At 55.6% G+C, this 57671-nt stretch carries 47 protein-coding genes, 1 tRNA gene and 1 pseudogene; 35 read left to right on the top strand and 14 right to left on the bottom strand.

Annotation, left to right across the window (positions count from 1 at the left end; translation table 11 throughout):
• Positions 1–99: 99 nt before the first annotated feature.
• The 3 genes from ACTNC3_RS03875 to ACTNC3_RS03865 all read right to left on the bottom strand — a co-directional run bounded on the left by ACTNC3_RS03875 (position 100) and on the right by ACTNC3_RS03865 (position 4260).
• Complete coding sequence (locus tag ACTNC3_RS03875) at positions 100–1440, bottom strand: DHHW family protein (RefSeq protein ID WP_441226522.1); 1341 nt, start codon at positions 1438–1440, stop codon at positions 100–102.
• Positions 1441–1548: 108 nt separating this feature from the next.
• Complete coding sequence (locus tag ACTNC3_RS03870) at positions 1549–3222, bottom strand: MBOAT family O-acyltransferase (RefSeq protein WP_441226521.1); 1674 nt, start codon at positions 3220–3222, stop codon at positions 1549–1551.
• Positions 3223–3510: 288 nt separating this feature from the next.
• Positions 3511–4260 (bottom strand): DUF4358 domain-containing protein, encoded by a 750-nt coding sequence (locus ACTNC3_RS03865; RefSeq protein ID WP_441226520.1) that lies wholly within the window; start codon positions 4258–4260, stop codon positions 3511–3513.
• A gap of 275 nt (positions 4261–4535) precedes the next feature.
• Between ACTNC3_RS03865 and ACTNC3_RS03860 the strand changes: the two genes are divergently transcribed.
• The 3 genes from ACTNC3_RS03860 (at position 4536) to ACTNC3_RS03850 (ending at position 8325) form a co-directional block, all read left to right on the top strand.
• Positions 4536–5336: a flavin reductase gene (locus tag ACTNC3_RS03860; protein ID WP_441226519.1), complete on the top strand. Its 801-nt coding sequence runs from the start codon at positions 4536–4538 to the stop codon at positions 5334–5336.
• 317 nt (positions 5337–5653) lie between these two features.
• Positions 5654–6691 carry an ATP-binding protein gene (locus tag ACTNC3_RS03855; protein ID WP_441226518.1) on the top strand — a complete coding sequence of 346 codons (1038 nt, stop codon included), beginning with the start codon at positions 5654–5656 and terminating at the stop codon, positions 6689–6691.
• A gap of 425 nt (positions 6692–7116) precedes the next feature.
• On the top strand, positions 7117–8325 hold the full coding sequence (locus ACTNC3_RS03850) for a polysaccharide deacetylase family protein (protein ID WP_441226517.1): 1209 nt from the start codon (positions 7117–7119) through the stop codon (positions 8323–8325).
• Between the two features lie 179 nt (positions 8326–8504).
• Here the strand turns inward: ACTNC3_RS03850 and ACTNC3_RS03845 are convergent.
• Positions 8505–8575, bottom strand: a tRNA-Gly gene (locus ACTNC3_RS03845).
• Positions 8576–8753: 178 nt separating this feature from the next.
• Between ACTNC3_RS03845 and ACTNC3_RS03840 the strand changes: the two genes are divergently transcribed.
• From ACTNC3_RS03840 to ACTNC3_RS03760, 17 genes and pseudogenes are all read left to right on the top strand, one after another.
• Positions 8754–9608 (top strand): DUF3990 domain-containing protein, encoded by an 855-nt coding sequence (locus ACTNC3_RS03840; RefSeq protein WP_441226516.1) that lies wholly within the window; start codon positions 8754–8756, stop codon positions 9606–9608.
• A gap of 67 nt (positions 9609–9675) precedes the next feature.
• Complete coding sequence (locus ACTNC3_RS03835; RefSeq protein ID WP_441226515.1) at positions 9676–10164, top strand: antitoxin; 489 nt, start codon at positions 9676–9678, stop codon at positions 10162–10164.
• 156 nt (positions 10165–10320) lie between these two features.
• Positions 10321–10401, top strand: a pseudogene (locus ACTNC3_RS03830) (S4 domain-containing protein); the annotation flags it as partial.
• A gap of 39 nt (positions 10402–10440) precedes the next feature.
• The gene (locus ACTNC3_RS03825; RefSeq protein WP_441226576.1) at positions 10441–11286 is read left to right on the top strand and encodes a pseudouridine synthase; all 846 of its coding nucleotides are present in this window, start codon (positions 10441–10443) and stop codon (positions 11284–11286) included.
• A gap of 190 nt (positions 11287–11476) precedes the next feature.
• On the top strand, positions 11477–12646 hold the full coding sequence (locus ACTNC3_RS03820; protein WP_441226514.1) for a DUF4317 domain-containing protein: 1170 nt from the start codon (positions 11477–11479) through the stop codon (positions 12644–12646).
• A gap of 127 nt (positions 12647–12773) precedes the next feature.
• Positions 12774–13967: an Mbeg1-like protein gene (locus ACTNC3_RS03815; protein ID WP_441226513.1), complete on the top strand. Its 1194-nt coding sequence runs from the start codon at positions 12774–12776 to the stop codon at positions 13965–13967.
• Positions 13968–13971: 4 nt separating this feature from the next.
• Positions 13972–15087: a tRNA 2-thiouridine(34) synthase MnmA gene (mnmA, locus tag ACTNC3_RS03810; RefSeq protein ID WP_441226512.1), complete on the top strand. Its 1116-nt coding sequence runs from the start codon at positions 13972–13974 to the stop codon at positions 15085–15087.
• A gap of 190 nt (positions 15088–15277) precedes the next feature.
• On the top strand, positions 15278–16186 hold the full coding sequence (gene rfbA, locus ACTNC3_RS03805) for a glucose-1-phosphate thymidylyltransferase RfbA (protein ID WP_441226511.1): 909 nt from the start codon (positions 15278–15280) through the stop codon (positions 16184–16186).
• A 97-nt stretch (positions 16187–16283) separates the two neighbouring features.
• Positions 16284–17315 carry a dTDP-glucose 4,6-dehydratase gene (gene rfbB / locus ACTNC3_RS03800; protein WP_410042863.1) on the top strand — a complete coding sequence of 344 codons (1032 nt, stop codon included), beginning with the start codon at positions 16284–16286 and terminating at the stop codon, positions 17313–17315.
• A gap of 153 nt (positions 17316–17468) precedes the next feature.
• The gene (rfbD, locus tag ACTNC3_RS03795) at positions 17469–18392 is read left to right on the top strand and encodes a dTDP-4-dehydrorhamnose reductase (protein ID WP_441226510.1); all 924 of its coding nucleotides are present in this window, start codon (positions 17469–17471) and stop codon (positions 18390–18392) included.
• Between the two features lie 11 nt (positions 18393–18403).
• The gene (gene glmM / locus ACTNC3_RS03790) at positions 18404–19768 is read left to right on the top strand and encodes a phosphoglucosamine mutase (protein WP_441226509.1); all 1365 of its coding nucleotides are present in this window, start codon (positions 18404–18406) and stop codon (positions 19766–19768) included.
• Between the two features lie 105 nt (positions 19769–19873).
• Positions 19874–21625 (top strand): 2-isopropylmalate synthase, encoded by a 1752-nt coding sequence (gene leuA / locus ACTNC3_RS03785; protein ID WP_441226508.1) that lies wholly within the window; start codon positions 19874–19876, stop codon positions 21623–21625.
• Between the two features lie 118 nt (positions 21626–21743).
• A complete protein-coding gene (locus ACTNC3_RS03780) occupies positions 21744–22718 on the top strand; it encodes a glycosyltransferase family 8 protein (protein ID WP_410042867.1) in 975 nt (324 codons plus the stop codon).
• A complete protein-coding gene (locus tag ACTNC3_RS03775) occupies positions 22699–23682 on the top strand; it encodes a hypothetical protein (RefSeq protein ID WP_441226507.1) in 984 nt (327 codons plus the stop codon). The genes ACTNC3_RS03780 and ACTNC3_RS03775 overlap by 20 nt, the downstream gene beginning before the upstream one ends.
• A gap of 116 nt (positions 23683–23798) precedes the next feature.
• Positions 23799–24890: a glycosyltransferase family 2 protein gene (locus ACTNC3_RS03770; RefSeq protein WP_441226506.1), complete on the top strand. Its 1092-nt coding sequence runs from the start codon at positions 23799–23801 to the stop codon at positions 24888–24890.
• Positions 24872–25885 (top strand): glycosyltransferase, encoded by a 1014-nt coding sequence (locus tag ACTNC3_RS03765; RefSeq protein ID WP_410042870.1) that lies wholly within the window; start codon positions 24872–24874, stop codon positions 25883–25885. The genes ACTNC3_RS03770 and ACTNC3_RS03765 overlap by 19 nt, the downstream gene beginning before the upstream one ends.
• A gap of 61 nt (positions 25886–25946) precedes the next feature.
• Positions 25947–27401 (top strand): lipopolysaccharide biosynthesis protein, encoded by a 1455-nt coding sequence (locus ACTNC3_RS03760; protein ID WP_441226505.1) that lies wholly within the window; start codon positions 25947–25949, stop codon positions 27399–27401.
• On the opposite strand, the gene ACTNC3_RS03755 is transcribed toward ACTNC3_RS03760, so the two are convergent.
• The 8 genes from ACTNC3_RS03755 to ACTNC3_RS03720 form a co-directional block, all read right to left on the bottom strand.
• Entirely contained in the window at positions 27334–28383 is a 1050-nt protein-coding gene (locus ACTNC3_RS03755; protein WP_441226504.1) for a glycosyltransferase family 2 protein, read from the bottom strand. The two genes, ACTNC3_RS03760 and ACTNC3_RS03755, sit on opposite strands and share 68 nt — an antisense overlap.
• A gap of 919 nt (positions 28384–29302) precedes the next feature.
• Entirely contained in the window at positions 29303–30367 is a 1065-nt protein-coding gene (locus tag ACTNC3_RS03750) for an acyltransferase family protein (RefSeq protein ID WP_441226503.1), read from the bottom strand.
• Positions 30364–30819 carry a DUF2304 domain-containing protein gene (locus tag ACTNC3_RS03745; RefSeq protein ID WP_441226502.1) on the bottom strand — a complete coding sequence of 152 codons (456 nt, stop codon included), beginning with the start codon at positions 30817–30819 and terminating at the stop codon, positions 30364–30366. Before ACTNC3_RS03745 ends, ACTNC3_RS03750 begins: the two co-directional genes overlap by 4 nt.
• A gap of 68 nt (positions 30820–30887) precedes the next feature.
• Positions 30888–31976, bottom strand: coding sequence for a glycosyltransferase family 2 protein (locus tag ACTNC3_RS03740; RefSeq protein ID WP_441226501.1), 1089 nt, complete (start codon positions 31974–31976; stop codon positions 30888–30890).
• Between the two features lie 17 nt (positions 31977–31993).
• Entirely contained in the window at positions 31994–33268 is a 1275-nt protein-coding gene (locus tag ACTNC3_RS03735; protein ID WP_441226500.1) for a lipopolysaccharide biosynthesis protein, read from the bottom strand.
• Positions 33261–33962: a glycosyltransferase family 2 protein gene (locus ACTNC3_RS03730; RefSeq protein ID WP_410042877.1), complete on the bottom strand. Its 702-nt coding sequence runs from the start codon at positions 33960–33962 to the stop codon at positions 33261–33263. The genes ACTNC3_RS03735 and ACTNC3_RS03730 overlap by 8 nt, the downstream gene beginning before the upstream one ends.
• Positions 33963–34019: 57 nt before the next feature.
• The gene (locus ACTNC3_RS03725; RefSeq protein ID WP_410042878.1) at positions 34020–35042 is read right to left on the bottom strand and encodes an ATP-grasp domain-containing protein; all 1023 of its coding nucleotides are present in this window, start codon (positions 35040–35042) and stop codon (positions 34020–34022) included.
• 132 nt (positions 35043–35174) lie between these two features.
• Entirely contained in the window at positions 35175–36281 is a 1107-nt protein-coding gene (locus tag ACTNC3_RS03720; protein ID WP_441226499.1) for a DegT/DnrJ/EryC1/StrS family aminotransferase, read from the bottom strand.
• A gap of 199 nt (positions 36282–36480) precedes the next feature.
• Here ACTNC3_RS03720 and ACTNC3_RS03715 point away from each other — a divergent pair, with 199 nt between their 5' ends.
• Positions 36481–38121, top strand: a complete 1641-nt coding sequence (locus ACTNC3_RS03715) for a L,D-transpeptidase (protein WP_410042880.1) — start codon at positions 36481–36483, stop codon at positions 38119–38121.
• Between the two features lie 80 nt (positions 38122–38201).
• Here ACTNC3_RS03715 and ACTNC3_RS03710 read toward each other — a convergent pair whose 3' ends face one another.
• Together ACTNC3_RS03710 and ACTNC3_RS03705 are read right to left on the bottom strand one after the other, a co-directional pair.
• On the bottom strand, positions 38202–39134 hold the full coding sequence (locus ACTNC3_RS03710; RefSeq protein ID WP_441226498.1) for an AEC family transporter: 933 nt from the start codon (positions 39132–39134) through the stop codon (positions 38202–38204).
• Positions 39135–39263: 129 nt separating this feature from the next.
• The gene (locus tag ACTNC3_RS03705) at positions 39264–40430 is read right to left on the bottom strand and encodes an acyltransferase family protein (protein WP_441226497.1); all 1167 of its coding nucleotides are present in this window, start codon (positions 40428–40430) and stop codon (positions 39264–39266) included.
• Positions 40431–40805: 375 nt separating this feature from the next.
• Here ACTNC3_RS03705 and ACTNC3_RS03700 point away from each other — a divergent pair, with 375 nt between their 5' ends.
• The 14 genes from ACTNC3_RS03700 (at position 40806) to ACTNC3_RS03635 (ending at position 57577) form a co-directional block, all read left to right on the top strand.
• Positions 40806–42374 carry a DUF2142 domain-containing protein gene (locus tag ACTNC3_RS03700; RefSeq protein WP_441226496.1) on the top strand — a complete coding sequence of 523 codons (1569 nt, stop codon included), beginning with the start codon at positions 40806–40808 and terminating at the stop codon, positions 42372–42374.
• 58 nt (positions 42375–42432) lie between these two features.
• On the top strand, positions 42433–43248 hold the full coding sequence (locus ACTNC3_RS03695) for an ABC transporter permease (protein WP_441226495.1): 816 nt from the start codon (positions 42433–42435) through the stop codon (positions 43246–43248).
• A 134-nt stretch (positions 43249–43382) separates the two neighbouring features.
• Complete coding sequence (locus ACTNC3_RS03690; RefSeq protein ID WP_410042885.1) at positions 43383–44135, top strand: lysophospholipid acyltransferase family protein; 753 nt, start codon at positions 43383–43385, stop codon at positions 44133–44135.
• Positions 44136–44146: 11 nt separating this feature from the next.
• Positions 44147–45298: a prephenate dehydratase gene (gene pheA, locus ACTNC3_RS03685; RefSeq protein ID WP_441226494.1), complete on the top strand. Its 1152-nt coding sequence runs from the start codon at positions 44147–44149 to the stop codon at positions 45296–45298.
• A gap of 2 nt (positions 45299–45300) precedes the next feature.
• Positions 45301–46002: a response regulator transcription factor gene (locus tag ACTNC3_RS03680; RefSeq protein ID WP_410042887.1), complete on the top strand. Its 702-nt coding sequence runs from the start codon at positions 45301–45303 to the stop codon at positions 46000–46002.
• Positions 46003–46064: 62 nt separating this feature from the next.
• Positions 46065–47165, top strand: a complete 1101-nt coding sequence (locus ACTNC3_RS03675; protein ID WP_441226575.1) for a sensor histidine kinase — start codon at positions 46065–46067, stop codon at positions 47163–47165.
• A gap of 26 nt (positions 47166–47191) precedes the next feature.
• On the top strand, positions 47192–49705 hold the full coding sequence (locus tag ACTNC3_RS03670; RefSeq protein WP_441226493.1) for a hypothetical protein: 2514 nt from the start codon (positions 47192–47194) through the stop codon (positions 49703–49705).
• Between the two features lie 55 nt (positions 49706–49760).
• On the top strand, positions 49761–50732 hold the full coding sequence (locus ACTNC3_RS03665; protein WP_441226492.1) for an ABC transporter ATP-binding protein: 972 nt from the start codon (positions 49761–49763) through the stop codon (positions 50730–50732).
• Positions 50701–51417 (top strand): ABC transporter permease, encoded by a 717-nt coding sequence (locus ACTNC3_RS03660; protein WP_441226491.1) that lies wholly within the window; start codon positions 50701–50703, stop codon positions 51415–51417. Before ACTNC3_RS03665 ends, ACTNC3_RS03660 begins: the two co-directional genes overlap by 32 nt.
• Positions 51418–51522: 105 nt before the next feature.
• Positions 51523–52068 carry a VanZ family protein gene (locus ACTNC3_RS03655; RefSeq protein WP_410042892.1) on the top strand — a complete coding sequence of 182 codons (546 nt, stop codon included), beginning with the start codon at positions 51523–51525 and terminating at the stop codon, positions 52066–52068.
• A 36-nt stretch (positions 52069–52104) separates the two neighbouring features.
• Entirely contained in the window at positions 52105–52734 is a 630-nt protein-coding gene (gene udk, locus ACTNC3_RS03650; protein ID WP_410042893.1) for a uridine kinase, read from the top strand.
• 85 nt (positions 52735–52819) lie between these two features.
• On the top strand, positions 52820–54301 hold the full coding sequence (gene thrC, locus ACTNC3_RS03645; protein ID WP_441226490.1) for a threonine synthase: 1482 nt from the start codon (positions 52820–52822) through the stop codon (positions 54299–54301).
• Between the two features lie 179 nt (positions 54302–54480).
• The gene (gene fba, locus ACTNC3_RS03640; protein ID WP_410042895.1) at positions 54481–55344 is read left to right on the top strand and encodes a class II fructose-1,6-bisphosphate aldolase; all 864 of its coding nucleotides are present in this window, start codon (positions 54481–54483) and stop codon (positions 55342–55344) included.
• Between the two features lie 97 nt (positions 55345–55441).
• Positions 55442–57577: a glutamine synthetase III family protein gene (locus ACTNC3_RS03635; protein ID WP_441226489.1), complete on the top strand. Its 2136-nt coding sequence runs from the start codon at positions 55442–55444 to the stop codon at positions 57575–57577.
• Positions 57578–57671 lie beyond the last annotated feature (94 nt).

The following is a 57671-nucleotide window of genomic DNA, read 5'->3' as shown; positions in this document are numbered from 1 at the left end:
ATTTTGTGTAAAAAATATCTGTGCTTCCATCCCCCGCATATGCAGCGGGATGCAGCACAGATACACTATATGCTGAAATGAAGCTGAAAGCAAGCGCCCTTAGAAGATTCCTCCGACGCCGAGATCCGTGTCGATGGTGTTCATGTTGTAGAGCAGCAGCACGTCCGTCACCTCCGGGTGCTCGTTGATGAACGAAGACGGTCCGAAGCGGTAGTAGCGTGTATCGAAGACATAGATCTTTTGATAGTGATGCACGAGGAACGGTACCATGGAGTTCGCGTAGCTGTCCTTGATGAGGACGAGCTGGCGGTCCGAATCCGCGCTCGCGTTCGTGATCTCGACGAGTGGATGCAGATTACTAAGGAACATCGAGTACTTGTCCTTCTGCGCGAGATAGTCGCGGTTGTACAGCGTGTCCGTCACCTCGCCGGTATCCGGATAGCTTACCGTCAGCTGGTTTGCCGGATTTTCGTACAGCGTGATCGCGTCGCCCGGCACCGTGCTGTCATGGAGCTTCGAGAAGATCGTGCCATGGAAGTCTGTCGTTACGCAGGTCTTCTGAAAGTCTGCTTCCGGGATCGGGGAGAGCCCGGCGGCGCTGCAGTAGGCCTGATAGCCGACGTAGGCTCCGTGGGTCGTCCAGTGGTGGTCCGTATGGTAGTAGAGGCCGTCCATAGCGGAAGTATCGCAGCCGGTATCCTCCGCCTCGGCCACCGGCTGCGCGCCGTCTGCATCACCCGAGGCCTGTGTGCGGTCGGTATCCCCCGCGTCGGTCACCGGCTGTGCGCCGTCTGCATCACCCGAGGCGAGGGTACGGGCGGTCTCTTCCTGCGCCGCCGCGGCCTGCAGTGCACTCCAGGCGTCGACCTTCTGCATGTTCGGCAGCGCTGCGTAGATCTCGTTCATGGTGTCGACCTGCCGAAGCACGCCCCGGTCCGGTGCGCAGTTCGGGAGCTTCGCGTTGTAGGTGCTGATGGCGGTCGGGACGAGCATAACACGGACGTTTTCTTTCGCGCCGGTCGTGATGGCATCCTGCAGCTTCTGGAACTGCGTGATGATCTTTTTCTGCTGCTTCGGCGTCTTGTAGGCTTCGATGTAGTAGCCATCCTTCGCGAGGTAGATGTCGTTGATCTCCTCCCGGCCGGTCAGCATCTCATACTTCGTCTTCAGGGTCATGAAGGGATCCCGGAGCGGGAAGTGGTCGGAGAGATAGGTCTGAATGCCGCTCATGTAGGAGCCGTCCTTCAGGGTGTCAAAGCTGTAGACCGGCCAGCTCGCAAGGGCGCGGTTCTCGTTCTCTGAAAAGGTCTGCTTCGGTGCCACGAGACACCATACGCTGAAGCAGAGGATGAAGGCGGTGATGATACCTACGGTGAGGACCTCGGCCCGGCGCCGCAGACGCCTGATCGGAAAAGTGGCAAGCGATGCGCTGTGATCCATGATTTCCTCCTTTTAATCGATGATAAATGCTCGTCTGTTTTCCAGTCGACAGGACGGCTGGAAAATCGGATCGATGTTTGATGACACAGCAGCGGTGGGTCCGCTCTCTTAGAAACGGAAATACAGGAACGGGTTGTAGCTGTCGTTCACGAGGTACGCGGTCGTGAGCAGGAAAAGTACGAGGTAGCCGAGCGCGGTCAGCACGGTGCTGAGGGTTACGATACGATGTGCCGCTACGATGCTTCCACCTGTGTTTGTATGGTCAATGCATTTGGCGCTACTCGTATGGCTCTTTGCAGTGACATCTCCGTTTGCATTTCCATGGACAATGCTTCCGGCGTCACTTGGATGGTTCTCCGCAAACGCTGTCTCTTCAGCGTGGCACGTAGCGCCGGCGCAGAGGTCGATGCGCTTCTGCAGCTTCGCGCGGAGCCACGGGTAGACCGGGAAGGCGAGGATGCAGCCGACGATGAGGGTCGCGAAATTGTTCCGGAGATACCAGAGAAGTGTGCTGTTCACGAGCGGTACACCGGCCATGCCGAACATGATCCGGATGTACTGTCCGAGCTGCGTCATATCATCGAACACGAAGATGATGAAGCCGAAGATGACGATCAGGATCGCGTAGAGGTGCTTGAGAATGCGTGGAAGCTTCCGAAGGGCGCTTCCCCAGACATCCTTTTCGAACGCGAGGAGGACACCGTAGTAGAGGCCCCAGAGCACGAAGTTCCAGGCGGCACCATGCCAGAGTCCGGTCAGGAACCAGACGACGAACATGTTCCGAAGCTGCTTCCACTTTCCGTGGCGATTGCCGCCGAGCGGGATGTAGACATAATCACGGAACCAGGTGCTGAGTGAGATATGCCAGCGACGCCAGAAATCGGTGACGGAGACAGAGGAGAGCGGATAGTTGAAGTTCTCGAGGTAGTGGAAGCCGAGCATGCGGCCCATACCGATCGCCATGTCACTGTAGGCGCTGAAGTCGAAGTAGAGCTGGAGCGTGAAGCAGAGGCCGCCGAGCCAGGCACCGAGCACCGAGATCGTCGCCCCCGGACCGAGCACGGTCTGCAGAGAGGTGACGATGCCCTGGACCGAAGCATCGGCCGACGCAGCTGCCGGGCCCATCGTGAAGGCACTCGACTTGATGAGCTCCCAGACGGCACCGATGGTGTTCGCGAGGAGGACCTTCTTGAAGAGGCCCTGCAGGAAGCGGAGACCGCCGTCGACGAAGCCGTCGAAGGTGATGGCGCGCGCGTGCAGCTCCTCGTTGACGGTGGAGAAGCGGACGATCGGGCCGGCGATGAGCTGCGGGAACATCGACACGTAGGTGAGGTAGTAGAAGTAATTTTTCTCGACCGCCACCTCACGCTTATAGAGGTCGATGGTGTAGCTCATGGTCTGGAAGGTGAAGAAGCTGATGCCGATCGGGAGACCGAGGTGGAGCGGCGTGATGGTAGTACCGGCGAGGGCATTGACCGTCTCCACCAGGAAATCGGCGTACTTGAAGAAACCGAGACAGCCGAGGTCGATGAGCACCGACAGCAGAAGACAGAGCCGGCGGATGGCCGGACGCTGATCCGCGCGGTCCATTACACGGCCGAGCGTGTAGTCGGACAGGGTCTCGAAAATCATGAGCAGGATATAGACCGGCTCGCCCCAGGCGTAGAAGAGCAGGGAAAATGCGAGCAGGACATAGTTCTTCCAGCGGAACGGTACCAGATAGTAGAGGATCAGGCAGAGCGGCAGGAAGTAAAAAAGAAACGGGATACTGCTGAAAACCATAAAATGTCTCCTGAAAAAAGTGACCGTGCAGGGAGGGGAGCCGGCCTGAATTTCGTCGGCTTTGGAGCACTGCGCGTCCATAGCCGGCATCCGGGGTCACTGAACTGGGTGGTAACTGAAAAAGGCTGCCACAGGGACGCGGCAGCGACATCGGATGGGTCCGATACCGGCGGCCTGCGCTTCTGTGACAGCCCTGTGTGTTATGGGTTCGGCTTCTTCGTGAAGCTTCGGGCAGTGTGGCCCGAGGGTTTATTCGTTTTCGTGTGCTGTCAGGCGAAAAGCTGTGGATCAGCCTACGTTTGCGGAGATCACCTGATCGATCTGGGATGCGTTTCCGGACATGATGAGATAAACGTAGTTGCCGGAGGTCTTTACGAAGCCGGCAGCAGCCACCTGGTAAGCGGTCGGGTTGTAGTCCTGAAGCTCCGCCTCCTTCTGCTGCTTTACGGTCGCGAGCTGGCTCGACAGCGTGCTGACACTGGATGCATCCTTCGCCTTTAAGATCACGACGGTATCGGCCTGGGTGACATCCTCGGCGGCAGCGAAGACATAGCCGTCGAGCTGAGAGGCGTCGATGCCGTAGTAGTTTGAGATATAGCTGTCATCGAAGCTGACCATGCTCGGCAGGTAGCTGGTGAGCTTACTGTAGATATCCGCTGGTGCGGCACCGGTGGAAGCCGCCTTCGTCTCAGCAGCGGTGGTTTCCTCCGCCTTCGCGTCCTGTGCAGCGGCTTCGTTCTTCTCGTCTGCCTTTGTCTCATCCTTTACGGCCTTCTCATCCTTCGACTCCGCCTCGGCGCTTTCCTTCTCGTCCTTTGACTCCTCCGCTGCAGCAGTGGTTTCTTCCACAGCGGTCGTTGTTTCCTCCGCTACCGCGGTTTCTGCTGCTGTGGTGGTTTCCTCGGTCGCTGTAGTGGTTTCCGCTGCTGCACTGGTGACTGCCGCCGTTGTCACGGCTTCCGCATTGCCTGAGCCACAGGCGTTCAGCACCAGCATGGAAGCAGCCAGCATAGCCACGGTCATAAATCTCTTTTTCATAATCAATATCCCTTATTACTATACTATAGTGAATGGAACCGCCGCTGATCCGGCAGCTCTCCATGGTCTTCCTACAACGCGCTATTATAACTTTTTAAATACGTTTCGACAATGCTTCCCACGGTTTTTGTGTGGCGTTACCCGGATAAACAGTTTACTACAGTGCGTCGCGATATTTAAGATGAAAAGTCACCTTTCGAATAGTATACTGAAAATCAGATGAATCAGCGCAAGTGCGCTGAAAAAGAACATAACAGATGAACAGCAGGAGTTTTATGAGTAAAATCACATTTCAGAAACCAGGTAATTTCATATATCCGGTGCCGGCGGTGATGGTGAGCCTCCGGGATGCGTCCGGGAAGTCGAACATCATCACGATTGCGTGGACCGGCCCGATCTGTTCCGACCCGCCGATGGCCTATATCTCCGTGCGAAAAAGCCGGGCGAGCTATCCGATGCTGGTAGAGAGCGGCGAGTTCGTCATCAACCTTCCGAGTGAGGAGCTCGTGCGTGCACTCGGTTACTGTGGCGTCCGAAGCCTCGATCAGGTCGATAAGTGGAAAGAAATGAATCTGCATGAAGGTCAGGCGAGTGTCGTCGCTGCGCCGACCATCGAGGAGGCACCGGTCTCCATCGAGTGTAAGGTGACGCAGGTGCTCCCGCTCGGCACACATGACATGTTCCTCGCAGAGGTCGTTGCGGTCGATGTCGATGACCGCTACATCGATGAAAAGGGTGCCTTTCATATGGATCAGGTAGGGCTCGTCGCCTACAGTCACGGAGACTACATGTCCCTCGGCGAGAAGCTCGGCAGCTTCGGCTACTCCGTTCGGAAGAAACCGGCAAAACCAGTGAAATCTACGAAAACGGTGAAGTCTTCAAAAATCGAGAAAACGGTATCCGCACAATCTTCGAAGTCGAGAAAAGTCACGAAATCTGCAAATCCAGAGAAGAATAAAAAAGCAGCACCCGCGCAATCTGAAAGCTCGAAGTCAGTCGTGAAAGCTACGAACGCACGGAAGTTTACGAAGGACAGAAAAACTTCGCCATCAAAGAACAGAAACGGAAAAATCTGAGCCAAAATAAACCCGACGCAGTGGATGCAGAATGAAGCATCGACGGTGTCGGGTTCTCTTCATCAAGGAAACGGTTGGATTCTTTATAATATGAGAACTGGATTCTGTATAATATGGATACTGTCGGAGCCTTTATAATATGAAAACTTGTAAAATGATGTAAAAGGATGTAAAATGAATCCAGAGATGTAAAAGGATGTAAAAACTTATAAAACAAAGCGAAAGATGTAAAAGTTTGTAAAAAGATGTAAAACGGTTTTGGAAATACAGAAATGAAATCAGAATGTCCGCTGTGAAGAAACGAAAGGAGCATGAGGATGAGTCGCGCTAAGAATCCATTCAGTTTATCGTTTGGGCGTATCCCACCGGAATATATCGTGCGAAGCAGTGTCATCGATCAGGTAGTTGAAACCTTTACCTGTGAGCCGGTAACGATTCAGAACTATATGATCACGGGTGTGCGTGGAAGTGGTAAAACGGTAACCATGACGGCGATTTGTGAGCGCATCAAAGAACTGGATCACTGGATGGTGATCAAGATCAGTCCGCTGGATGATATCCTGGATACGCTTCTGAAAACCTTGAAAACTGCCGGTGGGAAGGCGAAAGAATCCACCATCACATTTGGGACCTCCCATCTCAATATCAGTATGAAGAGTACGGAGCAGAGTGTAAATGCCGAAATTGATGGACTGCTCGAGCTGTTCGAAAAGAAAAAGATGAGTATTCTGGTGGCCATCGATGAGATCACGGATACACCTCAGATGCGGAAGTTTTCCAGTGCGCTTCAGATGTTTATCACGAATAACCGACCAATTTATTTTATCGGCACTGGTTTATTTGAAGAAATCGAGAAGCTGAAAAATGTTCCGAATTTAACGTTTCTGTATCGAACACCGAAGATTACGATGGAGCCGCTGAATATCGTAGCGATGGCGCAGACATATCAGAGAATATTTGATATTTCGGATAAGCAGGCGGGCGCTATGGCCTCGATGACGAAGGGATATTCGTATGCCTTTCAGGTGTTGGGCTACCTCTACTGGAATGAACCGGGGGATTTTCCGACGCGAAGTCTGCTGAACAAGTTCGATGCGCAGCTGGCGGATGCGTCCTATCACCGGCTCTGGATGGATCTGTCCGATATGGATCGAAAGGTGGTCATGAGCATCGCGGGGAATGAAGGTGGAAAAACGAAAGACATTGCCATGCAGGCAGAGATGGATGGCAATAAATTCAACCAGTACCGCAGACGCTTAAAGGATCACGGCATCATCGATGTCAGTCAGTATGGAAAGATTTCCTTTGCCCTGCCGAGATTTAAGGAATTTGTCGAGGCATACGGGGCATTTTGATCCATAGAAGAAACAGGTAGCAGCGAGATTTCATGACATAGAAAATGAAGTTATATTATTCGGGCACTTCCGTTCCAAAAGGTTAAGACGAATTAATAATTATACGGGACATTCTGTGGTAAAATGAATGCATCAGGTGACGATTTTCGTGCAGGGAGCAGGTGTACTGTCGCATGGCGAGGGGAATGACTCAAAATCTGAATAGAAATCAGACGGGTCGCAGTTCGAATGGACGGCGACCTGTTTCTGCTGCCTATGATGCTGGTGCATATCGCTCCACTGGCAGATCTGAAAGCAGTGGCGGGAATCGAGGAAGCGGACGTGGTACGTCCTCTTCGCGTTCGGCGCAGAGTCGAAGCAGTACACCTACGCGGTATCGGAGTAGCGTCTCCTCTTCACGTTCCGCCCAGCCCCGAAGCGCTTCTATGAGCACTGCGCACGGCCGTCGCCGTGTGCTGACGGAAGCTGAGAAGGAATACTACCGCAGGCAGCGGGCGCTGGCGCGTCGCCGGAAGGCGGCACGGAAGCGGGCATATCAGGCGAGAGCCTTCGTGCTGATCACACTGATTCTCATCTGCTTCCTGGGCTTTAAGGGACTTTCCTACATCGCGAACTACATCGAGACCAGTCGTCAGAATGCTGTCAACGCCATGCAGGATATCGACATCCAGCGGGATCACAGTAGTATCGATGTGACGGAAAGCACCGGTGCCGCGATGAGCGACGCCGTCACAGCGAACACACCGGGTGATGCTGCCAGTGATGCGAGTGCACTCGGGGATGGCATCAGTACGAATCTGGCGAATGGCGAAACAGGAAGTGCATCCACGACCGGTACCGACATCGCCGACCCGACCCATGTCCTCTCGAACGGCCGCTATCTCGACATCACGAAGCCGATGGTGGCGCTCACCTGGGATGACGGTCCGAAGTCGTCCGTCGGAAACCATCTGATGGATGTCCTCGAAGCCAATAACGGCCGCGGTACCTTCTTCGTCGTCGGTGAACGCATCGATAAGGATCCGGATGAAGTGAAGCGCATGGTGGCAGACGGCCACGAGGTCGGAAACCACAGCTGGGATCATGATGAGAAGCTGTCGAAGAAGGGCGTCGACTATATCCGCAGTGAATTTGATAAAACGAATCAGAAGGTCCAGGAGCTGACCGGCGTCACGCCGACCCTTGCCCGCCTTCCGGGCGGCATTACATCCGAGGATGTGAAGAGTACCCTTACGATGCCGATGATCTTCTGGTCGATCGATACGCTCGACTGGAAGACGAAAAACGCACAGTCCACGATCGATGCCATCCAGGGAAGCATCAAGGATGGAGACATCGTCCTCATGCATGAGCTGTATGATGCCACCTCGCAGGCCTGTGACACGGTGATTCCATGGCTGAATCAGCAGGGCTACCAGATGGTGACGGTGTCTGAGCTCATCCAGTTCCGGCAGGCTGCTGTCGCCGGCGGAAACGGCAAGCAGTACAGCGCCTTCCGACCACAGCCGACCGAGGCCGCTCCGGCTACGGAAGCGGTGGCCGCTACCGACGCGGCACCGGTCGCAGCCTCGGAAGCAGCCCTGGCACCTGTAGCCGAGAGCAGTGTTGCAGAAAGCCCTGTCGCGGAAACATAAATACCAGAAATCAAAAGAGACGTTTGCCTGACCGGATTGGATAATCTGGTCAGACAAGCGTCTTTTTCATCACCATTTTTCCGCTGTTTCCCTCGTTGGCTCTTCGATGATTTCCAGGTGATTTCTGAACATCGAAAAGTGGCACATGGCATGCCGGACGATTTCCAGGCAACAAAAAAAGCGGCTGACGGGAGTCGGACCCGCCTATCTGGCTTGGGAAGCCAGCGTACTACCGATGTACTACAGCCGCATAATATATATATTCTACGCCGAATATCAGAATTTTTCAATCACAATTTGTATTTTGGTATTTTTGAAAATCAACCGGGATGAAGAAAACACCTCACCTGAACGCTTACATGATTGTTGATCATCACCAGATTGAACTTGTTTAAGTAATATGTTATAAACAAGTTGAGGTGAGACATATGGACTATAATTTTTCCAGTGATTTGATGGCCATACGGGAAATACTCGGACTTTCACAGAGCGAACTGGCCGAAATAATCGATGTAGAACAGGTGACGATTTCTCGAAGCGAGTTAGGGAAAACCACGCCCTCAGCGAAGCTTCTGGAGAGTGTCTACGCCTATGCGTTTCAGAAGAAAATCAGAATAAATAAGCTGAAGGAAATGCTCTGGCGGGATGAGCTGGCGACGCATCAGAAGCTGTTGTTTCATGGTGCAAAAAGTGAAATCCACGGTGCCATCGATCTTACCCGTGGTCGAAAGAATAATGACTTCGGACAGGGGTTTTATGCATGGGAAAGTTATGAGCAGGCGCTTTCCTTCGTCTCCGGCTTCGATCAGTCATCCGTATACTTTCTGAATTTTGACGTTTCAAATCTAAAATGCAGGAAATACGCTGTCGATCAGGAGTGGATGATGACGATTGCGTATTATCGTGGCTCTCTGGATGAGTACAGGGATCATCCGACGATTCAAAAACTGATAGAGAAGTCAAGAGCATGTGATTATATCATCGCACCCATCGCAGACAACCGCATGTTTCAGATTATCAACGCCTTTATAAATGGTGAACTGACCGACGAGCAGTGTAAGCATTGTCTCGCAGCGACGAACCTGGGGATGCAGTATATCCTGACAAGTGAGCAGGCCGTGGCGAAGACCCGTCTGATCGAGCGCTGTTATATATCCGCAAATGAAAGAGCGTATTTCAAAAAGCTTCGGAGCGATAAAGCGAAGCTGGGGGACGATAAAGTCAAGCTGGCCCGGAAGCAGTATCGTGGTCAGGGGCTGTACATCGATGAAATTCTGGTCTGAGCGGACAATGCTTCCTGCGTGCAGTAGTCACAAGCGCTTCCAGCGAAGATTCCAGAAGGAGGTTAGGATGAAAAAAGTTGACAATGATGGATATATTCTGTGTGTCCTTCAGGCAAGCGTGTTTGAGAATTCGGTAGAAAGAATTCACTCCAGCTCGCCGATATTTATACGCCGTTTTATGAACAGCAGCATCGCAAAGCAACTCGATAATACTTCGATTCTGGAGACGAATGTTCAGCCGAATGATATTCTGGATCTGCTGAACGAAGAATATGGTGTCTCAAGCTATGGCTCCGTGAAGTACACGCGGAACGAAATGTACTGGATCGGCTATGTTTATCGGTATTTTGCGCTCGCGTATGACTTCAGTTCATCACAGATTTACAGAATCGTGAAACCACAGGAATTACGAAACGTCTTCTTGCCCTATCATACGATGGACCCGGCCCAGGCCATAGAAAGAATCCTCGAAGCGAAGGGACTGTCCTTCGAGCAGGATGAAGCACAGGAACTCAAGCGACAGTATGCGATCTATAAAAGAATACGACAGGCATAATAAAGGATTTCGTTATCATTCAGCTCGATGGCCCGGAGAGAACGGGACGGTAACGAATCAAAATACAGTAAAATGTTCATACGGCTAAAAAATCGATAAGTGCGAAATCGCTGAGATATGCTACACTATGAAAACAAGTAGAGAAAGAGGAATCCTATGCGATTAGATAAATTTTTAGCGGATATGGGCGTCGGCTCCCGCAGCGATCTGAAAAAGGCCATCCGAAAGTCCCTCGTGACGGTGAACGGCGCGGTGGAGAAGGACCCGGGTGCGCAGGTGTCCGCCGAGGACCGCATCTGCTTCGACGGCGCGGAGATCCGCTATGCCGAGCAGCAGTACTATATGCTTCACAAGCCGGCGGGCGTTCTGTCCGCGAGCGAGGACCGGCGACAGACCACTGTCGTCGACCTGATCCGTGACGCTGCATCGACAGATGCATCCGCGGCTAATGCCTCTGCGTCAGATCATCACGCCGCGACCGCAGCCGAATCCGCCGCGGACGGGCATGCCGATGGCCGCATTGCCCGAAGCACGGAGGACGCGCGCGTCCGGAAGGATCTCTTCCCGGTCGGCCGCCTCGATAAGGACACCGAGGGCCTCCTCATCATCACGAACGACGGCCCCCTCGCGCACCAGCTCCTCGTGCCGAAGCACCACATCGATAAAACCTATTACGCCATCGTGACCGGCACCATCACCGAAGACGACCAGTGCGCCTTCACCCGCGGCATCCGCTATGACGAAAAGCTGACTGCCCTCCCGGCCACCCTCCGCGTCCTCAGCACCGGAAAAACCGTCGCCGCCCTCCGGCGTGAGCTCGGCTTCACCGCAACGAGTGAACGCCTGCTCCGCACCCGCCTCGCTGGCCCGGCCTTCATCGGCGCCGAAGAACCCGCCGACATCACGGACGACACACTCGTAAGCGAAGTCGAAATCACCATCCAGGAAGGCAAGTTCCACCAGATCAAAAAGATGGTGAAGGCCCTCCCCGGTGGAAAAGAAATCCTCTACCTCCGCCGCATCACGATGGGCGCCCTCCGACTCGACCCGGACCTCGCACCAGGAGAGTTTCGGAAACTCCGGCAGGAAGAAATCAAAATACTAAAAGATTCTGTTGAATAGTGGATATTCAGTGAGAATCCGGACAGGAAGGGCGCCTAAATTGCGCATTCAAAGAACAGGTTCCGGCCCAGGGTCCGTGGAGGACATACAGGCTTGCCTGTTATGGCCGCCACGAACCCTGGGTTGGGTTCTGTACTTTGAACTAAGTGAGTGGCGCCCTTCCTGTCCGGATTCGGAGTAAAGGAGAATTATGGATAAAAAATCAATCAGTGAGATCAAGACGAAGTGTTTCAATCGTCAGAACTGCCGCATCGATCGTATGCGCGCCTGCTACGTCAACGAGGAGAAGGAGAAGCTTTCGACCTTTCACGACATGTTCCTCCAGCTCGCGGATGAAGAGCAGACGAAGTACTGCGAGATCTTCAAGCGCTCTATGTCCGGCAAGTTCGGACGCAACTTATATAATGTAGAGTTTCCGTACGCCGAGGAGGTCGAGGGCGGCCACCAGGCCTTCCTGTACCAGCTCCAGCAGTCCGAGCTTCGGGACGACGCGCTCGTCGAGCAGTTCTTCGACCGCGTGATCGGTAGCTACACCTTCCCAGGAAAGTACCTTATCCTCTTAAGCCACGGCGTCTACGACATCCCGATGAAGATGAAGGACGGCGCCGAGCTCGACAGTGAGTATGTCTACAGCTTCATTCTCTGCTCCATCTGCCCGGTCGAGCTCCTGCACGACGGCCTCTGCTACGATAAGGCAGAGCAGACCTTCCGGAACCGCACCGACGACTGGGGCGTGAAGAATCCGGAGACGGCCTTCCTTTTCCCGGCTTACAATTTCCGAAACACCGACATCCACAGCGCGCTGTACTTCACCCGTCACCCGGAGGAGCGCCACGAGGAGATCGCCGTCGACGTACTCGGCACCGAGCTCAGCCGCACCGAGAAGGACCAACAGAACGTCTTCCGTGAGATCATCGAGACGACCCTCTCCGGCGACTGTACCTTCGAGACCATCCGGAACATCAACGAAGATCTCAAGGAGATGATCGAGGAGAACAAGAAGGATAAGGAAACCGATGATCAGGTCGCCCTCGATAAGAACGAGATGAAGAAGCTCCTCGCCCGAAACGGCGCAAACGACGAGCAGCTCCATCAGTTCGAGCGCATCTATGATGAGGCAGTCGGCGACGACACGACCCCGCTGCTCGCAGAAAATGTGCAGAGTCAGAAAAACCTGGTGGTGAAGTCCCTCACGATGAAGCTCGATGTGAAGTCGGAGAACGCCGGCCTCGTCGAGACACGTGTGATTGACGGCCGCGAGTACCTCCTCATCCCGATCGCGGACGACATCGAGGTAAACGGCATCAAGATCCGCCAGAACCTCCAGTCGGAGAGCTCCGCAGAAAATACAGAAGCATAACGAGTAACAGTTCAGGCAGGGGGGCCCCTCCGGGACCCCTGCCTAAACTGTTACCATAACGATCCACCTGCAGCGTGCCGGGCACCCTCGAGGTGCTTCGGCCGCTGCAGGCGACCGGAGGTGTAAGATGGCAAATATCAATGAATATCTGGACTGGCGTGGCGATGTGCCCTTCAGCCTCGACCCCTTTAACGATGTGGATAACCTCATCCTGAGTGAGCTGGCCTATACCGATTTCGAGGGGATCGTGCCACCGCCGGGCAGCGGTGAGAGCATCTCGCTCCGCGAAGCGTATGCGGCCTTCTATCAGCGTCATACGCGCGCAGAGATCGAAGCCGAAACGACCTTCTATCACATGGCTCCCTTCGTGATGGATCATCTCATCGCGAGTCGACGCTTTCAGAACCTCCGCCTCACAAATTATGTGAATGTCATCGACGAGGCGAAGGACGCGCAGTTTTCGGCCATCACCTTCCTGCTCGGGCGGGAGGTGCCGATCGCCCTCGACTGCGGCGCCGGCGACGCCGCGCATGCGCGCATACAGCTCCCGGGAGATGAACGAGAAACGGCCTACGTCGCCTACCGCGGCACCGATGATTCCATCGTCGGCTGGAAGGAGGATATGAACCTCTCGTACCAGCTCCGCACGCCGGGGCAGCAGTCCGCCGTGCATTATCTCGACGCGCTTTTCCGGGGACAATGTCTCCGCCTCATGGTCGGCGGCCACTCGAAGGGCGGCAATTTCGCCGTCTACGCCTCCGCCTTCTGTGCGTCGGAGGTACGCCGGCAGATCTGCCGCATCTATACGAATGACGGCCCGGGCTTCCTCCCGGAAATCACGGAATCAACGGCGTATCAGCAGATTCAGCCGAAGATCGTCTCGACGATTCCAGAGAACTCCCTGATCGGCATCCTGCTGACGAGTGACATCGACCATCATGTGGTGCAGGCCACCGGCATGGGCATCATGCAGCATGATCCCCTCAGCTGGCAGGTCTATGGAAATCATTTCGTGGAAGCAGAGAAACGGACGGCGACCTCCCTTGCGGCTGAACGAGGCATGCGGACCTGGCTCGAGGAACTCAGCATTGACCAGCGGATCCTCTTCATCGAGACCCTGTTTGATGCGTTTCAGTCCGGCGGTGCCCATACCTTCACGGAGCTCTTCGAGGATAAGGCCCGCCTGATCGCCGACATGCTCCGCGTCGCCGCCTCGCTCCCGAAGGAGGAGCAGCAGGAGCTCCGCCACATGCTCGGCGAGTTTGCCCGCATCGGCGCCCGCGTGCTGATAACCGGTGCGAAAAGTGGATTTAAGAGGTAAATATATGAGTGAAGCAAAGAAAAAGGCCCTGGTGGCGATGAGCGGCGGTGTCGACAGCTCGGTGGCAGCCGCGCTGATGTGCGATGCCGGCTACGACGCCATCGGTGTCACCATGAAGCTGTATGATAATGAAACCGTCGATGTCTGTCGCGAAAATACCTGCTGTACCCTCGAGGATACCGAGGATGCCCGCCAGGTCGCGACGAGCCTCGGCATGCCGTACTATGTCTTTAACTTTACCGAAGACTTCGACCGCCAGGTCATCGAACGCTTCGTGCGGACCTACGAGGAGGGCGGCACCCCGAATCCGTGCATCGATTGTAACCGCTATATGAAGCACGAGAAGCTCTATCACCGCGCCGAGACCCTTGGCTGCGACGTCATCGTCACCGGCCACTACGCCCGCATCGAGCAGGACCCGGCGACCGGACGCTGGCTCCTCAAGAAGGCGAAAAACCTCGCAAAGGATCAGAGCTATGTGCTCTATTTCCTGACGCAGCAGCAGCTCGCCCATACCATGTTTCCGCTCGGGAACTTCGCCTCGAAGGAAGAGGTTCGAGAGATCGCCGAGAAGTACGGCTTCATCAACGCCCGTAAGCACGACTCCCAGGACATCTGCTTCGTCGTGAACGGTGACTACGGCGACTTCATCGAGCACTATACCGGAAAGTGCTTCGCACCCGGAAAGTTCGTCGACACCGAGGGCCATATCCTCGGCGAGCATAAGGGCATCATCCGCTACACCATCGGCCAGCGAAAGGGCCTCGGCCTCGCCCTCCCGGCCCCGATGTACGTCTGCGGGAAGGACATGGAGAAAAACGAAGTCATCCTCACCACCGGCCCGGCCCTCTACAGCAGTGCCCTCATCGCGGACCACTTCAACTGGATCCCATTTGACGAACCGACCGAAGCTGTCCGCGTCACCGTAAAGACCCGCTACAAGGCGAAGGAAGTCCCGGCTACCGCCGAAGTCCTCCGCGACGAGCACGGCTTCAGCATCGGCCGCGTCCTCGTCCGCTTCGACCAGCCGGAACGCGCCGTCGCCACCGGCCAGGCCGTCGTCCTCTACGACGGCGACACCGTCGTCGGCGGAGGCACCATCCGCGAAGCGATCCGCTAACGCGGAGAGCGGCGCAGGCCGAGGGCCCGGGAGGGCCTCAGGTGCTCTCGAAAATGTACATCTTAAGCGGATTTTAAAGAAGTTTAAATTTGTATATGAGATATGATTGTGCTAAAATCCACATAAGTATGTGAAGATACGGGGCTTCTGCGCCCATTTCCGCAGTCCCCGCCCATCTAAAGGAGACATTATGAAGGGAATTATTCTTGCCGGTGGATCCGGTACGAGATTATATCCGCTGACCAAAGTAACCTCCAAGCAGTTACTTCCGATTTATGATAAGCCGATGATCTACTATCCGCTCAGCGTCCTTATGAACGCCGGCATCCGCGACATCCTGCTTATTTCGACACCGAACGACACCCCGCGTTTCGAGGACCTGCTCGGCGACGGCAGCCAGTTCGGCATCAACCTACAGTATAAGGTACAGCCATCCCCGGATGGACTCGCACAGGCCTTTATCCTGGGCGCAGACTTCATCGGTGACGATTCCGTCGCGATGATCCTCGGAGACAACATCTTCTCCGGCCACGGCTTCAAGAAGGCACTCCGCCAGGCCGCAGCGAAGGAATCCGGCGCAACCGTCTTCGGCTACTATGTCGATGATCCGGAGCGTTTCGGTATCGTCGCCTTCGACGAGAACGGAAAGGCCATCTCCATCGAGGAGAAGCCGGAGCACCCGAAGTCCAACTACTGTGTAACGGGTCTCTACTTCTATGATAACCGTGTCGTAGAGTACGCGAAGAATCTGAAGCCATCCGCACGTGGCGAGCTCGAGATCACCGACCTGAACCGCATCTACCTCGAGAATGGCGAGCTGGATGTGACACTGCTCGGACAGGGCTTCACCTGGCTCGACACCGGAACCCACGAGTCTCTCGTCGATGCGACGAACTTCGTCCGCACCATCGAGACCCACGAGCACCGGAAGATCGCCTGCCTCGAGGAGATCGCGTATCTCAACGGCTGGATCGGCCGCGATAAGGTCGAGGAAGCCTACGAGATGTATAAGAAGAACGAGTACGGCAAGTACCTGAAGGACGTGCTCGACGGCAAGTATGTCGATAAGATCACAGAGCAGAACGAGCTCGGTAAGTAATCATAGCTGAATGAGGATCTGAAATCAGCGATGATCATAACGGCCGTATCCGGTGCGAAGCGCCCGGACAGCCGTTGATCCAGGAAAGGAATGTACTATGAAATATATCGTAACCGGTGGCGCCGGCTTTATCGGCGGCAACTTCATGCACTTCGCAGTCAACACCTATCCAGAGGATATGTGGATCTGTCTCGATGCCCTGACCTATGCAGGTAACCTCGAGACCCTCGCACCGCTTGAGGGCAAGCCGAACTACAAGTTCGTCAAGGGTGACATCGCTGACCGCGAGTTCATCTTCAAGCTCTTCGAGGAGGAGAAGCCGGATGTCATCATCAACTTCGCTGCGGAGTCTCACGTAGACCGTTCCGTGACGAACCCGGACATCTTCCTTCAGACGAATGTCGGCGGTACCGTAACCCTGCTCGACGCCTGCAAGAAGTACGGCATCCAGCGTTACCATCAGGTTTCCACCGATGAGGTATATGGCGACCTGCCACTGGATCGTCCGGACCTCTTCTTCACCGAGGACAACAAGATCAAGGCATCTTCCCCGTACTCTGCATCGAAGGCAAGTGCAGATCTCTTCGTCATGGCGTACCACAGAACCTTCGGTATCCCGGTGACGATCTCACGCTGCTCGAACAACTACGGTCCGTATCACTTCCCGGAGAAGCTGATCCCGCTTGTCATCTCCAGAGCGCTCAATGATGAGAAGATCCCTGTATATGGCAACGGCGCAAACGTACGTGACTGGCTCTATGTAACCGATCACTGCAAGGCCATCGACCTGATCGTCCGGAAGGGTAAGCCAGGTGAGGTCTACAACATCGGCGGACACAATGAGCGCACGAACCTCGAGGTCGTGAAGACCATCCTGAAGGCGCTCGGCAAGCCGGAGTCGCTCATCGAGTATGTAAAGGACAGACCGGGCCACGATCTCCGCTATGCGATGGACCCGACGAAGATCGAGACCGAGCTCGGCTGGCAGCCGGAGTACACCTTCGATACCGGTATCCCTGTCACGATCGACTGGTATCTCAACAACAAGGAGTGGTGGGAGCACATCGTTTCCGGCGAGTACCAGAGCTACTTCGAGAAGATGTATGTACAGGGTAAGGGTCTTCAGTAAATAGCCGATTCATCCCTCGCATGTATATGTGAGGGATTTGCTTTTTTAAAGGCTGAAACTAAAACACGAAGATGCCATAGCGCCATCATGGCGTGGGATACGGTCTGTCAGGGCAGCCTGCAGGCGGTGGATGGCATACGAAAGAGGTTTTTTATGAACGTATTTGTAACAGGTGTCAATGGTCAGCTCGGTCACGATGTGATGAACGAACTCGCGAAACGCGGCTACGAGGGTGTCGGCACGGACATCCAGCCGGTGTACAGCGGTGTGATGGATGATTCGGCGGTGACCCGTATGCCGTATGTGCAGATGGATATCACGAATCGTGCCCAGGTTTCCTCCATCATTCGCGAGCTTCATCCGGATGTGATCGTGCACTGTGCGGCCTGGACCGCGGTTGACGCCGCAGAGGATGAGGCGAACCGTCCGAAGGTAAAGGCGATCAATGTTGACGGCGTGCAGAACATCGCCGATGCCGCGAAGCTCGTGGATGCGAAGATGATCTATATCTCCACCGACTACGTCTTCGACGGTCAGGGCGAGACCCCGTGGCAGCCGGACTGTAAGGATTATGCGCCGCTCAACTACTATGGTGAGACGAAGCTCGGCGGTGAGCAGGCTGTGGCCCGCACCCTCGAGAAGTATTTCATCGTCCGCATCGCCTGGGTCTTCGGCCTCAACGGAAAGAACTTCATCAAGACCATGCTGAACGTCGGAAAGACCCACGATACCGTACGCGTGGTCATGGATCAGATCGGCACACCGACCTATACACTGGACCTCGCACGACTGCTCGTGGACATGCTGGAGACCGAGAAATACGGCTACTACCACGCAACCAACGAGGGCGGCTATATCAGCTGGTATGATTTCACGAAGGAAATCTACCGTCAGGCCGGCTATACCACGAAGGTCGTGCCGGTGACCAGTGCTGAGTACGGCGCGAGCGTGGCGGCCCGTCCGTTTAACTCCCGCCTCGATAAGTCGAAGCTTCGTGAGGCCGGATTCACACCGCTCCCGACCTGGCAGGATGCGGTCGGACGGTATCTCGAGGCGCTGAAGAGCAGCGAAGCATAAAGGAGAAAACAATGGGAAAATATTTTGGAACCGATGGTTACCGTGGTGAGGCCAATGTCAATCTGACGGCCGACAGTGCCTTCCGTGTAGGCAAGTTCCTCGGATGGTACTATGGACAGCAGAGAAAAAACGGCGAGCACTGCCGTATCGTCATCGGTAAGGATACGAGACGTTCCAGCTATATGTTTGAATATGCGATCGCCGCAGGGATCACTGCGACCGGTGCAGATGCCTACCTTCTGCATGTGACGACGACCCCGTCCGTCGCCTATGTGGCCCGCTCGGAGGACTTCGACTGTGGCGTGATGATCTCCGCCTCTCATAATCCGTACTATGATAATGGCATCAAGGTCATCAACGGAAACGGCGAGAAGCTCGGTGATGATGTCATAAAGAAGATCGAGGATTACCTCGACGGTGTAACCCCGGAGGTGCCGCTCGCGACCCGTGCGGATATCGGACGCACCATCGACTTCGCGGCCGGCCGGAACCGCTACATCGGTTACCTCATCTCGCTGGCTACCCGCAGCTTCAAGGGAAAGAAGGTCGCCCTCGACTGCTCGAACGGCTCCGCTTCCTCGGTTGCGAAGTCCGTCTTCGACGCACTCGGCGCCGATACCCATGTCATCCACAACGAGCCGAACGGCACCAACATCAACGACAAGTGCGGATCGACGCACATCGAGTCGCTTCAGAAGTATGTTGTGGAGCAGGGCTGTGATGTCGGCTTCGCTTACGACGGTGATGCGGACCGCTGCCTCGCCGTCGATGAGGATGGCCGTGTCGTCAACGGCGACCAGATCATGTATGTCTGTGGCTGCTACATGAAGGAGCAGGGACAGCTGCAGGATAACACCATCGTGACCACCGTTATGTCGAACTTCGGACTTTATAAGGCGCTCGATGAGGTCGGCATCCGGTATGAAAAGACGAAGGTCGGCGACCGTTTCGTCTATGAAAACATGTCACAGAACGGCTTCTCCCTCGGTGGAGAGCAGTCCGGACACATCATCTTCCTGCGTCATGCGACGACCGGTGATGGTATCCTGACCTCCATCAAGGTGATGGAGACGATGCTTGCGAAGAAGCAGTCTCTGAAGCAGCTGGCGGCTCCGTTTGTCGTCTTCCCGCAGGTGCTGAAGAACGTGCGCGTCCTCGATAAGGAGAGTGCACAGAACAACCCGGCGGTGCAGAAGGCAGTACAGGAGGTGACCGAGGCCCTCGGAAACGATGGCCGTATCCTTATTCGTGCATCCGGTACCGAGCCACTCGTACGTGTCATGGTGGAGGCAGACACCGAGGAGAAGTGTGAGCGCTATGTCGATCAGGTTATCACAGTTATGAACAAAGAGGGGCTGGTCCTCACGGTTCAGTGACGCTATAATAAGAAATTATACAGATGTACGCACATATAACTGTGCGGCATATGTGATAGACTGAGACATAATAGAGAAGACTTTCAAGGAAAGGAAGCGGCAGCTATGTTAAATTACAAGCGTTACAGACGTTTTCCGGCGTTCAGATATCCGGAAAGAACCTGGATGGATAAGGAAATCACGGAGGCACCGATCTGGTGCTCCGTCGATCTACGTGATGGTAACCAGGCGCTGGTGGATCCGATGAGCGTAGAGGAGAAGATCGAGTTTTTCCAGATGCTTGTAAAGCTGGGCTTCAAGGAAATCGAGGTAGGCTTTCCTGCAGCATCCCAGATCGAGTATGACTTCCTACGTCAGCTGATCGAGAGGAAGATGATCCCGGACGATGTGACGGTACAGGTGCTGGTGCAGTGTCGTGCCGAGCAGCTCGAGCGTACCTTCGACTGCCTCGCCGGTCTCAAACAGGCTATCGTCCACATCTATAACTCTACTTCCGTCCTTCAGAGAGACGTGGTGTTCCATAAGAGTAAGGAAGAAATCATTGACATCGCCCTGACCGGTACCCAGCTCGTAAAGAAGTATGCCGCCGGCTTCCCGGGCCACATCCGCCTCGAGTATTCGCCGGAGTCCTTCACGGGCACCGAGATGGATTACGCGGCCGAGATCTGTAACGCCGTGCTCGACGCATGGGAGTGCGGTGAGGGCCGCGAGGTCATCATCAACCTGCCGTCCACGGTGGAGATGAATACGCCGAATGTCTATGCCGATCAGATCGAGTATATGTCGAAGCACCTCAAGTACCGTGAGCATGTGATCCTCTCCGTGCATCCACACAACGATCGTGGTGAGGGCGTCGCATCCACGGAGCTTGCGCTGCTCGCCGGCGCGGATCGTGTCGAGGGTACCCTCTTCGGAAACGGAGAGCGTACGGGCAATGTTGACATCCTGACGCTCGCCTATAACATGTTCTCGCAGGGCGTGGATCCGAAGCTTGCGCTCGAGGATATCAACAGCATCAAGGAAGTCTATGAGCGCTGCACGAAGATGACGATTCCACCGAGACAGCCGTATGCCGGTGCCCTGGTATTTACCGCGTTCTCCGGTTCGCACCAGGATGCCATCAACAAGGGCGTGCAGGCGATGCACGAGCGCCAGAGCACGATCTGGGAGGTTCCGTACCTGCCGATCGACCCGGCCGACATCGGTCGAAAGTACGAGCCGATCGTCCGTATCAACAGCCAGTCTGGCAAGGGCGGTGTCGCCTTCGTCATGGATGCGCAGTTCGGCTACAAGCTGCCGAAGGGCATGCAGCGTGAGTTCGCGGATTATATCCAGGCGCTGTCGGAGCAGGAGGGCGAGGTGTCACCACAGGAAATCTACGATATCTTCCAGGCAGAGTACGTCGAGACCAAGGAGCCGATTCACTTCAAGAACATCCGTACCACCGATACCGAGAACGGCGACGATACCTATACCACGATGGCACATGTGACCTATCTAAATCACGGCAGTATGCAGCACTTCGATGGTGTTGGTAACGGACCGATCGATGCGGTGATCGCCGGACTCGCCGAGGAGCTGAAGATCAACATCAAGGTCCTCGATTACCAGGAGCATGCGCTGGGCTCCGGCTCGAATGTAAAGGCGGTTTCCTACATCCACCTGCTGGATGTGAATACCGGAAAGACCAGCTATGGTGTCGGCTTAAGCTCCAACATCACACGTTCTTCGATCCGTGGTCTCTTCAGTGCGGTGAACCGCATGTTCTTCCCGGAGGAAGCAGAGGCGGCCGGAAAGAAGCGTGTCGAGCAGAAGAAGGCCGGACAGAATCCGCGGGATCTCTTCGGAAATTCATAAATAAACATGCCGGAAGAGGCTGTCGCAGAGCGACAGCCTCTTCTTTATTAGCTGAAATTACGTTATAATAGTGTGAATTATGCAATGATGCGCTGTCTGGCGCAGAAAGGCGACGACTATGAATATCGTGTATGCATCTGACGAGGGCTACTGCCAGCATATGGCAGTGTCCATCGTGTCTCTGATTGAACATAATAAAAGTGAGCAGCTGACCTTTCATATCCTGTCCGACGGGATCTCGATGGAGAAGGAGGATCAGCTTCGTGCTATGGTCCGTGGCTATGGAAAGAAGATCGCATTCTATCCGATCGAGCATCTGATGGAGGAGCTCCGGGGCCAGATCTATGGTCTCGACACGGGGCGCTTCCGCATCACGACGCTCGCGCGTCTTCTGATGGGCTCGATTCTGCCACGGATGGTGACGAAGGTGCTGTACCTCGACTGTGATACCGTGGTGCTGCGTTCGATCGCACCGCTCTATCGCCTGCGCCTCGAGGAGAACATGGCGGCGATGGCGGCGGAGCCGACCATCTATCCGGAGGTGAAGGAGAAGATCGGCCTCACGGAGGAGGATACCTACTTTAATGCCGGTATGCTGCTCATGAATCTGTCCGCATGGCGGCTCGAGGATATGGAGGCGAACTGCTTCGCCTACTATAATCAGATGGGCGGTCAGCTGCCGTTCAATGATCAGGATGTCCTGAATCATGTGCTGAAGGGACGGATCCGGCGTGTCGGCCAGACCTATGACTTCATCACGAATTACTACTACTTCCGCTATGAGACGCTCTGTGCGAAGTCAGCCTCCTTCGCCCGCGGTGAGTCGAAGGAGAGCTTCCATCTTGCGAAGCATCATCCGGTCATCGTGCACTTCGCTTCGGATGAGCGTCCGTGGAACCGTGGAAACCTCAACCACTATACGCGTGCCTACGATAAATACCTGAAGAAGACCCCGTTTGCCGGCGCTGCCCGTGTGAAGGGAAAGGAAGCCTACATGGCCCTCTACCATGCGATGAACATCGCGACCTTCCTGTGCCCGCAGGTACGCCAGTATATCTCAGACAGGTACTATCATGAACAGATTGAAAAATAAAAAGATACTCCTGATCATGCCGTTCTTCTATCACTATGAGGACGCGATCCGGGCGCATCTCGAGCGGGCCGGTGCAGAGGTCTGGCTCGTGGATACGAACATCCATGCCTACGGACTCGGAAAGAAGCTCGTCATGTTCTATACGAAGGCACTCCGCGACCAGCTGGTGTACCGCTACTATGAGCACGCACTCCGGGATGTGCCGGATACCCTCGACGAGGTCATGATCATCAAGGGTACCTGGATGACCGATGAGGTCCTGCATGCGCTGCAGGCGCGCTTCGCGTCGGCGGATTTCCGAATCTACCACTGGGACAGTGTCGCGACCTTCCCGGATCAGCTCCGCATCAACCGCTTCTTCACGAAGATCTATACCTTCGATCTGGTGGACGCTGCGCAGTACGGCTGGATCTACCGGCCGACCTTCTTCGAGGAGGAGATCTGTCATCCGTCGGAGGAGAAGCACTACGACTTCCTCCTCATCTGTTCGATGCATACGCGTCGGATGGAGGTGCTCCGGAAGCTGAAGGCGCTCGCGGAGAAGCAGCAGAAAACACTCTACAGCTACATCTATGTGCCGTGGCTCCAGTACATCCGGGAGACGCTGCTCCGGAATAATCCGCTCTACGAGGGCGCCCGGGATGCACTGCATTTCCAGCCGCTTCCGCAGGCGGAGACCTATGCGCTCTATCCGCACACCCGCTGCATCGTGGACTATACCTTCCCGCAGCAGAACGGCTTCAGCATGCGGACCTACGACGCCATGGGCTGCCACTGCAAGCTCCTCACGAACAACCCGCATGTGAAGGACGCGGATTTCTATGATCCACAGAACATCTATGTCTATGACCCGGATCACTTCGAGATCCCGGCGGATTTCCTGGACACCCCGTATCGGCCGCTGCCGGCAGAAGTCTATGATCGCTACCGGCTCGACGGCTTCCTGCAGGAGCTGTTCGGCTGAAGTGAGGCGGAGAGATATGCGTATATGACATACGTGGCGGCGAGCGAGGATGCTCCGTCGTAGACATTGACCACGTACAGCGATGAAACGAGAAACAGAAGGAGAGAAAAGACAGGATGGTCACGGTCCTTTTATGTACATATAACGGTGCGGCGTACGTCCGCGCGCAGCTTCAGTCGATCCTCGATCAGACGGTGCAGGACCTGCATGTGGTGGTGTCGGATGACGGCTCCACGGATGAGACGCCGGCGATCGTCGAGGCGATGGCGACCGCGCATCCGGGGCGCATCACGATCCTCCGGCAGGATCCGCCGACCGGCAGCGCAGAGCGGCACTTCCTGAAGCTTCTCGTGGAGCGGGCCTACGATGTGCCGGGCAGCACAGAGACCACGACGGTCGATGCAGATCCTGTGCAGCGCGACATAAATGATGCAGCGCCGGCACCGGAGCAGCGATCGGCGGACGGGACACGCGTTCGTGCCGACTATATCATGCTGTCCGACCAGGACGATGTGTGGCTTCCGGAAAAGGTCGAGAAGACGCTCGCACGTATGCAGGCGGACGAAGCGGCCTGCCGTACCGCCGGGGAGGCCAATGCTCCCATCCTGGTGCACTGCGATTCACGCATCGTCGACCGGGAACTCCGGGAGATCGCCCCGAGCTTCGTGGCCTACCAGAAGATGACGCCGTCCCGCTGTCAGCTCCAACAGCTGCTCGTGCAGAACAACGTCGTCGGCGGTGCCCTCATGATGAACCGTGCTCTGGCAGAGCGCATCACGGAGATTCCGGCGCACTGCGTCATGCATGATCAGTGGATCGCGCTCGTGGCGAGTGCTTTCGGACACATCGATTTCGTACCGGCGTCGCTCTATCTCTACCGACAGCACGGGGATAATGTCCTCGGCGCCGGGAAGGGCTCCCGCATCATGGAGATCCTCGGACGCTTCGGCCTCGGCCGGAAAGATGGAAAAACGAAGGCGGAGATGGATGCACACTCGCAGCGCGTGTACCGAGAGATGTTTCTCCAGGCGGAGAGCTTCCGGAGCTGCTTCGATGCAGAGCTCTCGGCGAAGCAGAAGCGGCTGCTCGACGAGTTCACCGCGATCCCGAAGCGGAGCCGGCTCGGGAAGATCCGTACGATCCTCCGCTATGGCTTTACCTATAATTTATTTCACAGGACGGTGGGCGAATGTCTCTTTATCCAGTAAATGACATCATGGTCTCGGTGTGTGTCGTGACCTACAACCATGGAAAGTATATCGGTACCTGCTTAGATCACATCCTCCGGCAGCGCCGGAAGTTCCGCATCGAGATCCTCATCCATGACGACGCCTCGACGGATGGGGCGCAGGACGTGATCCGGGCCTATCAGAAACGCTATCCGGACATCATCAAGCCGATTCTTCGGGTGGAGAATCAGTACAGCCAGGGCATCACGAACATCTCGGGTGCCTTTAATTTCCCGCGCGCGGTCGGAAAGTATGTCGCGCTGACGGACGGCGATGACTACTGGTGCGACGATTATAAGCTGCAGCGTCAGGTGGACTATATGGAGGCGCATCCGGAATGTGGCTTTACCTTCCACTCGGCGAAGGTGGTCACGGAGGATGGTGCCCTCGTGAACGGTGAGCTCATGCGTCCGTATCACACTTCCCGTGTGGTTAAACCGGCGGAGCTGGTGGATAAGGCCACCGGCAGTCCCTTCGCGAGCTTCCTCCTGCGACGTGAAATCGTCGAAAAACTGCCGGATTACTATGTGGACTGCCCGGTCGGCGACCGCCCGCTCGAGCTGATGGCGGCGGATTACGGGGACAGCTACTACTTCGATGAGCCGATGAGTGTGTACCGCTTCGGCATCCGCGGCTCCTGGACGGAAAACCAGATGAACGGGGACTATGTGGAGAAGCAGCGGAAATATGCTGCCGATATGTGGAAAATGTATCACCGCTTCGATGCGGAAACCGGTGGACGCTTCCACGAAGCCTGTGAACACGCGGGTCGGCGTGTGGAATTCCTGACCGCCGTCAATACACGAAACTTCGACGTGATCTATCGACCGGAAAATGCGGACTTCCTGCAGGAGCTGAGCCGACATGACCGCTTCTTCATCGACTTCGAGCATCGCTTCCCGAAACTGTATCATGGACTCCGCCGTCTGAAGAGCGGGGCTCCGAAGCAGATTGAAGAAAAGGGAAGCGTATAAACATAGAAAGGGCTGCCCGTCCCGCACAGTACTGCGCGGAATGGGCAGCATTCGGTATTTTATGACAGAGAATTCACTGAAATCAAAGGTGGTGCAGGGGCTCTTCTGGAAGGTGCTCGAGCAGGGCGGCTCCCAGGGCATCCAGTTCATCGTCGCCCTCGTGCTCGCGCGTCTCATGACGCCGGAGGAGTACGGTACGATCAGCCTGATCACCATCTTCATCACCATCGCGAACACCCTCGTGCAGTCCGGCTTCGCGACCGCCCTCGTGCAGGGAAAGGAGGTCGAGGACGAGGATTACTCCTCCGTCTTCTGGATCTCGATGCTGCTGTCGGTCGTGTTGTACATCGCCCTCTTCCTCGGTGCACCGTGGATCGCCGCCTACTTCCGTACACCGGTCCTCGAGGCCCTCGTCCGGGTGATGGGCGTCGTGCTCTTCCCGGGGGCCGTGGTCTCGATTCAGACCGCCTTCGTCTCCCGGAACCTGCGCTTCCGTCAGCTCTTCCAGTCGACGATGGTCGCCGTCGTGATCTCCGGCGTCGTCTCGATCGCACTTGCGATGCGGAGCTTCGGTGTCTGGGCGATGGCAGCGCAGCAGATCGTCTACTACTTCGCACTGATGCTGGTGCTGTTTGTGACGATCCGCTGGTATCCGCGCATCCTGATCCGGACAGAACGTCTCCGGAAGCTCTTCACCTTCGGCTGGAAGATCCTCGTATCCGGTCTTCTCGATACCCTCTGGCAGAACATCTACGGCCTCATCATCGGCCGGAAATATACGAGCGCTGATCTCGGGGCATATAACCGCGGGGAGCAGTTCCCGAAGATCATCTCGACGAACCTCGCGACCGCCATCCAGTCCGTGCTCCTGCCGGCCTACAGTAAGAAGCAGGACGACCCGGACACGCTGCAGCGCATGGCACGCCGCTCGATCCGACTCAGCGCCTTCGTGCTTTTTCCGATGATGGCAGGCCTCGCGGCGGTAGCGGAGCCGCTGGTGACCCTGCTTCTCACGGAGAAGTGGCTGGTGGCTGCCCCGTACCTCATACTGCTCGCGGTGAGCTATGCGACCTATCCGATCCACATCATCAACCTGCAGGTCATGAACGCGATGGGACGCTCGGATCTCTTCCTGAAGCTCGAGATCATAAAAAAAGCACTCGGGATCGTGATCCTGGTGCTTAGTTTACCGCTCGGCATCTGGCCGATGCTTCTGTTTAAGGTGGTGGATGAGTATCTCTGCACCTTCATCAACGCCTGGCCGAATCGTGCGCTGATCGGCTACGGACCGCTCCGTCAGTGGGCCGATGTCCTGCCGAGTGCATGGATCTCCGCCGTGATGGGCGTCGTGGTCTACCTCCTGCATCGACTGCCGCTCGGGATGCTCCCGATGCTGCTTGTTCAGATGCTGGTCGGCGTGATCGTCTATCTGCTGCTGTCGCTCCTCTTTAACCGCGAGCCCCTGCAGTATATTTACGGCCTAGCTGCAGGACGTACGCCAGCGTCTGATAGATAAGAGAACACTCGATCGAGAGGTATCGCAGAAGCGGGACCTCTTTTGATTTGGCCTTTTCAAGCTGCTTTCGGGTGCGGATCCCCTCGAGGAGCCCTGCGGCATACTCCTTTCCGAAGCCTTTTCGGAGGAAAAAGAGCTGCTTCACGAGGAAACCGAGGAGAAGCGGGAGGGCGTTCACGAGGAGCATGAGCGGCGGCATGTTCTTATAGAGAAGATACACGGAGTTCCGTGCGCTGAGGCGTACCTTGAACGCGTTATACTTCGAGCCGCTCGTGCCGGAGCCGACATGCTCCACCACGGCCGTAGGGCAGTAGAGGATGCGGTAGCCATAGAGCTGTGCGCGGTAGGAGACATCGATATCCTCGAGGTAGGCGAAGTGATGCTCGTCGAAGAGACCGACCGTACGGAAGAGTGCGGTGCGGTACATCGCCGCACCGGCGCAGGCCGAGAATACGACGGCTTCCCGGTTCCAGACCGGCTTCTCGGCACACTCGCCGAGGCCATGCTGGAACTGCCAGCCGAGGAGGGTATAGGCATCGCCGGCGTCATCGATCTCGTGCGGATCATGCATCTTCACCATCTTACTGGAGAGGGCGAAGACACGACCCTTCGGATCCTGATCCATGCGCTTCTCGAGGGCCTCGATGAAGTCTGGGCGGACCTTCGTATCGTTGTTGAGCAGCAGCGTGAATTCGTAGTGCTCCTCGAGCGCCTGTCGGATGCCCTGGTTGACCGCACCGGAGAAACCGAGGTTCGCGTCGTTCAGAAGCAGCTTCCGTCGTGTTGGATCCTCCGCCTGCCACGTGCGGAGCCAGGTGATATCCTCTCCGCCGGAAGCATTGTCGATCACCAGGGTCGTAAAATCCCTCACCGTCTGGCGGGACAGCGCCTCCATGCAGTCCGGCAGGAAGCGAAGACCGTTGTAGTTCGGAATCACGACCAGGGTACGGCTCGTGTTGTGTGTGGTTTCAGATGTCGGCATAGACAGATACCTCGATTCAGATGATGGACAGGATCAGAAAACGGCAGTTACAGTTCAGGTCTCCCCCCCACTACCTGAACTGTTACAAGCGTCATGAAAACAGATGTGGACAACACACCGGAGGGTGTGACGTTTTCATGACGCTCCTGCTAAAAGTCATATCATTATAGCATAGAAGAAACACGAATACAGGGATTCTTTTGCCATTACGGATATTTGCCGCCCCCCCCTTGCTTCTCGCCGGAAGTTTGAGGCTGGTCCTCATTCGCCCCATACTGCTATGTTACATCTCTATCCAATATGTTTTGATTTTGAAATTACTGGATATGTTTTTTGGCTGCAATAATCGAAATCGATTGTAAAGTATCCACTCTTAGACGATTTCAAAAATACTGGATACGAAAAGCCTTATTTCATAAGTGGAATTCGGGCTCGAGTATCCAGTATTTTAAAAAAGAAGTTATATTGGATATCTGCTTAAAGAAATGCTTCTATGAAGCTCAAAATATATATCCATTATTTGAAAAACCGAGGGAAAATGGATAGTACGCTTATATGCGTATGTCTGATTTCGCGGAAAAGTATCCAATAAGTGCCTTATTTCAAAATTATGGATATTTTAGCTCTGTGCACAAAAATGATAAACGATGTTGAAAATATCCACGATTTCAAAATCAACCAGTTATTGGATAGTACCATCAATCTTTGTCTAATTTACCTGGCTGGACTGTTACTCTGCGCCGGGGCAATTTGACTAAAAAGCCACGCTGGTGTTGACAGACGGATGAAATTCCAGAAATCAGCATTGCCCATGTTGCCAGATGACCTGGTTATCGTAAATAACGACAGGCTGCCCCACGATCGGTTTTCACCGTTCGTGGGGCAGCCTGCGTTTTGAATCCAGATCAACTGAGTTTTCTTATCGGGTATTTTTCCAGCGTGCGCCGATGCGGTCGAGGATCCATCCGGCGAGGACGGAGACGGCGAGGGGCACTAGGGTGTAGAGCATCCAGTAGTGCTCGGACAGTGGTGACGGGTAGCCGCTCAGGTCCATCGCCGGGTTTCGGAAGTACAGCTTTCGGAGAAACATGTCGAGCATCTTGAAGACGAAGATGTGAAAGGCCATGACGTCGAAGCTGTGGCGACCGATGTAGGCGAGGGCTTCGCCGATTTTTGGTGGCAGCTTCTCGATCAGCAGCGTCAGCATCAGGGTGAAGACGGTGCCGATGGCGGTGCCGACGAAGAACCAAGCCCCGTGCACACTGCGGGCAGAGAGGTCGAACCAGATGCCGCTTTTCACGAAGAGCTTCAGTGCGATGAAGCTCACGACGAGCAGTCCGAGGGCGAGCGGTCCGCGGATCTTCGTCGCGAAGTCACCGGCATACTTCCGGAGGAAGTAGCCCTCGGCGAAGAGCGGCAGTACGAAGAACGAAAGCTCGAAGCCATAGAACAGGCGGATGCCCTGCCCGATGAAGTAGTAGCCGATGCCCATGCCGAGAAGTGCACAGAGCACGATGATTCCATCCTTCATGCGTCCAATGCACCGCGCCAGCCACACCACGCCGCCGAAGAGCGCCGCGCCGAGGATCCATACCGGCACGAACCACATCGGTCCGGCGAGAAGCTCGGGGGACTGGAAGATCATCCCGTGAAAAAGGGAGGTCAGCATCTCGGGAAGTGCGTAGTGCACATCCGTCCCCGGAGCCATCAGGCCGTGCTTCACCATGTAGTTATGCGTGAGCGCGAGGAAAATGCTGTAGACCGTATAGCGTGGCCAGGCACCCTCGATGCGCTTCTGCAGGAAGGTGAAGGGCTGGTCACCGTACTTCATCTCGTTATACAGGAAGCCGGTCACGAAGAAGAACAGCTCGAGATGGAAAAGGTACACGAAGGCACCGCCATGTCCGGTATGACCGAAGACGATCATGATGATGGCGAGGCCCTTGAAGATATCCCAGTAGAGGCTTCGTCCGGTGGTCTTCATGCGTTTTTCTCCTCCATACACGTTTCTGCATGTCTGCTCGACGAGGATGCTGTATCCTGAGCTCGCGTTGCGCGATCACATCCGCACCCCTCTGCCGACGCTTCCGTCCGTTCATCCCGCGCATCCTTGTCGCGGAGGGCGAGCTCCTGCACGAGCTTCCGAATCTTATCCTCCAAGGTGCTGATCCGCATGCTCATCGAGAACATCCGCATCAGCAGGATGAAGATCATGAAGAGGAAGAGGAAGTTTGCCGTGGAGTAGATGCCAAGCAGACGTGCCAGGGTATCCGGCACGACCGGGAACAGGGCGAAGACGACAAACATCATCGCGAGGAGGATCCAGAAAATGGAGTCCTCGATCGTAAGCTTCGCCTTCTGTATTCGTTTGAGAACCGTCGCGAGTGTGCCGATCGAGACTACGACCAGTACCACGCGGAAGAGGGGGGTCATCATCGCGTTTCTTCCTTTCATACTATGCCGAACGCCGACGCACGAAGGCACGGTCACGGCAGGTTTTCACTTTATCTGTTCTTTCGGTCGCCGCTGTGATCGCCGTTTTCCTCGATGCATCTGCCTGCATACGCCCAGTAGCGCGGGTTCATCGTGCAGCTGAGCACCATCCGGCGAGACAGCTTCCGGTAGTTGCGGCCCATGCGGAAGCCGAGGTACTTGCAGCCTGATTTCCAGACGAGGTTCGGTACGGTGAAGAGGCGGCCATGACGGAGGAGGTCCTTTGCATTGCCGAGCACCAGCTTCACGCCCTCGCCTTCCGAGCGAAGCCCCGCGAAGATCTCCGGGTGATCCGCCTGCGACACGCCGAGGTCGAAGTTCCGGTGGAACTGCTGGCAGCCGCTGTAGTGATGCGCATGGTAAACCTCCGCCGAGGCCTCGTATGCACTCGCGTAGCCCGCCTGCAGCAGCTTCCCGCAGTAGATCATATCCTCGTTAAAAATCGTATGATCGATGAAGCCGCCGAGCCGGTCGAAGATGTCGCGGCGGTACATGCAGCAGACGTTTGACTCGAAGTAGGTCTTGATACCCAGCCGCGCGATGTCCTGCTGCGTCTTCACGAAGGACTGCGCCGGGTAGTTGAACTGCCGCGCATACTGCTCGTCATAGGAGCTCTCCTGCGTCGCGAGCTGCCGGCCATAGACCGCACCGATCGGGCCGCGGGCTGCCTTTCCGTGTCCAATGTCTCCATCGGCATACCCGTCCGCAGTGTCTGTTTCTCCCAAAAGCGCCGTGTCATCCGCAGATGCAGGCACCGGTGCCGCGTCCTTATACGGGTCCGTCTCGAAGACACGCACCAGCCTCTCGACGAGGGTGGTATCCTTCGGTACTGCGTCCTCGGTCATCATGAGAAAAAGCTCTGCATCCGACTTCGACACGCCGAGGTTCCGGCTCGCGCCGTGATCGAACTGATCCTTCCGGATATGCGTCACCGAGATGCGTGCATCCTCCGGAATCAGCGCCGGATCGAGGAGTGATTTTTCGGTATTGATGATGATGATGTTCTGTATCGGGTAGCTCTGCCGGAGAAGCAGCTCCAGCAGCTTCCGAAGCTTCTGATCCGGCTTATAGCTCGGGATGATGACATCCACACTGTACATGTCGTTTCCTCATTTGATTAAATATTTTTCATCCTCCGAAGTGTGACGGAGACGAAGAGGCTGAACAGCACCAGCAGCACGCCCATCAGCAGTACATAGCTGATGGCACCGCCGAGCATGCCCCGGGCCGCCACCATGCGGTCGGCGCTCACGAAGGCGAGTACCGTCGTGAGGAGATAGCACAGGAAGATCCGGCGCTGCTCGCGCACCGTCACGAGAATATAGTACATCACATTGGCCATCGCATAAAGCGCGCCGCCGAGAATGATCAGCAGGAAGGACGGGAAGGCCGGCACGAGACGACCGGTCGCACTCGCTCCGAGGATGAGCTCGAAGATGCCGAGGCCCCAGCGGCCGAGAAGCAGTGTCGCCGCGAGGATGCCGAGGCTGAGAAACATGACCGCCCGCACCATGACCCGGACGGAGGCGCAGAAGCCCTCCGTATCCCGCGCCGTAAACTGATCTGCCAGACGTGTAAGCATTGGCCGGATCAGAAAGTTCGCCAGCAGATAGATGAAGGAGGTGGGCATAAACAGGATGTTAAAAAAGCCGGAATCTGCGTTCGACATCTGACGATCGATCGCGTACTTCGACGCGGAGAAGATGTAGAAGTCGAGGAATACGCCGAAAAACAGGAGGCTCGTGCTGCGGAGAAGTGTTCCGGCATGCGTCCAGGAGAACTGTGTATCGAGCTGTCCCTTCGGGCAGGCACGCAGCACGCGGATCGCGAAGGCCCAGGTGCCGAAGAGCTGCATGAGATCGGCGAGCAGGACGCTCGTAAGCAGACTGCCACTCAGGAGGAGGCTGCCGAGCAGGGTCACGACCGAGAGGCTCGTACGGAAGGCGAGCGACTGGCCGCTGCGGTACAGCAGGTTCTGGCGCTGCAGCTCCGACTCATAGACATCTGCATAGCCGTCGATGATCTTATACAGGGCGAGCAGCAGGAGGATGAGCGCCTTATGCAGGCTGTACTGTCCTGTGCCGAGCTGGACGCCGAGAAAGAGGAGACTTCCGAGGACCGCGAGCAGTGAGGTCAGGCGGCGGGTGCCGAGGTAATCACCGAAACTGTATTCCGGTGTCCGGTCCGTGATATGAAACGGGCGGATGCCGAAGTAGGCGACGATAAACATCTGCTGCCCCAGGGTGGAGAAGCCGAAACCAAAAATACCGCCCTCGTCGTCCCCGGCGATCCGGATGACGGCAAAGGCGAGCACGATGGAGGCCAGCGCGTAGAGAAGACTGCCGACGGCGTTCCACAGAAAATCCTTTTTCTGATTGTTTTCGTTATTCATAGCTTTCTCTTTTTCGTGCGCCCTGCACCAGCAGGATCGACACCAGCATGCGCGCCATGTAGCGGGCTGCGGTGAGCGGACGCAGGTAGGATTCACCAGACAGACGAGCGTTGATTTGGATCGGTGCCTCCGTGATGCGCGCACCATTTTTCATGAGATAGGAAATCGTATCCGGCTCCGGGCCGTAGTTCATACGGTAGGCAAAGCAGGAGATCATCCGGCGGCTGTACATCCGGAGTCCGCAGGTCGGGTCCGTCACATGGACACCGGTCGTGAGCCGGATCGCGCCGGTGATCAGGCGGGAACCGATCTCCCGCATGCTGCCGCCCTTCTTCTGGTCGAGAAAACGGGAGCCGAGGACGATATCGTAGTCCCCCTCCTGCATCTTCTCGTAGAGTGCGCGGATGTCCTCGGCACGGTGCTGACCATCGCCGTCAAACTGTACCGCATAGCGGTAGCCACGACGTGCCGCGTACTGCATTCCGGTCTGAAAGCAGCCCGCGAGGCCGAGGTTCGTCGGCAGTGCGACATAGTTATAGTGCTTCTCCTCGCAGAGTGCGATCGTGCCATCGGTCGAGCCATCCGATACGATCAGATAATCCATCGGAAAGTCCTGCGTCTCGATGTTCTCGATGACCCGCGGGAGGTTCCCGGCTTCGTTGTACGCCGGGATGATAAGTAGTACATCATTCATACGTTAAACACTTCTGCCATCACTGGCAAGCCACGCCCTGACTGTGGGCGATGGAGATCACATCCTGAATTCCTGATATTTTCTGGTCATGAAGCCCGTCACCGGTTTCTCTTCTCCACTGATTTCACCACCGTCGAAAATCGCGAGATGCATGTGCACCGCCGGTACCTCCGCGAGCTCCGTGAAAGCGACACCACCCGCGAAACGCGGGTTACACTCGATGAAATAGTAGATGCCGGAGCCCTCGCCCCGGATGAACTCGAAGTTCACACAGCCGAGAATCTCCGCCCGCGCTGCGATCGCGCGGCAGGTTGCCTCCAGTACCGGATCCTCAAACACGCGTACCGAAAGACCTGCGCCGTTCGGTGTACGCAGCAGCTCCTCACGCGGAACGGCGGTACAGTGACCGGCGGCATCACGAATCACATCCACGGTGATGACATGTCCTTTAATCATCGGTTGCACGAGATAGTGCTCGAGGCTGGTATCCTCAAGCTTCGTCGGGTCCATAATACTCGAAAACGCGAAGCCGAGCTGATCCTCCTGGTAGATGCGGTAGAGCCCACTGGAGCTGCGGCCATCGACCGGCTTCAGGATGATCGGATAGCTGACCGTCTCGAAATCGATCTCCGAGGCACGCTCGGTCGGAATCGTCCGAACCGCTGTCCGAATCTCCTCCGGGCTCTCGTCGAGCACCCCGTCCACGAGCGTCTTCATCTCGAATTTATCACGCAGGATACGGATGCTCTTCTCCGGCGACATACAGATCCGGCAGTCCCCGGTCTCGATCTCCGCACGATGCCGATTCAATGCATCGACCTCCACATCGATGAGCGGCAGGATACGGCTGACCTGCTCCCGGGTGCAGATGTCCCGGATAAAGTCGATGTACTTCTCCTCCTCACTCGCATACGGTGCCTGATAAAAGGCGTCCACCATGAGGGAGGCCGCCACCCAGTCTGCTTCATATATATCCGTGCCGATGATGCGCCAGCCCTCCTGACGCAGTGTCCGGATCACCGTATCGGCACTGAAGGAGCCGATCGCCGTGACCAGGGCGGTACGCTGTGTTGTATTCATACGATCACCTTTCTCACCGCGAGGCTCCCCCGCGGTATCTATCTACAGAGCCCTGCGTGCCGTGGTTCCGATCATGTATCTCAGGTCAATGTCGGAGATCCGGCCACATCATCATGCAGCGGCAGTGGCTCTCTATCCGAGGATGATGCTGCAGATCCGGTCCACATCCTCGAGTGCGAGATCCGGATACATCGGCAGGGTCAGGATCTCCTGGCTCACCAGCAGTGCATGTGGTGTATCCTTCACATCATAGTGATCCTGGTAACAACTGTAGGCATTGATGCAAGGATAGAAGTACTTCCGGGCACGGATATTTTCCGCCTTCAGACGGTCGAAAATCTCGTCCCGCGTGTACGTATAGTCATGGAAGCGTACCGGCATATAGGCATAGTTCGATTTTACGTTCGACGGAATCTCCGGGAAAGTGATGCCCGGAACATCCGCGAGATGCGCGCGGTAGCGCTCGAACACGAGCTTCCGCTTCGCGATGTACTCGTCCACATGACGCAGATTGCAGAGGCCCATCGCCGCCGCAAACTCGTTCATCTTTCCGTTGCCGCCGACCGACGCGACCTCCTCCTGCCCGAGGATACCGAAGTTTTTCAGCTCGTAGAGCTTCTCCATCAGCGCTGGATCCGGTTTTCCGGTCGTGACGGCGCCACCCTCGATGGAATTAAAGACCTTCGTCGCATGGAAGGAAAACATCGAGGCATCACCGAAGGTGCCGACCCCCTGTCCGTCCAGCTCCTCGCCGAAGGTATGGGCGGCATCATAGATGACCTTCAGATGATGGCGGTCCGCAATCTTCTGAATCCGGTGAACATCGCAGATGTTTCCATAGACATGCACCGGCACGATCGCGCTGGTGCGCTCGGTGATCAGGGACTCAAGCTGATCGACATCGATCGTATAGTCCCGCATGTTGATATCACAGAAGACCGGCGTGAGGCCGTTCCGCACGATTGCATGGGTCGTGGAGGCGAAGGAAAACGGTGTCGTGATGACCTCGCCATGGAGGTCCATCGCCTGCAGCAGAAACTCCAGCGCACTGTGTCCGTTCACGAAGAGCTGCACGGATCCGACCTTCAGATAGTCCTGAAGCTTCGCCCGAAGCGTCTCGTGGTACTCGCCCATATTGGTAAGCCACGCTGTGTCCCAGATATGCTGCAGCAGCTCCTCGTACTCGGAAAGCGGCGGCAGACTGGCGCGCGTGACGTTGATGATTTTTGAATCACTCATGATTTTTTCTCCTGCCGCTTCTGCGGCTTCGCCGATGTAAAAATTACGAATTTCCTACGAAATTTCGACATTCTGACGAACTCGTTACGATTCTATAATATTGCATTTAAAATGTAAACCCGGGGTGGAAAGCGCTCGGCTTTTGTGTTATCTTTTAGGCAGAAAATTTAACCATTTTAAATCTTGGAGGATTTAATGTATGAGTATGAAGCGTACACTTGCGATCGTGGCCGCTGTCGCTATGATGATGGCACAGCCGCTGACCACCCTCGCTGCCACACCGGGCGATAACCTGACCCCGCAGTTCGAGATCCATGACGCGGGCACCACGGCCACGGTGGATTTCTCAAATCAGACCAGCGGCACGACGACCGCTCCGGCCGCTACACAGGCACCGGTAAGCACCGTCGTTCCTGCTGGTACCACCGCACCGGGCACGGTGCTGCCGGATGCTGCACAGACCACAACCGATGCGGCTGCTGCAACCACCGGTATGACCGCCAGCACCGGAAATAAGATCCTGCCGAAGATCAATCCGGTCGTGGAGACGATCCGTCCATACATGACGGTCGACAGCACGGGTGACATGCAGGCGGATCCGGTACTCAACCTGATCCCGCTCGCCACCTATTTCATCAAGGATGCGAACGGCAACCGTATCGACTGGGCAACCACCGTACAGAACGAGTCCTTCGCCTATGCACCGAACGGCTTCACCAGCTTCTCTCTGGAGCACGCCGGCATCGCCCGCTGGTACTACAGAACCTATAACGCTACTGCCGGCTGGGGTCCATGGGCCACATCGAAGGAAAACACACCGAACCAGGGTGTCGTATCTGCGATGCAGCTCCGTGTAAAGGGTAACTCTCATAAGTATGGCACCCTGTACTACAGAGCCGTCCTGAACGACGGTACCGTCACCGACTGGGCACGTGAGGGCCAGGCCGTCGGTGTTGTCGGTGATTCGAACCGCTACATCTGCGCGATCAAGCTCGCGTACTGGCGCAAGGACGTTCAGTTCCCATATGAGACCACCAAGCCGCTGGACAATGCAAACAACGAGGGTGTCATCATCACCTCGGAGGGCGCACGCTACATCACCGGTGATGGCCGTGCCTATACCGGCTGGGGCTTCGATGAGGATTCGAACCAGTACTACTTCGTCGATGGTGTCGCGGTCACCGGCTGGCATGCCGTCGATGGCTACAACATCTACTTCGATGAGAAGGGTGTCGCACTGAAGGATCTCTCCGGCGTCATGGGTGCACAGTCCAGCTACGCGATCCGCATCAACAAGGCGACCAGAACCGCCTATGTCATGACGAAGGATGAAAGCGGCAACTTCACCATCCCGTATAAGACCCTGATGGTCACCGTCGGTACGGATACACCGCTCGGCTCCTTCAAGATCTACGCGAAGTACAGATGGCACTTCATGCATAAGGGCTGCTACTGCCAGTTCCTGAGCCGCTTTAACGGACCGTACCTGCTCCACTCGCTGCTCTACAGCTCACCGGATCACAACACGCTCGACGCCATCAACTATAACTACATGGACGACGCGGTTTCCGGTGGATGCATCCGTCTGAAGGCCGTCGACTGTGCATGGATCTACAACAACTGTGGAAACGGCACACCAGTCATCATCTACAACGATATGTGGGATAAGGGCCCGATCGAGAAGGATGCCATCGAGCAGCCGATCCCGAGAGAGCAGACCTACGATCCGACCGATCCGGTTGTAACCGCACAGCAGGATGCTGCTGCACGCGCCGCGGAAGAGCAGGCCGTGAAGGAAGCAGAATCCGCTGCCGCAGCCGGTCAGGGCGAACCACAGTAAACCAGATTTCCGATTCAATAGTATAAATAACGCAGTCTGCCCCACGAACGGTGTTCACCGATCGTGGGGCAGACTCTTTTTTACTTTAGTGTTTCATATAAGAAGACCATGCACGGCATGGTGAAGATCGAGAGCAGGGTCGTGAGGACGTAGAGCGAGCTTGCGTAGGCGGCGTCGCGGTCATACAGCTGGGCCATTGAGGTGATGGTGGCACAGGCCGGCGTGATGGATGGCAGGAAGACGGTGAGCAGGATGGCGTCGGCATGTGGTATCTGCGCGAGATCGAGAAACGGCTTCATAAGAAGCAGTGCGAGGAGCGGATAAACCATGAGGCGCAGCACGACGGTCACATAGTTGTGCCGTGTCAGTACGATGCGCTTCAGTGGCGTTTCGGCGATCGTCATGCCGGCGAGGATCATGCCGGTCGGACCGATCATGTTGTTCATCATCACGAGGACATCCTGGACACTGCCCGGCAATTCGATGTGCAGAAGGAAGAGGATGACACCGATGAGGATCGAGAGGATGTTTACGTTCAGCAGCACCTTTTTCCAGTCGATTTTCTTTTCCTCACAGAGCAGGAACTTGCCATGGCTCCAGAGGAGGATGAGCTGGATCGCCACGAAGGCACTGCAGTAGATGACGTACTCCTGTCCGAGAAGCACCTGCACCAGCGGGATGACGAGGATGCCGGCGTTCGGATAGATGCAGCTCGCCTGCTCGATGGCGTTCAGGTGCAGCAGCTTCCGCAGTGGGATCGTGATGACGAGAAACAGGATATGAACTGCAACCGCGGCCACGCAGGCCAGCGCGAGTCCCTTCTGCACCTCCGGCGTCGCCTCCACCTGGAAGGCGTTGATGATGACACAGGGCATGATGAGATAGACGAGCACGACCGACAGCGCTTTACTGTCGGAGGCCTTTAAAAGACCGAGCTTCACGATGGCGTAGCCCATCAGCATGATGGCAAACAGCTTCAGAATCTGAAGCGCAAGTAATAGACTGATCTGCATGATATGTTCCTTTCGTGCATCGATGAGGATGCACATGATGTAGTGGCTTATCCGATGCCGATGTATGGACGTGCAGCTGAGTGCAGACCATGAATCCTGATTTTCGGCATCATCTGATGTACCGTTCTATCACATTGCGAGGCGCGCGGTGATTTTTTTTACGATTTTATCCTGAAGCTTCCCTATGCTCTGCTCATAGAGCCAGGATGTGAGGAAGAGGGCCGCGAAGCTCACCACCGTGAGGATCACGAATACCTTCGAGTAGGAGATGCGATTCACGAGACGGAGGTAGAGATGGAGTGACAGACTCGCGATGAGCGGGAAGTGTACGAGGTATACCGCGAAGTTCATCGGCGCGACACGCTTCAGTGGGGCCCACTCGAGTGCACGTTGGAGCGGCGGGCAGTTCATGACACCGACGATGAGGCTGAAGCTGAACAGCATGACCCAGTAGGCGCTCCAGATAAACACTGGGGCGATCGCCGGACAGTGTGCACGGAAAAACGGATACAGTACGCGCTGCAGGCCACCGGCATCCAGGGCGATCGGGAGCAGCACGAGCAGCAGGAAGAAGAAGCGGAGCAGGGGGTGCCCGTCTTTTTCGTGCTGTGTAAGCCACGCCTTCAGTGCGTCATCCAGCTTTCGGAGGATGAGCCCCATCAACACGAGATGCACATGGAAGAAGTTCGGCTCCGGCAGATGGAAAAAGCTGTAAACGAAGACCGCAAGGCAGCTGAACTGAAAGAGGCGGAGCGGAAGCTTCTGCTCCAATGCGTTATACAGGTAGATGATGCAGGTGCCGAGCAGAATGTACTTCATCATCCAGAGCGGACCGTTCAGATCCCCGTCCAGGGTGACGGTGGCGCGGAGCAGCTCCGGGATCGTCGGTGCATGCGTGTAGTAGGTCGCGAGCCAGGCGTTGTGCAGCAGTGCACTTGCCTCCGCCGTCGGATAGCCCACGGTATAGTACAGGATAAACGCGACGAGATTGATGAAGAAAAACGGCACCACGAAGCGAAGATAGCGCGCCAGCAGCTGCGGCAGCAGATGCTGCGCCCTCGTCCGTTTGAACGACGCGAGATAACCGGACAGGATACAGAAACCATACAGCGCGAGGCTCGAATCCAGCAGCACCGACAGCGGATACGTAAACAGCCGCTCGAGCTCCTGCCGCAGCGCCGGTCGCGGATCACACAGCGTCCAGAACACCCCTGCCAGATGCGCCCAGAAAATCATCAGACAGAAAATATATTTTAAAGAATCAAGATAGTATAAACGCTTCGATGAAGTTCCCATAGTATTTCCCTGCGGATACGGTTCACAGGATTCGGAGGACCATCAGCAGAAGCACAGTACTCCGAGCTCGGAAGACTCTAAGTCGGGGTCCCCTAAGCGGCACTAGGCCCTCTGCAATCACCGGGTTTTCTTTATGAAAACCCGGCGTTGCAGAGGGTGCTAAGGAAAAATTACTCCAAGTGCCGCTAAGGGAACCCGACTTGATTCTTCACGACCTCTCCGTATGGCTTCTGCTGGTGGTCCATCCGATATCCTGCTTCAATTGTTACCCGTAATCTTTCTGTGTATTTACCATTAATGTAGTAAAAATTGCCTGAATGCGCAATATATAGTAAAATGTTTCCGTTTAGATTACATATATTAAAAAGGAACAATATGCTACAGCTTTTTCAGAGTTTCATCGGCACCGGCGATCAGTTCCTGATCGGCCGTTTCGTCTGCCTGATGATCGCGCTATGCGTGATCATCGCGACCTGCCTCTGCCTGTTTAAAAAATCCAGATGGAAGCTTCACCAGATCTACTTCATCGCGGTGTTCTCAATGGGGCTTGTTTTCATGTGCACACTTCCGCCGCTTTCCGCACCGGACGAGATCCTGCACTTCACCGGAGCCTATGCGCTGTCTAACCAGATGATGGGGCAGTCGGTCCGGGATGAAGACGGCCACGTCCGCATCCGCGAGGAGGACGAGTACCTCGTCAACTGGCCGGGCGACGATGACCCATGTAAAGCTACGGTGCTCGGGCAGACACTTGACCGCTCGGTGTATGAAGCGATGCATGAGAAGGGCCTTTTCCACGCGACGGAGACCGGGACCAGTATCACGTTGCAGCAGCCGGTGAAGACGACCCCATGTGCGTACCTCCTGCCGGCCCTCGGCATCACCCTCGCCCGCCTTCTGAAGCTCAGCGCCGTCGGCCTCGTGCTGCTCGGCCGCTTCATGAACCTCCTCCTGTTTGCGACCCTCGGCGCGATGACCGTCCGCCGTACGCCGATCGGAAAAGAGCTCTTCTTCGCGATCTCGCTCTTTCCGATGACCCTTGAGCTCGCTGGTAGCTACAGCTACGACAGCTATATCATCGCGCTCAGCTTTTATCTGACCGCCGTGATCCTCGATCTCGCGCTCGCGAAGCCATCGACCGGTATCACGCGGAAAAACGTGATCGAGCTTTCCGCACTCGCGCTGCTGCTGTCCCCGTGCAAGATGATCTACGCGACGCTCTTCCTTCTCTGCCTCCTGATCCCGGTTCAGAAGTGGGGCGCGAGGCCGTGGCCGAAGTGGATCCTGTCCGTACTCCTCATCGGTGCGCTGATCGTCGGCTCCATCCTTCTCGTGAATTTCCGGGAGGTCCTCCGTTATGTCAATGCTTCCGGCGTGACACAGGCACCGGAATTTACCTCTTCCGGCGACGTGAACACAGTGAAGCTACATGACCTCGCCGAGCTCATCCATGACCGGACGCTCGTGTTCCGCATCATACGGAATACACTTCAGATCCTGGGTGGACAGTTCCTCGGTACGACCGTCGGCATGTGGCTCGGCGCCTTCGACCGGGGACTGGCGACGCCAGTGCCGATGCTTGTGCTCTTCTGGACAGGTACACTGCTGCTGGCCATCACCGGACGCCGGGAGGAACCGACACTGTCCATCCCACGGAGAGTGTGGATGGTTCTCGTATTTCTGCTCCTCGGCTTCATCCTGATGGTCAGCATGCTGCTCGCCTATACACCGGCGGATACCTTCTATATCCTGGGCGTTCAGGGACGCTATTTCCTGCCGTTCCTTCCGGTTCTGCTGCTGGCATTTCGTACACCACGGCTCCACCGCCTGCGGGTGATTGGCCGCGTCGGCATCGGGCTCGACGCACTGCTTCTCAGCGTGATGCTGCTGATGGATGCACTCGTGCTCCTCGGCTGTTTCCTCACCGTTGTGCAGCGGGCCTGAAAGGTGGTATAATAAAGTGTTCACATAAACACAGGAAGATGGAAAGAATAAACTATACATGAAAGCATTTATCGAATTATTACAGCACATGGCCGAGAAGCGTCGGATGATCCTGGACCTTGCAAAGTCCGATTTTCGTAAGCGCTTCGTCGGCTCCTACTTCGGCATCATCTGGATGTTTCTCCAGCCGCTCGCGACGGTGACCATCTATGCGTTCATCTTCGGACCCTATGGTTTCAAGTCCGCGCCGCCGGTGCCGAACACGAGCTACGTGATCTGGCTGATTCCGGGCCTCGTGCCCTGGTTCTTCTTCAGTGAGAGCCTGAACACCTTGACCGGCATCCTGCAGGAGTACAGCTACCTCGTGAAGAAGGTCGTCTTCCCGGTGGAGCTCCTTCCGATCATCAAGCTCGCGTCCTGCTTTTTCGTTCACCTCTGTTTCATCGTGATCATGCTGGTCGCCTTCCTCGTGTCCGGCAAAACCCCGATGCTCAGCTGGCTCCAGATCATCTACTACAGCTTCGCTGCTTCCGTGCTGGTGCTGGGTCTCGGCTATCTCACGAGTGCGGTCAATGTCTTCTTTAAGGACATGCAGCAGATCGTCGGAATCTGCCTCCAGTTCGGTATCTGGATGTGCCCGATCATGTACGATGAAACCCTCTTTACGAGCCGTGCACCATGGGTCGGAACCCTGCTGGAGCTGAATCCGCTCTACTATATCGTGGCGGGGTACCGTGATTCCATGCTGACGGGAGCCGGGTTCTGGATGCGCCCGACCCTCGGCATTTACTTCTGGGTGGTGACGCTCGTGATTTTCTTCGTCGGCCTCTCGTTTTTCCGTAAGCTCCGTCCGCATTTTTCGGATGTATTGTAAGCGCACAGGCGGATGAAACGTTCGAAACTATGTGACCAGGCACCCTGAAACCGGGTGTTTACAGATACACAGCTGCGTATGCATGCTTTCTGCCGGAACGTGCAGAAGTATGGAAGCGCACATAAGGAGTCGATATGCTGTATACGATCGCAGTTTTAGCAAATGTACTGTTTTTTTTGACCTTCGGAAGTCTTTACTACCGTAGAAAGATCGAGGCGATCCAGGACCCGAAGAAGCGCGCGGAGTATACTCTGCCGCTCGTGCAGGGCATCTTCCGGAAGATTCTGAAAACAGCCCATGTGACGGTGGAGGTTGAGGGAATGGAAAACCTCACGTCGATCCCGAAGGACGAGGGTGTCCTGTTCGTCGGAAATCACCGCTCGTATTTCGATGTCATCATCGCCTATACCCTGGTGGACCGCCCGACCGGCTTCATCGCGAAGGCAGAGATCGAGAAGATCCGGCCGTTGAAGCGCTGGATGGACGAGCTCGGCTGTCTGTTTATGGATCGAAATAATCTGAAGCAGTCCCTGAAGGTCATCATCACGGCCATCAAGCAGGTGCGGGAGGGGCAGTCCATCTGGATCTACCCGGAGGGCACCCGTTCAGAAGGTGCGACAGAGCTCGACATGGAGACCTTTAAGGAGGGCTCCTTCAAGGTGGCAGAGAAGACCGGATGTAAGATCGTGCCGGTATCGATGATCGGAACACGCGATATTCTGGAGGCGCAGTTCCCGGCGATCAGACCGAAGCATATCAAGGTGCGCATCGGTGCTCCGATCGAGGTGAAAAACCTCGGTGCAGAGGAGCAGAAGCACATCGGCGCCTGTGTTCAGGCGAGGGTGAAGGCGGATATCCAGACACTGCTGGCAGAAGAGAAAGACTAAAGGGTCATTACATGGAAGAAAAAAACGCACTTTTAAAGATTCGTGACCAGCTCGATGTACTGGATTACCAGATTACAGAGCTTTATAAGCAGCGGATGGACCTCTGCGAAAAGGTGGCAGAGTATAAGATCGAAACCGGCAAAGCGGTATTTGATCCAGTACGGGAGGCGCAGAAGCTGGATACCGTACAGTCCTATCTCGATACGGATTTCGATCGGAAGGCGATCCGGGAGCTCTATCAGCAGATGATGACGATTTCGAGACGCCGGCAGTTCGGTATTCTGTCTGCACATGGCAAGAGCTTCCATGCGGATTTCGAGAAGCTCGATGCGATTCCGAAGAGTGGAAAGCGCGTCGTTTATCAGGGCGTCGAGGGTGCGTATGCCCATCTTGCGGCACGACAGTGCTTCGGCACGGAGACAGCACTCCGCCATGTGAAAACATGGAAGGATGCCATGGACGAGGTCGTGGAGGAACAGGCGGACTACGCAGTGCTTCCGATCGAGAATTCCAGTCATGGGGCAGTTTCAGATATTTTCGATCTTCTGGTGCGCTATCCGTCGCTCGCGATCGTCGAGGAGGTCGATCTGCATGTGGCGCATGCGCTGATGAGCGTGGCGGGCGCCAGCGTGGACGGACTGAAGCGGATCTACTCACATCCACAGGCACTCGGTCAGTGCGCGGCCTTTCTGGAGGCACATCCGGAGATCGAGGCGGTGCCGGTGCTGAACACCGCAGTCGCTGCAGCGTACGTCCGGGATCATCAGGATCCGTGCAGCGCAGCACTCGCCTCCGAGCTCTCTGCGGAGCTGTATGGACTGACGATTCTGCAGCAAGGAGTCAATCAGGAAAAGAGCAACACGACCCGCTTTATCGTGCTCGGCCGTGAGCGCGTCTATACAGCGGATGCAGAGAAGATCAGTATCTGCTTCGAAACAGCACATAAGCCGGGTACGCTCTATAATGCACTGGGTAATTTTATATTCAATGATGTCAATATGCTGATGATCCAGTCCCGGCCGATTCAGGAGAAGCCGTTCGAGTATCGCTTCTTCGTCGATCTCGAGGGAAACCTGTCCATGCCGAATGTCATCAATGCACTCGCCGGACTCGAGGATCAGATCACATCCCTTCGTATCCTGGGGAATTACGGAAAGGAGTAACTATGTCACAGATTAGTGTGCTCGTCGTTGACGATGAAAAGGAAATCGCAGAGCTGGTGGAGATCTATCTCGTCAGTGACGGATATAAGGTATTTAAGGCCTACAATGCAGAAGAGGGCCTGAAGATCCTCGATGAGCAGGAGATCCATCTCGTGCTGCTCGACATCATGATGCCGGGCATGAACGGTCTCGAGATGTGCCGGAAGATCCGGACGAAGTCCAACATCCCGATCATCATGCTGTCGGCGAAGTCCACGGACCTCGATAAGATCGTCGGCCTCACCGGCGGTGCGGACGATTATGTGACGAAGCCGTTTAATCCGCTGGAGCTGACGGCACGCGTGAAGTCACAGCTTCGCCGATATACGCAGCTGAACCCGAACGCAGCGGATCAGTTCGCCAGCAGTGAGATCACGATCCGTGACCTCACCATCAACAAGGATAATCATCGTGTACTGGTGGACGGCGAGGAAATCAAGCTGACGCCGATCGAGTTCGAGATTCTGTTCCTGCTGGCATCCCATCCGGGCAAGGTGTTCTCCACCGATGAGATCTTCGAAAAGGTATGGGATGAAAAGGTTTATGAGGCCAACAACACGGTGATGGTGCACATCCGCCGTTTGCGTGGAAAGCTGCGGGAGGAGAGCCGCGAGAACAAGATCATCTCGACCGTCTGGGGCATCGGTTATAAGATCGAGAAGTAAGCATCACGACCTTGGAAAAAGATAAGAACGAGCAGAAAAATCATACCCATGGGCATGGCTATATGATGCAGCTGATGGCACATATCGGCATCGCGTCGGTGATTACGATCATCCTCCTCGTGTTTCTCATCACGAATCTTACAGCCATCACCAGCTTTCTTTATCAGACAGGAAACGATTCTCAGGCCCTGCAGCGCTTCGCGCTCGGCTCGACCATCAGTGTCCTGCTTTTTGTGCTGCTCGGAATTCTCCTGTTTTCCCTGATTTTCCTGCTTTTGCAACGAAAGATGGCGCGGGATGTCGAGACGATCGCCCGTGCAGTGAAGCAGATTTCCGAGGGGGATCTCAGTACCCGCCTGGAGCTGGAGGGGGAGGGGGAACTCACGGATATCGCCGAAAATCTGAATCGTATGGAGGAGGATATCCAGGAGCTCATCGATAAGGAGCGGACATCGGAGCAGTCGAAGACGGATCTAATTACCAATGTCGCACATGATCTCAGGACACCGCTGACTTCTATCCTCGGATATCTCGAGCTGCTTCGGAAGAATCAGAAGCTCTCACCGGAGATGCAGCAGAAGTATCTGGACATCGCCTACAACAAGTCGGTACGCCTTCAGAAGCTGATCGAGGAGCTGTTCGGCTTCACGAAGCTATCCTATGGAAAAATCAATATGAACGTGGCGAAGGTGGACATCGTCGAGCTGCTGGCACAGCTTCTCGAGGAGAGCTACCCGAATTTTCAGAAAAACGGCCTCAGCTATGATTTCGTATCGAATCGGAAGTCGCAGATCATCGAAGCCGATGGTGATCTGCTGGCACGACTTTTCGACAATCTGATCGGCAATGCCATCAAGTACGGTAAGGAAGGAAAGCGTGTCCGGGTCAATCTCCGGGCGGATCGAGAGATCGTGACGATCAAAATCGTGAATTACGGTTATGTGATTCCGGCAAATGAGCTGCCGCTGATTTTCGACCGCTTTTATCGGACGGATCACAGCCGGACGAACGCGTCCGGTCCCGGTGGAACGGGCCTCGGTCTGGCCATCGTCAAGAACATCACCGATATGCATCATGGTACGGTGTCGGTTTCTTCAGATCTTTCGGGAACGGTCTTCACGGTCCGACTGAAGATTCATTTTGATGGGGAGAGAACATTTTGAGTTCCGGATATAAGCGAAGTATGTCGATGCAGCGAATTTCATATCGTCTATCTGGCTTCCGCAGTACCGGCCGGGGGCTGTGGTTCATACTGACCCTGCTCTGCCTGCTGCTTCTGTTTTCAGTGCGTAGCTATGCGGATACCGTCGATCTCTCGGTGACCTATGGCTATCAGAACACAGCGAAAGCCGGCCGACGTCTGCCGCTCAGCATCGGCATCGAAAACCATCAGGAGAGTACCTTCTCCGGCTATATCCATGTCTATATGGTTGAGTCGGAGGACAGTGTCTATGAGTACCGCTATCAGAAAATCGTCGAGGGCGGTTCCTCGGATACGCTGAATGTAACCGTGTCACTCAGCTCCGGTATCAGCCAGCTGCTGGTGACGGCGGAGGACAGAGAGGGGCATACGCTGGGCTCACGGCGGATCGGCCTCGATGTCGCAGGCTCCGATGCAGAGCTTATCATCGGGATCATCTCCGATCATCCAGAGGCGCTCAGTTATCTGGATAATGTGGGGATCAATAACGGTATTCTCAGGACCCGGAGTGTGATTCTGCCGGTCGATGATCTGCCAGATTCAGAAAACGAGCTCGATCAGCTGGACGTTCTTCTGATTTCGAACTTTTCGATGAAGAGGATACGTAAGAACGAGGCAGAGGTCATCGCACAGTGGGTACGGGATGGCGGTATCCTGCTGCTGGGAACAGGAGCGCGTGGGGAGGATGCCCTGAGCCCATACTACGCAGGGTATCTACGAAATGCACTTCAGCCGACGGAGATGAGTCTCGAAATGGGGAACGCGTATCACGAGAACGGAGATCTGGAATTCCTCTCACTGACGGCCTCCCCGGTTCAGATCAAGGGTGGACAGGAGGTCGTGCTTTCGGATGGTGTGCCGATCGTTTCGGAGATCTCGGAGGGTGCGGGTATCGTCGCCATCAGCGGGTATGATTTCTGTGACCTTACGCGTTTCGCCACGGATCAGAGTGGATACATCGACCAGCTCTTTTCTGCTGTTCTCGGGAAAACGCGTCTCGAAAATCTCTCGATCACGGCTTCGGAGCGGAGTCTCGCCCGCTACTGGAATGTACAGGAGCTTATGAACCTGAGTGATCTCCGAAAGGTGCCGAAGCCACTGCTCTATGCCGTCATTCTCGCTGCCTATGTTCTTCTGATCGGTCCAGGACTTTACTTTTTCATGCGTGAACGGGAGGTCCTTCGGATGTACCGTCCGGGCGTCCTGCTGGTGACGGCGCTGACGATCATTCTCGTGTATGTCATGGGACTCGGCACACGTTTCATGGGGCCGTTCCTGACCTGTGTCCGTCTGAAAAACATCTCGGCGGAGAGCGTCGATGAGACGGATTATCTGAATCTGCGCTCACCCTACTACCGAAGCTATGAGCTTCCGGTGAAGACCGAGTATGATGTGTATCCGATCTTGAAGGGCGCGGACTTTACAGGCGATATCCAGGGACTGCTGTCTATGGAGGAGAATGTAAGTCATACGAGCATCGATAACGGTCGTGAGAAAAAGACGATCACGATTCAGAACGCGGCACCGTTTGCGGCCCGTTACTTCGAGCTTCACAACAACATGCCGAACGCCGATGGAAGCTTCCAGTCGGATATCGTCTTTGCGGACGGCAGTGTACGTGGCACGCTCACAAATGGTACGGCCTATGACCTCGGCGATGCGGCACTGCTGATCTATGGAAAGGTGATCCGGATCGGACGTCTGGATGCCGGTGCCAGCATTGACCTCGGAAGCTGTGAGACCATCAATGTGCCGGTGGGTGACAGCCGGAAAATCGCCGCCAGTGTCACCAGCGGAGGCTGGCAGAGCTTCCTTCGCTACTATCTGATGAACAGCCTGAACGGCTATTTCAGTGATGCGCGCATCGTCGGCTGCGTCCGGGAGGAGAATCCAGAGAAGCAGCCACTGGATTTCACAGAGCAGACGGATATCGACAGCTATGGCTTCACGATGGTGGTTTCCTCTCTGCCGTTCAGTACCCGCGTGGGGGATGTCTACAGCTACAGTGCACTCTCGACGGATCCGCAGATCCAGTCGGGTGATTATGATGCGACGGAGAACACGGTCGCGAGTGCATGGCCGACGACGCTTGAGTACCATCTCGGCGAGGGCAGTGACATCACGACTCTCACAATCGAGAGTCTTTCGGCGGAAGATGCGGGGGAGGCGAAGTCCATCGGCAGCGTGCGTCCGTTCCGTGGCAGCATGAGCTTCTATAATTATACGACCGGCGGCTTCGATATCATCGATATCGGAAACGGTGTGCTGACGCGGGCACAGCTTAACAGCTATCTCGATGAGGACAACATACTCATCGTGCGCTATACCTCGAGTGAGGAGAACACGGGGATCGATGAGCGACGGTATCTCCCGATGCTGACCGTGACGGCACGGAATACAGAAGAAAAGCCGGTGGAGATGATCGATGCGGCTGAACTTGAGGCATCCGAGTATGTCGGGGAAGGCAGTGTGTCGGAGGAAACAGAGCCCGGCATCGGATGAGATCGGAAAGAATCTGTATGGGGGGGTCAGCCACGGATGAGAAAGGAGCGTATCCATGATTTCTTTTGAAAATGTCAAAAAGAGCTACGGCCATGTGACAGCGCTCGATGGGCTCACGATGCATGTGGAGGATGGCGCACTGTATGCACTCGTCGGACCGAATGGTGCCGGGAAAACCACGGCACTTCGTATGCTGCTCGGACTCGTATATCCGGACAGCGGCCAGGTACGGATCGATGATATGGAGGCAGGCGCGGATGTGCGTCGCCTGAAGCGCCGCATCGGATATGTGCCGGATCGCATCGGTGCCTACCCGAACCTTCGTGTATCAGAGTATATGGACTTTTTTGCGGACTGCTATGATCTGTCCGGTGTGAAGACGAAGCGACAGATTCAGATGCTGCTCGATCTCGTCGGGTTACGTGATCGGCAGGGGCAGTATATGGATTCGCTGAGCCGGGGAATGCAGCAGAAGCTGAGCCTGGCCCGTGCGTTGATCCATGACCCGAAGATTCTCGTTATGGATGAGCCGACGGTCGATCTGGATCCGGCGACGCGCTTCGAGTTCCGGCAGATCCTCGCAAGCCTCGCGGATTCCGAAAAGACCATCCTGATCAGTTCACGTACACTGACGGAGATTTCGGATCTGTGTACGGATATCGGCATCCTCGACCGCGGTCGTCTGGTCATGGAAGGAAAAATCCATGAGGTGCTGGATCGGGTGGATGCGTCGAATCCGATCATCATCAGCATCGCAGGAAATCTGAGCTCGGCGATGCAGACACTGAAGCATGATCGTCTGGTGAAATCGATCAGTATCCGGGATAAGAATCTGCTGATTACGTATGCGGGCTCACAGAAGGAGGAATCGGCACTGCTTCGTCGACTGATTGAGGCGGGTGTGCCGGTACGCGGCTTCCATCGGGAGAAGGGCGACCTGGAATCTCTTTTCCTGCAGCTGACCGGTGCACGTGAAGAAAGGAGGGGGACATACTATGAAGCGGAATCCGATTTTCCGGAGGGATGAGCTCATCAATGCACGTAGTCTGACGCTTCCGCTGCTTGTGACACTCCTGAACGGGGGACTGAGCATCCTGATTCTGATCAATCTGTTTTATATCGTCTCGACGGCGGAGCTGACGGGGGAGATCGCGTATCAGAGCTTCCTGCGTATCTACTATATCGCAGCACTGCTGGAGCTTCTGCTCGTGCTTCTGCTCGCGCCGGCACTGGCCGCGTCCTCCGTTGCCAGTGAGCGGGACCAGCGTTCACTGGGGCTTCTGCTGACGACTCAGCTGACACCGGCGGATATCATCATCGGCAAGCTGATGAGTGTGATGAGTACACTGATGCTGCTCGTTGCGACGGCACTTCCGATCTTCGCAACCGTATACATCTATGGCGGTATTACCTTCTTCGATATCCTGATGTACCTGCTTACGGCCTTCGTATGCGCGCTGCTGTCCACGAGCATCGGCATACTCGTCAGTGTCAGTATCTATATCACAACGGCCGCCACGCTGGTGTCGTATGCCGGCATGGCGCTCTGCATCCTGGCCGCGCTGCTGTTCGTTCAGTTCCGTGGACGCTTCGGCATCGGTGGGGTACAGGCGTATGTCATCGCCCTCCTGTTTTTTATGCTTCTGTCGCTTCTGGCACTCGGCTTCAGTATGCGACAGCTGAAGCCGCATCCGGTACGCCGGAAAGCGTAGACGAAAGAGCGGCAAGGACAGAAGATGTCCTATGCTTCGACCGCAGGGATAGATTTCGGCTCATGGCATACGGGATCGACAGTGACAGGAGACAGAACGAACAGAATGAAAGAAGTGGTGGATATCACGGAAAACAGAATACAGGCTGCAGCTCCGAGACGACGGAAAGCGGCACGTGTCTGCTTCCTGCTGAGCCTCTTATGGATGGTGTTTATTTTTATGATGTCGCAGCAGAACGCAGATGTGTCGACGGAAACAAGCCTTCGGGCCGGTACGCTCGTGGCAGAGCTCGTGGTGCCGGGCTATCGTGACTGGCCGGCAGGAGAGCAGCGGGCACTTGCGATGCAGATCGACTATCCGGTGCGGAAGCTCGCCCATGCCAGCGAGTATACGGTGCTCGGCATACTGTACAGTCTGAGTGCACTGTCGGTGGCGGTGGTACCGAAGCGGAGAAGGCTGCTCTGTACGGCCTTTCCGCTCGGTGTTCTCTATGCAGCGAGTGATGAGTTTCATCAGCTGTTTGTGCCGGGACGTGCCGGGCGGGTGAGTGATGTGCTCATTGACAGCAGCGGGGTGCTGCTCGGAATCGCGATTGTTTCTCTTTTTATGCACATAAAGCAATTCTTGAAAACGAAGTCTGTTTATGCTTAAATGTTATCTATTGAACAGAGATGGGAGAGGTGAAAGATGAACTGTATCATGATCGGTATCGCCGGTGGTTCAGGCTCCGGCAAGTCTACCTTTACGAATCGTCTTAAGAAGGAATTCGGTGATCAGGTCACCGTGATTTATCACGATAATTACTATAAGTCGAACGATGGCATCCCGTTTGAGGTGCGTCAGAAGGTGAACTACGATCATCCGGATGCGTTCGAAACGGATCTTCTCATCGCACATCTGAAGGCGCTTCGGCGCGGCGAGTGCGTACAGTGTCCGGTGTATAACTATGCCGAGCATAATCGTTCGCAGGAGACGACCGAGCTTCGACCGAGCAGAATCATCATCGTCGAGGGCATCCTCGTCCTCGAAAATCCGGAGCTTCGTTCCCTTTTCGATATTAAAATCTATGTGGAAGCCGATGCAGATGAGCGTATCATCCGTCGCATCATCCGTGATGTGAAGGAGCGTGGCCGTCATGTCGAGGATATCTCCGAGCAGTATCTGACGACCGTGAAGCCGATGCACTATTTGTATGTCGAGCCGACGAAAGCACTCGCGGACATCGTCATCAACAGTGGTATGAACGATGTCGCCTTCGATCTCATGCGTACGAAGATTCAGAAGATTCTCGATACACCGGAGAACGGAGCCGATTAACAGCCCTTCACGGTCGAGATCGACCGATGTAGGATAGAAGCAGCCAGTTAAACGTACACGTATATGAAAAATGGGAGGTAGCCGCATGCTTTACAACAGTACCCGAGGGGGAGAGAACGGACTCCGCGCATCGGAGGCGATTCTGAAGGGGCTCGCGTCGGATGGCGGTCTTTTCATGCCGGAGAAACTGCCGGTACTTACGAAGTCACTTTCGGAATTAAGCACGCTTTCATATCAGGATCTTGCGTATGAGATTATGAAGGAGTTTTTCACGGATTTTACCGAGGAGGAGCTCCGTCACTGTATCTGTGCGGCCTACGATGAGAAGTTCGAGGATCCGAAGATCGCACCGCTGGTAAAGAAGGGCGGCGCATGGTACCTCGAGCTGTTCCACGGAAAAACCATCGCATTTAAGGATATGGCCCTCTCCATCCTCCCACACCTGATGGTGACCAGTGCACGGAAGAACCAGGTGACGGATCGTATCGTGATCCTGACCGCGACCTCCGGTGATACCGGAAAGGCGGCGATGGCCGGCTTCGCGGATGTACCGGGTACGGAAATCATCGTATTCTATCCGTATGGAGGTGTTTCCCGTTTCCAGGAGCTGCAGATGCGGACTGAACCGGGGAAGAACACCCACGCAGCAGCTATCCGCGGCAACTTCGATGATGCCCAGACCGGTGTGAAGCAGATCTTCCATGATCAGGCATTTGCACAGAAGCTGAAGGCACAGGGCGTCGTTCTGAGCTCGGCAAACTCCATCAACATCGGCCGTCTGGTTCCGCAGGTGGTCTACTATGTCTATGCATATGGTCAGATGCTTCAGGCTGGTGATGTCGCAGAGGGTGAGAAGATCGATGTCTGCGTCCCGACCGGTAACTTCGGTAATATCCTGGCAGCGTATCTCGCGAAGCACATGGGGGTGCCGATCGAGAAGCTGATCTGCGCATCCAACGAAAATAAGGTATTGACGGACTTCTTCGGTACCGGTGAGTATAATCGGAACCGTCCGTTTATCCTTACCTCCAGCCCGTCGATGGATATCCTGATCTCCTCGAACCTGGAGCGCCTTATCTATCTCAGCACCGGCTGCAACAGTGTGAAGACCGCACAGCTCATGGAGGACCTTCGTACGAAGGGTGTGTATGAAGTGAGTGAAGATATGCGTCAGTTCATGGCGGACTTCGTCGGTGGCTTCGCAGAGGAGCCGGAGGTCTTTAAGACCATCCGTGATCTGAAGGAAGAGGCCGGATATGTACTGGATCCGCATACAGCAGTTGCATCTGCCGTCTATAAGCAGTATGCTGAAAAGACGGGCGATACCCGTAAGACCGTGGTCGCATCGACCGCAAGCCCGTATAAGTTTGCACCGAATGTGATGAAGGCCCTTGGGTATGATGTGGAGCATCAGGATGTGTTCGAGGTCATCGACCAGCTGTCGGAGATTTCCGGTGTGCCGGAGCCACGTGCGATTCGTGAGGTACGAAACGCAGCGATCCGTCACAGCGAGGTCTGCGAGATTTCCGAGATGAAAAAGATGGTCGAGGACTTCCTCTTCGTCTGAGATTTTTCAGAGAGCGCATCGTGCCTGTGAGAGAGCGACAGGGATGTGTTTAGTGAAAATGTGTATAGGAAACATGGAAAACGAAGTAGAGCTTGTCTATGTTTCTATAGAAATACAATGCAGACTGTGTTAATATATTCACATAATTTCTAAATGCTGTTTTATTAGGAGGAAATACAATGTTAGTTAACGCTAAGGGAATGCTTGATAAGGCACTGGCTGGTCACTATGCTGTACCACACTTCAACATCAACGATCTGGAGTGGGCGAAGTCTGTACTGCTTGCATGCGAGGAGGTGCAGTCTCCGGTAATCCTCGGTGTATCCGAGGGTGCAGGCAAGTACATGACCGGCTTTAAGACCGTTGCTGCGATGGTAAAGGCGATGGTTGAGGAGCTCGGCATCACCGTTCCGGTGGCACTTCACCTTGACCACGGCACATACGATGGAGCGAAGGCTTGCATCGAGGCCGGCTTTACGTCAGTTATGTTCGATGGCTCACACTATGACATCGACGAGAACGTGGAGAAGACCAAGGAGCTCGTAAAGCTCGCACACGAGCATGGCTGCAGCCTGGAGGCTGAGGTCGGCGGTATCGGTGGTGTAGAGGATGGTGTTACCTCTGCCGGTGAGAAGGCAGATCCTGCAGAGTGCAAGCGCATCGCAGATCTCGGTGTAGACTTCCTTGCAGCTGGTATCGGTAACATCCACGGTGTATATCCGGCAGACTGGCAGGGTCTCGACTTCGATGTACTCGCAGCCATCAAGGAGCAGATCGGTGATCTTCCGATGGTTCTGCATGGTGGTTCCGGTATCCCGGATGAGATGATCCAGAAGGCCATTTCTCTCGGCGTTTCAAAGATCAACGTAAATACCGAGCTTCAGATCGTATTTGCCAAGGCGACCAGAGCGTACATCGAGGCTGGTAAGGATCTTCAGGGTAAGGGCTACGATCCTCGTAAGCTTCTGAAGCCGGGTGCAGAGGCCATCATCGAGGAGTGCAAGGCACGTATCGCTGTATTCGGTTCCGCACACAAGGCTTAATCTAACGGTTACTTTTAGAACCTGTCCCAGATCCTGGGACGGGTTCTTTTCACGCACTATGTCCTGCCTTTCATAGGGGAGTAGAAGGAGACAATGAATGAGTGAAGTTATAAATGTTACGGAAATTTTCGGTGAGGATGTCTTTAACGACAAGGTGATGCAGGAGCGTCTTCCGAAGGCAGTCTATAAGAAGCTGAAGAAGACCATCACAGAGGGCTACGAGCTCGATCCGACCATCGCGGATGCGGTTGCGCAGGCGATGAAGGAGTGGGCACTCGAGAACGGTGCGACCCATTACACGCACTGGTTCCAGCCGCTGACCGGGATCACCGCAGAGAAGCATGATTCCTTTATCTCGGCCGCCGATGCCGACGGTAAGGTCATCATGGAGTTCTCCGGCAAGGAGCTGGTCCGCAGTGAGGCCGATGCTTCTTCGTTTCCGTCCGGTGGACTTCGTGCGACCTTTGAGGCGAGAGGCTACACCATCTGGGACTGCACCAGCCCGGCCTTCCTTCGTCGCGAGGGAGAGCATGGCGAAATCGTAACACTTTGCATCCCGACCTCCTTCTGTTCCTTCGGTGGTGAGGCGCTGGATACGAAGACCCCGCTGCTTCGCTCCATGCAGGCGATCAATGAGCAGGCACTGCGTATTCTCCGTCTGTTCGGTAACACGACATCGAAGTCGGTGAAGCCATCCGTCGGTGCAGAGCAGGAGTATTTCCTGATCGACCGGAACAAGTATCTGAAGCGGAAGGACCTCATCTATACGGGGCGTACCCTCTTCGGCGTCATGCCGGCGAAGGGCCAGGAGCTCGATGACCACTACTTCGGTTCCATCCGTCATCGCATCGCCGCCTTCATGCGCGATGTGGATGTGCAGCTCTGGAAGCTCGGCGTCACCGCGAAGACGGAGCACAACGAGGTCGCACCGGCACAGCATGAGCTGGCACCGGTCTATGATGAGGCGAACCTTGCGGTCGACCATAACCAGCTGGTGATGGAGGTCATGAAGAAGACCGCACCACGCCATGGTCTCGAGTGCCTGCTCCATGAGAAGCCGTTCTCCGGTGTCAATGGTTCCGGTAAGCACAACAACTGGTCGCTCGTAACGGATGATGGCATCAATCTGATGTATCCTGGCGAGACACCGCATGAGAACATTCAGTTCCTTCTGGTTCTTTCCTGCGTACTGGCCGCGGTCGATAAGCATGCGGATCTTCTCCGTCTCAGTGCGGCGGATGTCGGAAACGAGCATCGTCTCGGTGCGGATGAGGCACCACCAGCGATTGTTTCTGCGTTCATCGGCACCCAGCTCGAGGATGTCGTGGAGCAGCTGATCGGTACCGGCTATGCGACCGAGTCGAAGCAGGGCAAGATCCTTCCGACCGGTGTCAACACCATGCCGGATCTCTATGCGGATGTCACCGATCGTAACCGTACGTCACCGTTTGCCTTTACCGGTAACAAGTTCGAGTTCCGTATGGTGGGTTCGGCCGAGTCCATCGCAAGTGCGAACATCATCCTCGACGCTATCGTCGCAGAGCAGTTTAAGGAAGCCGCCGACGTACTGGAGAAGGCAGAGAACTTCAGCGATGCGTGTCATGATTACATCAAGAAGCTCCTGACCGAGCACCAGCGGATCATCTTTAACGGAAACGGCTACTCCGAGGAGTGGGTAGAGGAGGCAGAGCGCAGAGGTCTTCCGAATCTTCCGTCCATGGTGGATGCGATTCCGGCCCTGACCACCGAGAAGGCGATCAAGCTCTTTAAGGAGTTTGGTATCTATACAGAGGCCGAGCTGGTGAGCCGTGAGGAGGTAGAGTACGAGCAGTACTCGAAGGTCATCAATATCGAGGCACGTGCGATGATCAACATCTCCGGCAAGCAGATCATCCCGGCGGTCATCCACTACACCACGCGTCTCGCGGATTCGATCCGCAAGGTGAGCGAGGCATGCCCGGAGGCGGATGTATCGGTTCAGAAGGGACTTCTGCTGCATGCGTCGAAGCTGCTTTCGGATATGGAGCAGGCAAGAACGAAGCTGCTGCAGGATGTCGAGCTGTATGGCCCGGAGAAGGATGCTGAGAAGAAGGCACGGGCATACCACGATACGATCGTGCCGGATATGCGGGCGCTGCGTACACCGGTCGATGAGCTGGAGCAGATCGTGGATAAGGATCTGTGGCCGTATCCGAGCTATGGTGATATGATTTTCGAGGTTTCTGAGCCTTAATATGCGAACGCTAGTACCGGGGGGGGGGGGGGGGGGGGGGGGGGGGGGGGGGGCGGGCGGCCGCGCGCGCCCCGCCCTCTCCCACACAAAAAAA

The organism is Oribacterium sp. HCP3S3_B9, from assembly GCF_052064255.1.
Lineage (GTDB): Bacteria > Bacillota > Clostridia > Lachnospirales > Lachnospiraceae > Oribacterium.
This window is presented reverse-complemented; position numbering and strand designations above follow the sequence as displayed.

What these genes read in the sequence shown, in the direction of transcription:
- ACTNC3_RS03675 (WP_441226575.1), top strand. Translation starts at nt 46,065, where the DNA reads ATGATGCAGCTGATGGCACATATCGGCATCGCGTCGGTGATTACGATC.
- rfbA (WP_441226511.1), top strand. Translation starts at nt 15,278, where the DNA reads ATGAAGGGAATTATTCTTGCCGGTGGATCCGGTACGAGATTATATCCG.
- ACTNC3_RS03870 (WP_441226521.1), bottom strand. Translation starts at nt 3,222, where the DNA reads ATGGTTTTCAGCAGTATCCCGTTTCTTTTTTACTTCCTGCCGCTCTGC.
- thrC (WP_441226490.1), top strand. Translation starts at nt 52,820, where the DNA reads ATGCTTTACAACAGTACCCGAGGGGGAGAGAACGGACTCCGCGCATCG.
- ACTNC3_RS03635 (WP_441226489.1), top strand. Translation starts at nt 55,442, where the DNA reads ATGAGTGAAGTTATAAATGTTACGGAAATTTTCGGTGAGGATGTCTTT.
- ACTNC3_RS03860 (WP_441226519.1), top strand. Translation starts at nt 4,536, where the DNA reads ATGAGTAAAATCACATTTCAGAAACCAGGTAATTTCATATATCCGGTG.
- ACTNC3_RS03680 (WP_410042887.1), top strand. Translation starts at nt 45,301, where the DNA reads ATGTCACAGATTAGTGTGCTCGTCGTTGACGATGAAAAGGAAATCGCA.
- ACTNC3_RS03780 (WP_410042867.1), top strand. Translation starts at nt 21,744, where the DNA reads ATGAATATCGTGTATGCATCTGACGAGGGCTACTGCCAGCATATGGCA.
- rfbB (WP_410042863.1), top strand. Translation starts at nt 16,284, where the DNA reads ATGAAATATATCGTAACCGGTGGCGCCGGCTTTATCGGCGGCAACTTC.
- ACTNC3_RS03865 (WP_441226520.1), bottom strand. Translation starts at nt 4,260, where the DNA reads ATGAAAAAGAGATTTATGACCGTGGCTATGCTGGCTGCTTCCATGCTG.
- ACTNC3_RS03855 (WP_441226518.1), top strand. Translation starts at nt 5,654, where the DNA reads ATGAGTCGCGCTAAGAATCCATTCAGTTTATCGTTTGGGCGTATCCCA.
- pheA (WP_441226494.1), top strand. Translation starts at nt 44,147, where the DNA reads ATGGAAGAAAAAAACGCACTTTTAAAGATTCGTGACCAGCTCGATGTA.
- glmM (WP_441226509.1), top strand. Translation starts at nt 18,404, where the DNA reads ATGGGAAAATATTTTGGAACCGATGGTTACCGTGGTGAGGCCAATGTC.
- ACTNC3_RS03820 (WP_441226514.1), top strand. Translation starts at nt 11,477, where the DNA reads ATGGATAAAAAATCAATCAGTGAGATCAAGACGAAGTGTTTCAATCGT.
- udk (WP_410042893.1), top strand. Translation starts at nt 52,105, where the DNA reads ATGAACTGTATCATGATCGGTATCGCCGGTGGTTCAGGCTCCGGCAAG.
- ACTNC3_RS03875 (WP_441226522.1), bottom strand. Translation starts at nt 1,440, where the DNA reads ATGGATCACAGCGCATCGCTTGCCACTTTTCCGATCAGGCGTCTGCGG.
- ACTNC3_RS03735 (WP_441226500.1), bottom strand. Translation starts at nt 33,268, where the DNA reads ATGAATAACGAAAACAATCAGAAAAAGGATTTTCTGTGGAACGCCGTC.
- ACTNC3_RS03710 (WP_441226498.1), bottom strand. Translation starts at nt 39,134, where the DNA reads ATGCAGATCAGTCTATTACTTGCGCTTCAGATTCTGAAGCTGTTTGCC.
- ACTNC3_RS03670 (WP_441226493.1), top strand. Translation starts at nt 47,192, where the DNA reads ATGCAGCGAATTTCATATCGTCTATCTGGCTTCCGCAGTACCGGCCGG.
- ACTNC3_RS03745 (WP_441226502.1), bottom strand. Translation starts at nt 30,819, where the DNA reads ATGATGACCCCCCTCTTCCGCGTGGTACTGGTCGTAGTCTCGATCGGC.
- ACTNC3_RS03765 (WP_410042870.1), top strand. Translation starts at nt 24,872, where the DNA reads ATGTCTCTTTATCCAGTAAATGACATCATGGTCTCGGTGTGTGTCGTG.
- ACTNC3_RS03840 (WP_441226516.1), top strand. Translation starts at nt 8,754, where the DNA reads ATGGACTATAATTTTTCCAGTGATTTGATGGCCATACGGGAAATACTC.
- ACTNC3_RS03850 (WP_441226517.1), top strand. Translation starts at nt 7,117, where the DNA reads ATGAGCACTGCGCACGGCCGTCGCCGTGTGCTGACGGAAGCTGAGAAG.
- ACTNC3_RS03720 (WP_441226499.1), bottom strand. Translation starts at nt 36,281, where the DNA reads ATGAGTGATTCAAAAATCATCAACGTCACGCGCGCCAGTCTGCCGCCG.
- ACTNC3_RS03740 (WP_441226501.1), bottom strand. Translation starts at nt 31,976, where the DNA reads ATGTACAGTGTGGATGTCATCATCCCGAGCTATAAGCCGGATCAGAAG.
- ACTNC3_RS03690 (WP_410042885.1), top strand. Translation starts at nt 43,383, where the DNA reads ATGCTGTATACGATCGCAGTTTTAGCAAATGTACTGTTTTTTTTGACC.
- ACTNC3_RS03755 (WP_441226504.1), bottom strand. Translation starts at nt 28,383, where the DNA reads ATGCCGACATCTGAAACCACACACAACACGAGCCGTACCCTGGTCGTG.
- ACTNC3_RS03660 (WP_441226491.1), top strand. Translation starts at nt 50,701, where the DNA reads ATGAAGCGGAATCCGATTTTCCGGAGGGATGAGCTCATCAATGCACGT.
- ACTNC3_RS03700 (WP_441226496.1), top strand. Translation starts at nt 40,806, where the DNA reads ATGCTACAGCTTTTTCAGAGTTTCATCGGCACCGGCGATCAGTTCCTG.
- ACTNC3_RS03815 (WP_441226513.1), top strand. Translation starts at nt 12,774, where the DNA reads ATGGCAAATATCAATGAATATCTGGACTGGCGTGGCGATGTGCCCTTC.
- ACTNC3_RS03770 (WP_441226506.1), top strand. Translation starts at nt 23,799, where the DNA reads ATGGTCACGGTCCTTTTATGTACATATAACGGTGCGGCGTACGTCCGC.
- ACTNC3_RS03760 (WP_441226505.1), top strand. Translation starts at nt 25,947, where the DNA reads ATGACAGAGAATTCACTGAAATCAAAGGTGGTGCAGGGGCTCTTCTGG.
- rfbD (WP_441226510.1), top strand. Translation starts at nt 17,469, where the DNA reads ATGAACGTATTTGTAACAGGTGTCAATGGTCAGCTCGGTCACGATGTG.
- ACTNC3_RS03705 (WP_441226497.1), bottom strand. Translation starts at nt 40,430, where the DNA reads ATGGGAACTTCATCGAAGCGTTTATACTATCTTGATTCTTTAAAATAT.
- ACTNC3_RS03665 (WP_441226492.1), top strand. Translation starts at nt 49,761, where the DNA reads ATGATTTCTTTTGAAAATGTCAAAAAGAGCTACGGCCATGTGACAGCG.
- ACTNC3_RS03655 (WP_410042892.1), top strand. Translation starts at nt 51,523, where the DNA reads ATGAAAGAAGTGGTGGATATCACGGAAAACAGAATACAGGCTGCAGCT.
- leuA (WP_441226508.1), top strand. Translation starts at nt 19,874, where the DNA reads ATGTTAAATTACAAGCGTTACAGACGTTTTCCGGCGTTCAGATATCCG.
- ACTNC3_RS03750 (WP_441226503.1), bottom strand. Translation starts at nt 30,367, where the DNA reads ATGAAGACCACCGGACGAAGCCTCTACTGGGATATCTTCAAGGGCCTC.
- ACTNC3_RS03775 (WP_441226507.1), top strand. Translation starts at nt 22,699, where the DNA reads ATGAACAGATTGAAAAATAAAAAGATACTCCTGATCATGCCGTTCTTC.
- mnmA (WP_441226512.1), top strand. Translation starts at nt 13,972, where the DNA reads ATGAGTGAAGCAAAGAAAAAGGCCCTGGTGGCGATGAGCGGCGGTGTC.
- fba (WP_410042895.1), top strand. Translation starts at nt 54,481, where the DNA reads ATGTTAGTTAACGCTAAGGGAATGCTTGATAAGGCACTGGCTGGTCAC.
- ACTNC3_RS03835 (WP_441226515.1), top strand. Translation starts at nt 9,676, where the DNA reads ATGAAAAAAGTTGACAATGATGGATATATTCTGTGTGTCCTTCAGGCA.
- ACTNC3_RS03695 (WP_441226495.1), top strand. Translation starts at nt 42,433, where the DNA reads ATGAAAGCATTTATCGAATTATTACAGCACATGGCCGAGAAGCGTCGG.
- ACTNC3_RS03730 (WP_410042877.1), bottom strand. Translation starts at nt 33,962, where the DNA reads ATGAATGATGTACTACTTATCATCCCGGCGTACAACGAAGCCGGGAAC.
- ACTNC3_RS03715 (WP_410042880.1), top strand. Translation starts at nt 36,481, where the DNA reads ATGAGTATGAAGCGTACACTTGCGATCGTGGCCGCTGTCGCTATGATG.
- ACTNC3_RS03725 (WP_410042878.1), bottom strand. Translation starts at nt 35,042, where the DNA reads ATGAATACAACACAGCGTACCGCCCTGGTCACGGCGATCGGCTCCTTC.